Consider the following 57,671-nt stretch of genomic DNA (forward strand, 5'->3'; position numbering starts at 1 on the left):
AGGATTCCAGGCAACGGGCATTGGATGTTAAAGATCTAAGGCAACAATTTGCGCAAGAATCCGAGTTAAGACAAGCGGAGCATGAAAGCCAGATTGAAAATTACTTAAATCAGCAAGATAGTATTATCAGGGTATCTTACCGGAAAACAAATCTGATTTCTGAAAGTGATTTTAAATCCCTTTCTACACCTAAGCCATCCATCAGCGGTACCCGCCTGGATGTAGAGATGGATGCGATTGTGGATTTGAACAGCCTGAACCTGAAAGGGTACAGCATGAGAACGAAATTAGTTTCGCCAAATGCAAAAACCTTTAATTTCAGAACACCCCAGAACCTTCCAGATACGATCAGGTATTTGGTATCCGATCCGTTAACAGGAAATCCACTACTGGTCGGTTTGCCTAAAATTTCGGAAGACTTAAATAGAAAATTTAAACGTCAGGATGAAATTGCACGGAAGAAATTGGAACTTAAAATTGCTTCTCTTGGAAAAGATACCTTTTCTTATACTCGCTTAAGTGTGGTAGAAGATGTTTCTAAAGAGTTGCAGGAAGTGAATGTTCCATTATATAAACGGATAAATTTTGAGGTGCTGGGTACTTTGCTTAAAGAAGAATTACTTACCCACAATATTAACCAGAAGCCTTCTTATAAAATTTCGCTGGCCAAAAAAGATTCGATTTTATATGTAGAGGCTTCGAATGGTAAGCAGGAATTCCTGCCAGAAAACACGTATAAAACTCCGCTCTTTGGAAATGATTTGTTCCGGGATCCGGGAACATTGATCGTAAGTTTCCCCAATAAAAACTCTGCCATTGTATCAAACCTGAGTGCAACGTTGGCATCATCAGTAGGTTTACTTTTGGTGTTGGTTTTTATTTTTTCTTACACGCTTTATGCCATTCTGAAGCAGAAGAAAATATCGGAGATGAAAACAGATTTCATCAACAACATGACGCATGAGTTTAAAACCCCGGTGGCCACCATTATGATTGCCAGTGAGGCCCTAAAAGACCCTGAGGTTACCGAAGATAAAAACAGGTTGAGCAGGCTGGCCAACATTATTTATGATGAAAATGTGCGGTTAGGAAGTCATATAGAACGGGTTTTAAGTATTGCCAGATTGGAAAAAGGCGAACTTAAAATGGAGAATACTGAAGTCGATATGAATGACCTCATCATTATCGTTCTAGACAGTATGGAGCTTCAATTACAAAAGCGAAATGCCATTATTAATCTTCATACAAATGCTACAAATGCTGTTGTTTATGGTGATGAATTACATCTTTCGAATGTGCTTTATAACCTGATAGATAACGCTAATAAATACAGTGCAGATGTGCCGGTAATTACGATTGCTACACGGAACACCAGTAAACATCTGATTATCGAAATTTCTGATCAGGGAATAGGAATGACAAAAGAACAATCGAAAAGAGTTTTCGACCAGTTTTATCGCGTTCCAACCGGGAATTTACATGATGTAAAAGGCTTTGGCTTAGGGTTAAATTACGTTCAGGATATTATTAAGAAGTTAAACGGTACAATTAAAGTAAATAGTGAAAAAGATAAAGGAACAACGTTCGAAATATCTTTACCTTTATAAATCAGGGTAATCGGCACCTCATTAGCATGGGTTGATACACTGATTTTTAGCCCGCAAACTTTGCCTAGTATAGTGGCGTAAATTAAAACTGATTATAATTAAACCACTATATACATTCAGAATCAAACATCTGGTGTAGCACATACTACACCTGTGAATAAAATCAAAAACATGAAAAAAATACTTCTGGTAGAGGACGATCCGAATTTAGGTTTATTGTTACAAGATTATTTGCAATTAAAAGGCAAATTTGATGTTGTTTTGTGTAGCGATGGGGAAGAGGGTTTAAAAGCTTTTAACAAGCAGAATTTCGACCTTTGTATCTTTGATGTAATGATGCCTAAGAAAGATGGCTTTACTTTGGGTAAAGACATTAGAAAGGTGAATTCCCATGTTCCGATTATATTTGCAACGGCTAAAACCATGCTTGAAGATAAATCTGCTGCGTATGATTTAGGTGGTGATGATTATATTACTAAACCTTTTCGCATTGAAGAACTGTTGCTTAGAATTAACGCGATGTTTAAACGCGTAGCCAGTAAAGATAGCAATGCCGAAGAAGCCGTTGAAACACAATTCGCCATCGGCAGTTATCATTTTGATTACACCACACAAATCATCACCCACCACGATCAGCAACAAAAGCTTTCTACTAAGGAAGCAGAATTATTACGCCTGCTTTGCCTGAAAAAGAATACGGTTTTAACCCGGGAAGAGGCGCTGTTAAGCATCTGGCACGATGATAATTATTTCAACGGTAGAAGTATGGATGTATTTTTAAGTAAACTACGTAAATATTTAAAAGGAGATGCGAACGTAGAGATTATTAACGTTCATGGCAAAGGGTATAAGTTGTTGGTGAGTTAGGTAGAACGTTCAAACGTTGGGATGTTGTAAAGTTGAAATGTTTTAGGCGACGAAAATAACTTCCCAGCATTTAAGCCTTCCGACTCTCAACCCCTTTAAACAAAGTGTTTGCTGGTGTTGAAACGTTGAAATGTTCTTGGCGCCAAAATCAACTTTCCAACATTTAAGCCTTCCAATTTTCAACCATTTTAAATATAAAGGTTCTCTTGGATAGCAGGGATAATACTTCTTTCCTGTGCAAGCTTAAATAAAGTATCTACCGCATTTCTGCCTTCGGCACCTAAGTTGATGCTGTATTTGTTTACGTAAAGTTCAATGTGTTTGTACATCACGGCCTCATCCATGGCTTGCGCATGTTCGCGGATAAATCCGATACTAGATTTTGGATGAGCAAATGCATATTCAACCGATTCGCGGATTAACCGGTTTACTTTTAATTGCACCTCGCGATCTAAATTCCTATTGATCACGATTCCACCCAAAGGAATGGCACAACCTGTTAGTTTTTCCCAGTAATCGCCAAGATCTACAATCTTGGTTAAGCCTTTATCCTGATAAGTAAACCTGTTTTCATGTATAATTAAGCCAAGGTCAATCTGATCTTCCAACAAAGCGGTTTCAATTTCTGAAAAAACCAATTCTTGTTTATGCTGAAGTTCCGGATAAGCAATGCTTAATAAAAAGTTGGCAGTGGTATATTTTCCCGGAATCCCGACACGAATGCTGGCAGGATCACTTTTTATTTTTTCGGCTAATGTTTCCTGATCATACTTATGGCTGATTAACAAGGGGCCAACACCAAAACCTAAGGCGCTGCCGGCATCCAGAAGTGCGTATTGACTTACTGCATAGGCAAAGGCATGAAAACTTAACTTGGTAATATCAAGCTGGCCTTTCATCGCCTTCTGATTTAAGGTTTCAACGTCGTCATAAGTAACCTCAAATGTTAATCCGTCGGTGTCTATCTTATGGTGAATGAGCGCATCAAATATAAACGTATCGTTAGGGCATGGTGAAAAACCGAGTGTAAGTTTCATAATATCAAAATTAAGGCTTGCGATAAACTAAAACGTCATAATCAGTTCATTTCTGCAATAAAGGCAATTGCCCAGTCGTTCAGGTTTTTAATGGCCAGGCCGATTTTCCAGTTATCTTTGTTTCTGGGCTCCACATAATTAGAAATGCTGCGAATTTGAATGCAGTCGATATTTGCTTGCTTACAAGCATAGAAAACAGCTGCGCCTTCCATACTTTCAACTGAAGGGTTGAATCGGTTAATTTGATTTTGAATGCTTTTTTCATTGCCACTTACCCGATTAACCGTAACGGCACGAACCATAGGCAGGTTAATAGTTAACTGCGTTTTATTCAGATAGCGATTCTCTCCAAAACCTAACTCCGTAATGCTTAAAAATTCATCTTCGTTTTCTGCCCCAAGTTCTGCAAAAATATCTTCCGTAATATTTACCAAGGCACCTAATTCTATGTTTCTGTCAAATGACCCCGCAATTCCCAGATTCAGAACCAACTGATATTGGTTGGCTAAATGTTGTCCTAAAGCAAAGGCTGTAGCCACCATGCCCACTCCGGTAATTAGCACATCAAAATACTTGCTTTCTACAAAATCTTTTTCTGGCAGGCTAAAATGCTGATAAAAAAGAGATAGTTCGGCCTTAGTAGCGGCAACAAGTAAAGTTTTCATAAGGTAAATTTAACAGATTGTTTTCATTAAACGCTGGTTTCTTTCTGCTTTGATGTTTAGCCTTTAAGCTTAATCAGTATATTTGTTGTTTATTCAATAGTAATGATTTATATAACAAGAAAAGCATCATTTAATGCGGCCCACAAGTTGGCTAGACCGGATTGGGATGATGATAAAAATAATGAAGTTTATGGAAAGTGTGCTAATCCAAACTGGCATGGCCATAATTATTGGTTATATGTTACTGTAAAAGGGGAAGTTAATCCTGAAACAGGCTTTCTGGTAGATTTGAAGTGGTTGAAAGACGTGATGAATACCTACGTGGTAGACAAAGTTGATCATAAAAACTTAAATCTGGATGTCGACTTTATGAAAGGCAAACTGGCCTCAACAGAAAATTTAGCCATCGAAGTTTGGAATCAGTTACTGGCTCCGATTGCTGAAAGTGGTGCGATTTTGCATTGCGTAAAAATCTATGAAACCGAAAATAACTTTGTTGAATACTTTGGTTAAAAACCTATATTAATGAGCACTAAAGATGTATTAAAAGACGAATCGATAGATGGCTATGTAAAAATAGATCGTTATAACGATAGCAAAATTGAGGCTATAGCCACCCACTATAAAGATGTTTTAACTCAGTTGGGTGAAGATCCTGAACGTGAAGGTTTAGTGAAAACACCAGAACGCGTAGCTAAAGCCTTGCAATACTTAACCCATGGTTATGATTTAAACCCGGCTGAGATTTTAAAATCGGCGATGTTTAAAGAAGATTACAGCCAAATGGTGGTGGTTAAAGATATCGAGGTTTACTCGATGTGCGAACACCACATGTTGCCTTTTTTTGGAAAGGCACATATTGCGTATATCCCTAACGGACATATTGTTGGCTTAAGCAAAATTCCGCGAATAGTTGATGCTTTTGCCCGCCGTTTACAGGTACAGGAACGCTTAACCAATGAGATTAGAGATTGTATTCAAAATACGCTGAACCCAATGGGTGTAGCTGTAGTAATGGAATGCAAACACTTGTGTATGTCTATGCGTGGGGTTCAAAAGCAAAATTCTGTTACCACTACTTCAGCTTTTACAGGTACATTTTTAAGTAATGATAAAACAAGGGCAGAATTTTTAAGATTAATTACAGCGAGTTTGGACTAATTGGTATCGAGTATTTAGTATCAAGTAGAAATAAGAAATTTCAGGTAAAATAGTATTTAGTAGAAAGTAATAAGTATCAAGATAGGGCAATAGATCAAAAACGCTAAGTGCCAAACGCGATACGCCAAACTAATTATAATGAAAGCATATATTTTTCCCGGTCAGGGAGCACAATTTGTAGGTATGGGTAAGGATCTTTATGAGCACCCGAAAGCTGCAGAATTATTTGAAAAAGCAAATGAAATTATCGGTTTCCGCATTAGTGATATTATGTTTAGCGGAACGGATGAAGAACTTAAGCAAACCAATGTAACACAGCCTGCAATCTTCTTGCATTCTGTTATTTTAGCGAAGGTTTTGGGTGATGGGTTTAAACCAGATATGGTTGCTGGTCATTCTTTAGGCGAGTTTTCTGCATTGGTTGCCGCGAATGCGCTCTCATTTGAAGATGGATTTAAGCTGGTAATTGCACGGGCAAATGCCATGCAGAAAGCCTGTGAAGCACAACCTTCTACCATGGCGGCTATTTTAGGTTTAGCTGATGATGTAGTAGAAAACATTTGTGCAGAAATTGATGCTGTTGTTGTTCCGGCGAATTACAATTGCCCTGGCCAGTTGGTTATTTCTGGTAGCATAGAAGGAATTGATTTGGCTTGCACGAAATTAACTGAAGCAGGAGCGAAAAGGGCTTTGAAATTAAATGTTGGTGGTGCCTTCCACTCTCCTTTAATGGAGCCTGCTAAAATTGAGTTGCAGGAGGCTATTGAGGCAACCAATATTGCTGCTCCAATTTGCCCGGTATACCAGAATGTTGATGCAAAACCTTATACCGACCCGGCAGAAATTAAGGAAAACTTAATTAAGCAGTTAACTGGAGCGGTACGTTGGACACAAACCGTTACCAATATGTTGGCAGATCAGGCTACCGAATTTGTTGAAGTTGGGCCCGGTAATGTATTACAAGGATTGGTTAAAAAAGTGAGCAGGGAAGTGCAAACCAGCAGTGCTACACTAGCCTGATATTCTATTAAAATTTTATAATTTGCAGCGCCATAAACAAACGGTTTATGGCGCTGTTTTTGTCTATATTTACCTTTATCAAAATTAATGACGTTGAGCTTTGGTGTAAAAATTAGATTTCTGCTGTTTGTATTGGCTTGTTGCCTGATTACAACTTCTATCTCATTAAGCAAGTTTACCACCAAATCTGAGCTTCTGGAAAGAGATGCGAGAGAAGTTCAAAACAATCTCCTGATCAAAGAGAGAATTGTTCAGGATTTTCTATCGGATAATAAGCAGGTAGAAAAAGCAAAACACCTGCATGAAAATCCAAATAATGCGATCGAATTTTTAACGACCTTCAGAAACGATAAAGGCATTAATCTGCTAACATTTCAAAATAACCAACTCAAGTTCTGGAGTACTTATAAAGTTACTGATATTGATATCACCACGGTAAGAGAAGGAAAATCTGTTTTATTTTTTTATAATGCCTGGTACGAAGTAACCAAGCACACCGAAGGCAATTTTAGTTTGGTGTTTTTAATTACCATTCAATCTCAATATCCATTCAAAGAAACACAGTATTTTAAAAATGATTTAGATCCCTTTCTTTCTAAATCTAAATTATTAACATTAGCCTCTTTTACTGATAAGGATGTTTACACGATAAAAAGCCTTGATGATAAATTTCTCTTTGGGTTAAAAGTAAAACCAGGCTATACTTCCGATTACTATTCTGCTATACAACTGTGGTTATTTATAGGGGGCATGCTCTGTATATGCATGTTTTTCAACTCGCTGAGTTCATTGGTGGCAAGAAAAGGATATATTGTTTCCGGCACTTTTCTATTACTGGCTTTTTTTGCCGTATTCCGGCTTTCTGATTTATATTTTGGCTGGTTTAACCATCACTTTTCGCTACCGCTCTTCGATCCGCGGATTTATGGCGATAGTTTTATGATGCCATCTCTTGGCGATTTTCTACTTAACGTATTTGCTTTAACCTGGTTTTTATTATTTGTTTATAACCACAAGGAGCAATATCAATTCCCTGAATGGATTAAAAAAAATAAATTGCTCAGTATCCTTATTCACGGCTTGTTATTGGTGTTCATAAGCCTTATCGCTTATTTTAGTGATGAACTTTTTTTTGGACTCATCTATAATTCAAAAATCAATTTTGAAATTATTAATATTCTAAAACTAAGCGGATCCAGTTGGGTAAGTATTGTAATTTTATGCCTGGTTTGGTTTCAAATATACTTGCTTACTGTTATTGTGGCAACCATAAGCCTGCCACTTAAAGTAACCAATAAAGAACGATTGGTGATCTTCTTAACCGGTTTTGCTGCCTTGTTTGTGTATAAGCTGGCAACAGATTTTACAGCCTTTTTTATCGTATTTGCACTGATACTATTTATCATAGCAAGAGGTGTTTATATTCAGGAGAAAAGATTTTCGGTAGGTTTATTTGCCCTCGTATTCTTTTGCCTTGCGTTTAATACCTCCATCAAATACATCAAGTATAAGGATATTAAAGAGCGGAGTTTACGCGAGCCCTTAGCCAGGAAGGTACAGTCGTCAGAAGATCCGAATGCGATAATCTCATTGGGTGTGCTGGAATCGCAGTTATTGAACGATCAGTTTTTAGTTCGTTATTTTAAGCAGGGAATAGAAACGAATTATCCGGTATTAAAAAATCATATCAAAAACTATATGGATGGCTACCTATCCAGATATGATTATCAAATTTATCCCTATAAAAAGGATGGTACCAGTGCAGATAATATCAGGAGCCAGCCATTTTCAAAATATAAAAACCTGGTAGAATCTGGTTCGGTTAAAATAAACGGGGGGAACTATTTTTATCAGGTGAATAATACTTTCGGTTACCAGGATTATTTTGGAATAATTTCGGTATTGGATGGGGGTTCTTTGCTGGGTACACTGGTTATCGAACTTCGTTCTAAACCTTATAATTACAACAACAGGTTGCCAGATTTACTCGGCGACCAAAAGTTAATCAGAGATGAAGATTTTAGGGGTTATTCTATTGCGCTATACAACAATAATCGATTGCTTAACCAATCAGGAAATTATACCTATCCATTAGATGGTAAGGATTTTAAAGGGAAGAGAGATGATTTTGTAACTACCGGCGATAAACTATCTGCGTATAGCCATTTAATTTATAAGCCATCTGATAGTAAGATGGTTATCATCAGCAAAGAAAAAGTTGATTATGTAGAGCGCCTCGCAGCCTTATCATTTTTCTTTCTGGTATTTATTATTTTCTCTTTGGTGCTTTATGGATTGGTCTGGTTAATTAAAAACCTGGATGATGAACGCGTAGGCTGGTTTAGCATTAATCGATCACTCATGATTAACGCCAATAAGATTTTATATAAAACCCGGATTCAGGTGTCTATTGTGTTATCTGTAGTGGCTACTTTATTAATTGTGGGCTGGGTAACTTATTATTATATGGATAATGAGTATAGAAGCCAGCAAAATGACGCTATTAAGGATAAAATCAGGAAGGTGCAGCAAAATTTTGAAAAACAGGTTTTTAGTGGTGGAATTAAAGATGATGAGAATGCCCTGGCTGATTTTAACAACTTTGCAGATATCAACAATGCAGATTTAAATCTCTATGATATTCAGGGAGATTTACTTATGACAACCTATCCAAAGTTGTATAGTTATAAAGTAATCGGGCGTAAAATGGGGCCGCTAGCCTATACTTACCTTACACAATTGAAACGGTCTGAATACATTAATCCGGAGGAAAAAATCGGTAACCTTACCTATGCTGCGGCTTATGCACCCATTCGCAACGCCCAAAATGAAACCATTGCTTATATCGGTTTGCCCAACTATTCTAACGAAGAAGAGTATTCTGATAAGATTGCACTTTTTGTAAGTAATCTGATTAATATTTATGCCCTTGTTTTTGTGGCTGTTGGTGTATTAGCTGTATTCCTGGCCAATCAGATTACCAGTCCTTTAACGTTTATCCAGGAAAGCATTAGCCGGGCCAGGATTGGGCAACGTAATGAACCCATTGTATGGCGGAGGCATGATGAAATTGGCTCACTCATTAAAGAATATAATAGTATGATTGCAGCGCTGGAAGCCAGTGCGGTTAAACTTGCCCGTTCTGAAAGGGAGAGTGCCTGGCGCGAAATGGCCAAACAGGTGGCACATGAAATTAAAAACCCACTTACGCCATTAAAATTAGGCGTTCAGCTGCTTGATAAATCATGGAAAGAAAATGACCCGAACTTTGAAGTTAAATTTAACAAGTTCAGTAAGTCTTTCATTGAACAGATAGATAGCCTTTCTAAAATTGCCTCCGAATTCTCGAATTTTGCAAAAATGCCGGATACTAATTTAGAGAAAATCGAAATATTGCCTGTTTTGGGAAGGGCGAGAGAGGTATATAAAAATACAGACAACGTAGAAATAGATCTGCTCGATAAATCAAGTCAGAAAATTAATATTCTCGCGGATCAGGATCAGTTATTAAGGACCTTTAATAATTTGTTTAAAAATGCCATTGAGGCTATAGAAGGTAATGATCATTGCTGTATTACCATTGTTTTGTATAACGATAAAACACATGCTTTTATAGAAGTGAAAGATAATGGAAAGGGAATTCCGCAGGCATTACACGATAGGATTTTTGTTCCGAACTTTACTACAAAAACCTCTGGTACAGGTTTAGGTTTGGCATTTGTAAAACAAGCGGTAGAAAATGCAGGTGGTGAAGTTAGTTTCACTTCCGTGCCAAATGTTGGTACTACTTTTTACCTTACCTTTCCGTTGGCTTAATAAACAGGTGCTTTATTATTTTAACTCTACCTGTGCCTTGCCTAAGGTATTTCCGTTTGTATATAAAATTACAGTGTAAATCCCTTTCATAAATGCTTTTGGGTTTCGCCAGTCAATTACGTAAGAACTGTTATCATTATTGTAATCAATATAAATGGAGTGGCTGAATTGCATTTCTTGTCCCTCAGCCTCGAAACGGTCTTCATCATCTGCGAGCAGATTGCCTGCCGGATCAAATACCCTAAGGTAGATGTTATGGTGGCCTTTTGCAGCAAGTTCGTTTGGAACGATATTAAAACGAACACTAAGTTTTTCTGCAGTTGAAGATTTGGTTACCAATACTTTTTTGCCGCTGGATTTTGTTCTGAAAGCTACGATGTCTGCATTTTGGAGTTTCAATGCAGATGCTGTTTTTACTTTGGCATTAAGGTTAGCATTTTCATTTTCAAGGCTTGATGCCTTACTGCTCATGTTTCTGAGGGTATTTTCCAGGCTATCCCGACTATTCTTTAGGAAGATATTATCTCTTTGTAACTGAACGATCTGGTCGTTGTAATTCTTGACAAAAACTTTGAGTTCGCTTATTTGGGTATTTGCCTTATCCAGCTCCTCCTGAGTAATTTCTCCCTTTTCTAAGGCTACTTTAAGCGCTTCAATTTTCTCGCGGGCAAGTTTTTGTTCTTCAACTAGTTTTTCGTTTAGATCAAGGTTCAGGGCATTTACTTTATCCAGCTCTACTTCTATTTTTTCTACTTCTAAGCGGAGTTTATCTTTTTCTGTGCTTACTGTTACAAACTTTTTACTTTGCTGGCGGTCTTTAAAAAATAAATAAGCATTTGTACCAACAAGTGCGGCAATAACTATGATCAGGAAGTATATCTTATTTCTATCGCCCTTATTAATCTTTTGTGGTTCCATTCTTAAATAATGCTGTATCTTCTTAAATTAATATACTTTTGTTCTCCAATTGATAATGGTGGGGTACAATTAATTTAGCAAAACGCAAATTAGAATTATTAAAAAAAATTATAAGAGATTTTAAAAAAAATCGTTTAATTGCTAACATTCATTTGTATAACATACAAAAAGAAATCATCCTGAATAAAAAATAAGACAGAATAATGCTTAAAAACTTTCTATACGCACTTTTAATTGTAACTATACTACCATATATATTAAATGCACAACCTCCATCAAAAATTGCACCAAAAAGAGAGTTTAGGGGCGTTTGGGTGGCAACAGTAACAAATATCGACTGGCCATCCAGGCCAGGTTTAAGTGTAGACCAACAAAAACAGGAACTGATTGGCATTCTTGAACGGCATAAAGCGCAAGGAATGAATGCCATTATTTTACAGGTTAGGCCTGCCGGTGATGCTTTTTATGCTAAATCTCGCGAGCCATGGAGCCAGTGGTTAATGGGGCGCCAGGGTTTAGCCCCGGCACCAGGTTATGATCCGTTAACTTTTGCAATTAAAGAAGCGCATTTTAGAGGGATGGAATTACACGCCTGGTTTAATCCTTACCGGGCCAGTATGAGCAGCAGCACCGTTTTTAGTGATAACCATGCGTTTAAAAAACACCCTGAATGGTTTTTTATCTACGGTGGTAAAAAGCAGTTCGATCCGGGAATTCCTGATGTAAGGGAATATATTGTACAGGTAATTCTGGATGTGGTAAAAGAATACGATGTAGACGGCATTCACTTTGACGATTATTTTTATCCATATAAAATTGAAGGTCAGACCATAAATGACTCCAATACCTTTAATAAATACAAAGAGGATTTTACAGATATCAGAGATTGGAGAAGAAACAACGTTGATAAGCTGATTAAACAGCTTGATGACAGCATTCATCATTATAAAAAGTGGGTGAAGTTCGGGGTTAGTCCATTCGGTATCTGGCGCAATAAAAATGAAGATCCGGAAGGATCAGCTACCAGTGGTTTATCCAATTATGCAGAACTTTTTGCAGATAGCCGCAAATGGGTAAGAGAAGGCTGGGTAGATTATATTAACCCTCAAATTTATTTCACTTTTACCAGAAGAGTGGCGCGGTTTGGTACACTGGTAGATTGGTGGAGTAATAATAGTTATGGCAGACACGTATATATTGGTCAGGGTGCCTACTTAGTAAACTCAAGGGCTGAAGTGGCCTGGCGAAATCCTTCAGAAGTTCCGAATCAAATCAGATACATTAGAGAAAATAGCAGGATTCAGGGCAGCGTATATTTTAGTTCGAAGTCTTTAAGTACGGTGGCGAGGTCTTTAGCCGATTCATTAAAAAATGATTTGTACAAGTACCCGGCTTTACCACCACAAATGCCCTGGTTAGACGAGGTTGCGCCTAATCAACCACAACAACTATCAGCTGATGCTTTAAAAGATGGTGTACACCTGAAGTGGGAGAAGCCATTAAAGGCCAGCGACGGAGAAACTGCTTCTGGTTATGTAATTTATCGCTTTGCAGAAGGAGAGAAGATCTCTGTTTTAGATCCTAAAAATATTCTGAAAATTAGCTTTGAAGATTATGTTTCCTTTATTGATACCAGCATAGAAAGTGGTAAACGATACAGTTACCTGGTTACCGCTCTAGATCGGCTCAAAAATGAAAGTGAGCCAAGTGGACCTATCGGTGTTGAAGTGCCATTGGCGAAAGAATAATTTAAATGCTTTGATGTGAATCCTGCTTTTTAAAAGCAGGATTTTTTTGTTTTAAGACATTTAATTTTAAGATTTTCTTTTCCGCTCTTTGCCGCGGGGGCATGGTACTTTGGAGCGCCAAAGTACCCAAAGCGCTTTGTCAATCCAGCTAGTGGCCTTTCACGCCACCCCACACACATCAAAAAAACAGGGGTCACTTCGTTTTGTGTTCAAAATTCAATTAAGCTTCGAATTTATATTGATGAACACAAAACCAATGCGTTTAAGGTTCGGTAGTGCTGTTTGTACTATTGTGAAACTTTTTTTTGATTTCCCCGGCCCCTGGGATTGACGGCGCTCTTCGGTAAGGCCTGTGCTTTATTAAAGTTGGTCAGCAAAGTGTATAGAAAATCACTCTCGCAAGACATGTCCACACGGTAGTCATTCAGCAGGGTACCCAAAGTGCAGGATGGTTAAAAACAACAATAAATCGTTCAAATGGTATTGTAAAGTATATTATTAATCGAACTCCAGTTAATGAAAATAAATTTACAATATTTATGCAACCGATTGCAATTTATGAAAATTAGTTATACTTTAGTCTTATCAAATCTTCTTCAAGTTGAATTTTAAGAAAGATAAAGGATAATAGGCTTAGGTAAGTCCTTGGGTTTGATTGAACAAAAGAAAGCAGGTTGAAGGAATAAGAAACTTCTACTTTTACTAACCAAATATAAATGAGCCGGGCTACTAATTTTCCAAAATTATCCAGATCGTTATCGATTTGTTTTCTTTTACTGATCACCATAAATGCGCAAGCACAAAGGGCGAAGTCTTCTCATCAGCAGGGGTTAAAAGATGCCTACAAAAAATATTTTCCTATTGGCGTTGCGGTAGCCTTGAGAAACTTACATGGCGATGAGGCGCAACTCATCAAAACTCAATTTAATAGTATCACTGCAGAAAATGCCATGAAGATGGCCGCTATTCAACCGAAAGAAGGCGTTTTCTATTGGAAAGATGCCGATTCGATTATCAGCTTTGCTGTAAAAAATGGCATTAAAGTTCGTGGACACAATTTATGCTGGCACGAGCAAACCCCCGATTGGATTTTTAAAGGTGCTGACGGAAAAGCGGTGACTAAAACCGTATTGCTCCAACGTTTAAAGACGCACATTACAAGAGTGGTAAACCGTTACAAAGGTAAAATCTATGCATGGGATGTAGTTAACGAAGCCATTGACGATAATCCTAATCACTTTCTTAGAGATTCTAAATGGTACCAGATCTGTGGTGAAGATTTCATTGCCAAAGCTTTTGAGTACGCACATGCTGCAGATCCCGTAGCTAAGCTCTATTACAACGATTACAATACCGAACGTCCTGAAAAACGGGAACAGATTTACAGACTTTTAAAAAGCTTAAAAGATAAGGGGGTACCTGTTGACGGAGTTGGGTTTCAAGCGCATTGGTCTTTACAAGAGCCTGATGAAAGTGCGCTTCGGAGTGCAATTGAACGATATTCATCCTTAGGATTAAAAATTCAGATCACTGAATTAGACCTCTCCATTTATCCCTGGGAAATAAGCAAGCGGATGAAAAGGCCAGATGAGTCTGATGTATTTACCGCGGAGTTGGAAAACCGGCAAGTGGCTAAATATGCCATGGTTTTTAAAGTATTTCGCGAATATAAAAACGTCATAACCAATGTCACTTTCTGGAATATTTCCGACCGTTATTCCTGGTTAAATGAATTTCCGGTAATGGGAAGAAAAAATTACCCGTTGCTTTTTGATCGTAACCTGCAACCTAAGAAGGCTTATTGGGAAGTGATCAACTTTAAAAATCAATAATATGAAGAAATTGATCCTCCTTATTTTATTATTTGGCTTCAAAACCCTCAGTCAGGCTGCCGGCACTGATCCATTCATTATAAAAAGCTTTGTGAAGGGCAGCTTCGTTGTGGCAGATAAAGGCACAGTTTCCTCTATTCTGGTGAGTGGAAATGAATGGCCAGGTGTATTACGGGCTGCCACTGATCTTCAAACAGACCTGGAAAAAGTTACCGGAACAAAGCCGGCTTTTTTAACTGATAAAACCGCACGGACGGCCATCATCATTGGCACCATTGGGAAGAGTACGGTGATCGATCAGTTAATTAAGGAAAATAAAATTAACGTGGCTGGTATTGCTGGCAACTGGGAAAGTACTTTAATTGAGGTGGTGAAAAATCCCCTGCCAGGAATTGATTCGGCACTGGTAATTGCAGGCAGCGATAAGCGGGGAACCATTTATGGCGTGTACGAATTGTCGGGGCAGATCGGGGTTTCGCCCTGGTATTATTGGGCAGATGTTCCTGTTAAAAAAAGCAATGCTTTATTTGCTGTTTCTGGCCGGCATGTAATTGCTTCGCCGGCGGTAAAATATCGGGGTATTTTTTTAAATGATGAGGCACCAGCACTTTCAGGATGGAGCAGAAAGGAATTCGGGGGCTTTAATAGTAAGTTTTATGGGAAAGTTTTCGAGTTGATTCTTCGGTTAAAAGGAAACTATTTATGGCCAGCCATGTGGGGAAGTGCATTTAATGACGATGATAAAATGAATCCGGTTTTGGCTGATGAATATGGTGTGGTAATTGGTACCTCACACCATGAGCCTTTAAGCAGGGCGCACGATGAGTGGAAAAGATATAAAGGTGGCAAATGGAATTATGATCAGAACCCGCAACAGTTAAGGGAGTTCTGGGAAAGTGGTTTGAAACGCGTTGCCGATAAAGAGCAGATTATAACCGTAGGGATGCGGGGCGATGGTGATGAGCCAATGACGGAAGGAACAGCCACAGCTTTACTGGAGAAAATTGTTAACGATCAGCGGGAAATTATTGAGCAGGTAACTAAAAAGCCAGCAGCAGAAACCCCGCAGCTTTGGGCGCTTTACAAAGAAGTACAAGCTTATTATGATAAAGGGATGCGGGTGCCGGATGATATAACTTTACTGCTTTGTGATGATAACTGGGGCAACATCCGAAAACTTCCTAAGCTGAATGAGGCACCGAGAAAAGGAGGGTATGGTATTTATTATCACTTCGATTATGTAGGCGATCCCAGAAATTACAAGTGGATTAACACCAATCCAATTCAAAAAATTTGGGAGCAAATGAACCTCGCTTATGCGTACAATGCCAACCAAATCTGGATTGTTAATGTGGGTGATTTGAAGCCGATGGAATTTCCGATTTCCTTTTTTCTGGATTACGCCTGGGCGCCCGATGCCATCCCTGCCGAGAAGTTGAAACAATATGCAATTGATTGGTCTGAAAAACAATTTGGAGAAACCTTTGACAGTTCAATTGGTACAATCCTGGATCAGTACGCCAAATACAATGGGCGCATTAAACCAGAATTGCTTACGGATAGTATTTATAGCTTAACCAATTACAATGAGTTTGAAACTGTTGTAGCGGATTATCGAAAATTGGAACAGGATGCGAAATTCATATTTGAACAGAGTCCTGCTGATCAGAAAGACGCTTTTTACCAAGTGGTGATGCACCCTGTAGAAGCCAGTGCCAATCTATATGATCTGTATTACCATGTGGCTAAAAATAAGTTATATGCAAAACAAGGCAGGCTGGCAACAGGAGCGATGGCTGAAAAAGTGGCTCAATTGTATCAGCGTGATGAAGAAATAACTAAATATTATAACAAAACAATGGCAGGTGGCAAATGGGATCACATGATGGATCAAACACACATCGGCTATACCTACTGGCAACAGCCGGAAAAAAATTCAATGCCGAAAACGGTGAGCCTAGCCATGAATGAAAATGCTGTAAAAGGAAAAATTGGTTTGGCGATAGAAGGAAATGCCTCTTTTTGGGTTGATAAACAACGAGTGAACAGCACCCTGCCCGTATTTGAATATTATGGAAATAAAGCACATTATGTAGATTTATTCCGCCGGTCTGAAGGTGAATATACTTTCACTATTCAAGCGCCGTCTTATTTGAGTTTTTCGAAGAAGAATGGAGCAATAGAAGATGAGACACGAATCTGGGTTAGCGTAGATTGGGCGAAAGCACCAAAAGGTAAAACACAAAGTATTTTCACCGTATCTGGCAGTGACGGCTCTAAAATACAAGTTCCTTTTCGCTTAAACCATTCGAAATATAATCAACAGGGTGTAGCGGGTTTTATAGCGCAGAATGGCTATATTTCTATGGAGGCACCGAACTATAGCAGGGCCGTTAACAATCGACCAATATTTTGGAAAACACTGCCTAATTACGGGAAAACGCTCGGCGGCGTGATTCCTGTTCCGGTCACTTCGCCGGTTCAAAATCCAGATGCCAATACGCCCCACCTGGAGTACGATATTTATGTTGACACTACCGGGATTTATAGTTTGAATACGTATATCTCGCCAACAATTGATTTTACCAATAGCGACGGGTTAAAATTTGCGGTCTCCATTGATGATCAAAAACCAATCATCGTAAATATTAGCTCAGATTACAAATCAGAAGCCGCATGGCGGAAATCAGTTGCCAATAGCATTAAGATTTTTCAAACACCACTTCAGTTGGAAACTATAGGCAAACATACCCTTAAGTATTGGATGGTAAGTCCGGCCGTAGTATTGCAAAAATTAGTGTTGGATCTTGGTGGCTTGCAACCTAGTTTTTTAGGTCCACCAGAAACTTTCGTGAGTGAAACCAAATAACTTGAACCAATGATAATCGAAAATATGATGAAAAACTTTAAAAAATTAACTGGTTTAATGGCGATTATGGCAATTGCAGCCACCAGCGCTTGTCAACAAAATAGTCAGGCCACCAAAGTTGAAACGGCAGATACCAGTAAAAAATCAAAATATTTATCGCAGCCGCTAATCAGTGAAATTTACACGGCAGATCCATCAGCACATGTTTTTAACGGGAAGATTTATATCTATCCATCACATGATATTGAGGCTGGAACGCCTGAAAATGACAATGGTGATCATTTTGACATGAGAGATTATCATATTTTAAGTATGGATAGCGTTAATGGAAAAGTAACCGACAATGGCGTGGCTTTAAGTGTAAAAGATATTCCCTGGGCCGGGCGGCAACTTTGGGCACCTGATGCGGCTTTCAAAAATGAAATTTACTATCTGTATTTCCCTGTAAAAGATAAACAAGATGTTTTCCGCATAGGTGTGGCCACGGCTAAAACGCCTATTGGTCCATTCAAGGCAGAGCCGAAACCAATAGAGGGAAGTTTCAGCATTGATCCAGCTGTTTTTGCAGATGATGATGGCGCTACGTACCTATATTACGGTGGAATCTGGGGCGGTCAGTTACAGCGTTGGAACAATGGGAAATATGATGCGAATGGATCAAAAACGGATTCTCAAAAAGAAAATGAGCCTGCATTAACGGCCAAAGTAGCTAAAATGAGCAAGAATATGCTTGCTTTTGATGGTGCAGTTAAAGACGTGGTAATTCTGGACGAAAATGGTAAACCATTATTGACGAAGGATCATGACAGGCGTTTTTTTGAAGGTGCCTGGATGCATAAATTCAATGGAAAATATTACTTCACTTATTCTACAGGTGATACCCATTTCCTTGCTTCGGCAATTGGCGATACCCCTTACGGCCCGTTCAAATACCAGGGAACTTTTATGAACCCTGTTGAAGGCTGGACAACCCACCATTCTATTATCGAAGTAAAGGGCAAATGGTATATTTTTTACCATGATACCCAGCTTTCGGGTAAAACACACTTAAGAAACGTGAAGGTTACCGAACTGAAGCATAACGCTGATGGGACAATTGCTTTAGTTGAGCCAATGAAGAAATAATTTTTCTATCAGGAAAATAACTACTGAGATCACTGAGAATTAGACAGCGGTTAGGGTGAGAAAAATCTTAGCTTTCTCGGTGCCTTAACCGCTGTGTGTGCTGTGGTTAACCTTTACGCTCAAAGCCCACACTTTGCAGCCTTTTTTATTTCTCATTCTTAAAACAAAGCTTTAAATTAGTTTCCTTTAACCCGGCAAACATGATAGCACCCAAACAACGATTGCTTTCTCTCGATTTTTTTAGAGGATTAACCGTAGCAGCAATGATATTGGTTAACAATCCAGGCAGTTGGGGCCATATTTACGCACCATTGGAGCATGCTGAATGGAATGGCTGTACACCAACAGATTTAATATTTCCATTTTTTTTGTGGATTGTCGGTGTTTCCATAGCATTTGCCATGAGCACTAGCAAAGCCAATCCATCAACGCATGGCAAAACCATTGTTAAAGCCATCAAACGGGGTATAATACTGTATTTTTTGGGTTTTTTCCTGGCCATTTTTGGAAAACTAATGGCCGTTATTATCGATGGAAAAAGTTTATTAGAAGCCTTACAAACGGTGCGGTTGCTGGGAGTGCTACAGAGAATTGGAATCGTATTTATTATCAGTAGTATCGTTTTTCTAAAATTTTCGACTAAAACCATTTTTAAAATACTGGTGATTATTCTAGCCGTTTATTGGGCTCTAATGACATTTGTACCTGTTCCAGGGATTGGTTATGCCAATCTGGAAAAAGAAACAAACTTAGCCGCCTGGATAGATCGTTTAATTTTAACCGAATCACATACCTGGGCCTCGGCAAAAACCTGGGATCCTGAAGGCGTTTTAAGTACCTTGCCAGCCATTGGGACATGTTTATTTGGTGTTTTGGCAGGCATTTGGATGCGAAAAAAAGAGGTAGACCAACCTACAAAAGTGGCTTGGTTATTTACAGCCGGAGTAGCTGCGGTAATTTTAGGTTTACTCTGGGATTTGCAGTTTCCTATCAATAAGGCCCTGTGGACCAGTTCTTATGTTTTGTATGCAGGCGGGTTGGCTTCCATTGGCCTGGCACTTTGTTATTGGCTGATAGATGTTCAGGGTTATAAAAAATTCACCATACCATTTGTGGTTTACGGCGTAAACGCCATTACTGTTTTCTTTCTGGCGGGGCTGATGCCACGCGTTTTAAACTTCATTAAGATTAATAATGCCGACGGAACAAAATCGCCGTTGCTGGAAAAGCTCTATAATACCTTTTATACGCCCTTCTTTTCACCCGTTAATGCATCGCTGATCTGGGCGATTTCTTATGTGCTTGGATTTTACGTACTCCTGTATTTCATGTATAAAAAGAATATCATCATTAAGGTTTAATGCTTAAATTGCCCGAACAATCGGTTGAATAACTGAATAACAAGCTTCGATTCTCATTACCAATAAACATTGAATAAAAAAACAACCATATACGATATTGCTAAAGCGCTGAACATCACCGTTTCAACTGTTTCCAGGGCCTTAAGTGGTTTCCCTGCAATCAGTGAAACGACGCGGAAAGCTGTTATCGAAACTGCCGAAAAGTTAAATTATAGTCCTAATAAATTGGCTTCTGCTTTAAAATCGGGCAAAACACATATTATTGGCGTGATTGTTCCAAGCGTGCAGGCGCATTTTTTTGCTTCAATTATTCATTGCATCGAAGATGGCTTGAAAGACAGTGGGTATCGGGTAATTATTTATCAGTCGAATGAATCCGTTGAAAATGAAATAAATGGTGTAAAAACGCTGTTAGAAGCACAGGTTGACGGCATTATGGCTTCCATGTCTTTAGAAACAAAGGATGTTTCTCATTTCAAAGAAATTGTAAAGCAGAATAAACCATTAATTCTTTTCGATCGGGTAGACGAAAGTCTGGCTGTACCAACCATTACCTTGGATGATTTTAAGGCAGGTTATGTGGCAACTCAGCATTTAATTGACCAGGGTTATAGCAAGATTGCTTTTGTAACCACCATCCACCAGATCAAAATTTTTAATGATCGTTTGAAGGGATATAAAGCTGCCTTGACAGCTAACAATCTACCGGTTCTGGATGAGCATATTGTTTTTGGTGGTTTATCTATCAAAGACGGTAGGTTCGGTGCAGGAAAATTGATGCGAGGTGAAAACAAACCAGATGCGGTGGTTGCAGGAGATGACTTTACGGCACTCGGCGTAATCAAAAAGCTGAAAGAAATTAATCAAACTCCACCAGAAGTAGGGGTAATAGGGTTTGCAAACGAGGCTTTTTCTGCCTACATCACGCCAAACCTTTCAACTATAGATCAGCACGCCTCTCAAATGGGAACAGAATGTGCTAAAATGTTTTTGAAGATGATTAACCAGGAGGACCCTTATCAAAATACAGAACACGTGGTGTTGGATCCAACGGTTGTAGAAAGGCAATCTACAGCTAAATTGCCTTCCTGATTGGTTCTATTCAAACAGACTTTTTCTAATACCCATCTCCAAACCCCTGATTTCTGCAAGTCCTTTTAATCTACCAATAGCAGAATAGCCCGGGTAAGGGTTTTTTGTTAAATCATCAAGCATTTGATGGCCATGATCTGGTCGCATAGGGATGGCTCTGCTTTCAGTATGCATTAACCGGACTGCTTCACGAACCACATTAAACATATTGGCATTGCCCGCCAAGTGGTTGGCCTCATAAAAATTGCCTTCATCGTCTCGCTGTGTACTTCTTAAATGCAAAAAGTGAATTCTCGAACCCAATCTTTGAATCATCCCTGGTAAATCGTTGTCTGGTCTGGCGCCGAAAGAACCGCTGCAAAAACAGAATCCATTTGATTTTGCAGGCACCTGATTAATGAGATATTGTGCATCAGCTTCGGTACTCATAATTCTTGGCAAGCCTAAAATCGCATAAGGAGGATCATCAGGGTGGATCGCCATTTGCATCCCGTGCTCATCAGCCACAGGCGTAATCTCTTTTAGAAAAAGCACCAGGTTTTGTTTTAAAATAGTAGCAGTAATCCCTTTAAAGCCATCTAGTAATGATAAAACTTGTGCTGGCGTAAAATGATCTTTGCTACCTGGCAAACCTTGTAGGCAGTTGCCCATGAGTTCCCTTTTTCCCTCATCTGTTAAAAGTTCAAAATAGCTTGTTGCCTTTGCTATTTCGGCAGCTGTGTAGTCGTCTGCAGCATTTGGTCTTTTCAGCAGAAATAAATCGAAGGCCAGGAAAGCCGATTTTTCGAACCTTAATGCCAGTGCACCAGTTTCAGTTTCATATTTCAGGTTGGTACGCATCCAGTCTAAAACAGGCATAAAATTATAGGTAATTACTTTCAACCCGCAAGAGGCGAGGTTGGCCAGGCTTAGTCTATAATTCTTAGTCCACGTTTCGTACTGGCCTGCCTGTTTTTTAATGTCTTCATGTACCGGTAAACTTTCTACCACACTCCAAATCATTCCGGTAAGTTCAATTTCTGTTTTTCTTTTTTTGATTTCTTCAACAGTCCATATCTCACCAACAGGAATATGGTGAAGTGCAGTAACTACGCCGCTACAGCCAGCTTGTTTAATGTCTTGTAAACTCACAATGTCATCTGGTCCGTACCAGCGCATAGTTTCAATCATTTTCATATTATGTAATCTTGGCTTATTTGGTTGTGCAATCGGTTCAAGCTAAAAATACACCATTTTTGGTGAATATTAAATTATTAAATCAATTAAAAAAAATATTTTATGCAATCGGTTGCAGTTTCATTTTTTATTTCTACTTTTAGCATAACCAAATATACTTAAGTGCTCATCGTCAGTACCTAACCACGGCGATAAGTTGCTTGAGGTTATTTAACACAGCAGCTAACAACTGTTAATTAAATTAAACCTTTTATGAGAAAACCTAGACAAAAAATCTTTTTGCAGTGTACGGTTATGCTAATCCTTTTACTAGGCTTAACACCAACATTGCTTTTCGCCCAAAAAATTTTAAAGGGTAAGGTAGTGGATGAAAAAAATCTTCCTTTGCCCGGTGCAGGCGTTAAACTGAAAATTTCTGGAAAATCGACCGTTACTGGCGACGACGGAAGCTTTACCATCAATGCGCCTGAAAACGAAAGGGCTTTAATTGTTTCTTTTATTGGCTACCCATCACAAGAAATTGAAATCAAAAGTGGCGTTTCCGTTTATAATATCACCCTTACACCAGATTCTAAAAACCTTAATGAGGTAGTGGTAATTGGTTACGGTACGCAAAAGCGTAGAGATGTAACGGGTTCTGTGGTTTCTTTGAGTGGATCTGCCATCAAAGAAGTGCCTGTAGCTAACATTCAACAAGCATTACAAGGAAGAATGGCTGGGGTTGAGGTACAATCGGTGGGTACACGTCCGGGTGCAGGTGCACAAATCAGGATTCGTGGAGAACGCTCAATCAATGCTTCAAATGATCCTTTATTCGTTGTTGATGGTATTCCTTACGGCGGAACATTAAACGATATCAATCCTGACGATATTGCCAGTTTAGATGTATTAAAAGATGCTTCTGCCACCGCAATTTACGGCTCTCGTGGTGCCAATGGGGTAGTTTTAATTACCACTAAAAGAGGCATTGCCGGCGATACCAAGGTTTCATTTAATACTTATTATGGTGTAAGCAAAATCACCAATAAATACAATGTGTATGATGCTGATCAATATAGAGCGCTTCGCGATTATTCAATTTTTAATCAAGATTATTTGGCCGACGAAAAACAAGGCATTGCAACGGGCAGAAATACCGATTGGCAAGATTTGTTGTATAAAGATGGCTTCATGACGGATAACAACTTAAGTGTTTCTGGTGGTAGTGAACAAAGCCAGTTTTCGGTTGGTGGAGGTTATTTCAAACAAACATCAGCATTGCCTAGTCAAGATTTTACCAGGGCTTCTATGAAAGCTACAGGCGATTTTAAAGTTGGAAAAGCTGTAAAAATCGGATTTAATAACCTTACAAACTACAGCATTACCAATGGTTCGCAATTTGGTTTGAATGTATTCCCGCTGCTTTCATTAAGTCCATTAAGTTCGCCCTACAATCCTGATGGCTCTGTAAATATAAAGCCCGCCGGAAACCTGGATGATTTAAATACCACTTATAATCCATTAATGTTGTTAACCAACAATAATCAATGGGTAGATCGTGTTCGTCGGTTCCGAACTTTTAATAGCATTTACGGAGAAGTTCAAATTTTGGACGGTCTTAAATACAGGTTAAATGCTGGTTTGGATTTCAATCAGGAAGAAGGTGCTCAATTTAGAGGAACCAATAGTTATTTCAGACCGGGTTTAGGAAATACGGCCTCGGTAAATAATGGCACAGGAACAAAATATTCTTTAGATAACTTATTGACCTATGAAAAAACATTTGCTCAAAAACACCGTGTTTCGGTAACCGCATTGTTCGGTTTCGAGCGAGAGCAATATCACAATACATCTGTTAGTAAAGATTCAATCACAGCAGATTTTGTTCAATTTTATAATCTTGGTCAGTCATCAGTTGGTCCGGTAGCCGTGTTAGGCGGAAGTGAATCATCGGCCACTTTAATTTCGATGATGTTGAGAGCGAATTATGTTTACAACGATAGATACATGATTACCGTTACCGGGCGTAGAGATGGTTCATCTCGCTTAGGTAATGGCAATAAATGGAAACAATATCCTGCAGTTTCGGCAGGGTGGAGCATTACTAACGAAGATTTTATGAAAGATTTGAAAGTCATTTCTAACTTAAAACTTCGTGCAGGCTTCGGTATTACTTCCAATCAGGCAGTACCAGCTTACAGCACTTTAGGTGGTGTGGCTTCAAACGGAGTTCGTTATAATTATGGTCCGTCATCACAAATAGGTTATTATGTTTCTCGAATTGTAGACCCTAATCTAGATTGGGAATATACCCGTACCACAAATATTGGCTTGGATTTCGGAATTTTAAACAATCGCATTACAGGTAGTATTGATTATTATACCGCAAAAACAGACAAGTTATTATACGGTGTTCCACTTCCTCCAACATCAGGAATTTCGGAGAATTATTTAACCAATATTGGTAATGTAGAAAATAAGGGTTTAGAGGTTGCTTTATCGAGCCAAAACTTTAAAACTGATGGTGGTTTTTCTTGGGGAACAGATTTAAACTTCTATTTTAATAGAAATAAACTAATAGCCTTAAACGGAAATATCACTCAGGTAACCAATGCACAACTATTTGTTGGTGAGCCTTTAACTGCAATTTTTGATTATAATAAACTAGGTATCTGGCAAACTGATGAAGCAACTGAAGCCGCTAGATATGGTTTTGTGCCAGGACAGTTAAAATTGGAAGATTACAATCGCGATGGCAAATTAACGGTTGATGATAAACATGTAATTGGAAATGCACAAGCAAAAATTCAAGGAGGTATCACGAACCGTTTTAATTATAAAGGTTTTGATTTTTCATTTGTGGTTTATGCCCGTTTCGGTGGTACATTAATTAGTCAGATACACCAACCATTGGCGGGGTATTTAACCATAAACGATGGACGTAGAAACCAGTTGGCTGTTGATTACTGGACACCAACCAACCCAACTAATGTTTTCCCTTCGCCAAATGTATCTGGTGGGCAAATTACAACAGCCCTTACCAGCGATGCAGGATCTACTTTAGGTTATTACGATGCAAGTTTTGTAAAAATGAGAAGTATCAATCTTGGATACTCTCTCAGCAACAATATCGCTAAGAAATTGGGTGCTCAAAAAATTAAGGTTTACGTAACGGCCCAAAATCCATTCATTATTTATTCTCCTTATGTTAAGGCAGGTGGTATGGATCCAGAAGCAACCGGAACCGGTAATCAAGGGGTATCCAATCCTGGAAATATATCGAACAGAGCTTTAACCATTGGCGCAGCAATACCACCTACAAGAACGTTTCTGGCAGGCCTGAATGTTACCTTTTAAATCTCCTCACTACTAGATTAATAAAAATGAAAACAAGATATTATATACAAGCAATTCTGCTTTCAGCCATACTAATGTTTGGAGGATGTAAGAAAGCATTGGAAGAACGCCCTTTTACTGCGTTTACAACAGATTATTTCAAAAGCCCGGAAGGTTTACAGGCAGCCATCAATTCGGTCTATGCAGGTATGCGTTATGATTATGGCCCTATTGGGGCGGTATTATTAGCAAACATGGGTACCGACGAGTGGACTTTTGGCGATCAAGGTAACTCTGGTCAAACCCTTGAGTTGGGTACTTATCAAATTCCGCCTACCAATGGATCAATTTTAACGCCATGGAACAGAAACTATTCGAACATTAACTTGTGTAACGCAATTTTGCAGTTTGCACCGCAGGTAACGATGAGCGATGCAGCGAGAAATGTAATTATGGCCGAAGCCCGTTACTTAAGAGCGCATTACTACATGTTATTAGTGATTCAATTTGGTGCCGTGCCTTTGGATTTAGGTTCAGGTGATTTGGTTTTTACTGATGTAGCATATTACGGCTTCAACCGTATTCCATTTAATGATGTTTTGAAAAAGAACTATCAGGCAATGATTAACGATTTGACTTTTGCGAGTCAGAATCTACCGGTAACTAGGCCATCAAACGCATTTAAACTTTCCCAATCAGCAGCCTTACATTTGTTATCCAAAATCTATTTATACCGTGGTTATTCTGATGCTAAAGAATCTACAGATTTTGCCAATGCTTATAAAACAGCAATGGAGTTAATCAATAACAAAGCAAAATACGGAACTGATTTGCTTCAAGATTATAGTCAGGTTCATAAGCAAGGCAACGATTACAACAGAGAAATTTTATATTCTGTAGAGCGTTTGGCGTTAAACAATGTAAATAATGAAGTGGCCAATCCAGGCAGCGACTTCGCTGATAAAGTAAACTTATCCAATAATTTATTTAACTGTAACTATCAAAATGCGGTTACTGTGGGTGGGGTATCACTAATTGATGATCGCCCGTTGCAGTATGGCCGCCCATTAAGACAATTGGCGCCAACGCCAAATGTTTTCAACAGGGTTTTTGCTGATAAAGGAAATGATAGCCGTTACGATGCAACCTTTAGAACGATGTGGAAAGTAGCAACATTGCGTACTGGTGCAGAACTGGAAACCTTTAAAACCAGGCTGGCTGGTGTAGGTTTCGCCATTGGTGATACGGCAATTTATCTAGCTCCAACTGATGCGAGGGCCGCACAGCTTAAAGCTTTAGGTAAAAAATATAAAGTTTTAGGTCCATCAGAATTTTGGTCGAACCAAAATAAAACCAACCAATTGTATCCAAATTTGAAAAAGTATGATGACAGTGTACGTAATAACTTTCAAGACGTTTCTGGCAGACCATATATCGTAGCCAAACTTTCTGAAGTTTATTTAATTGCTGCAGAAGCTGCGTTTCAGGATGGACGTGCTGCAGATGCTGTTCCATTAATTAATACGTTAAGAGAAAGAGCTGCTTACCGCTCTTGGTTTACCACAGGTGAGTTGGCAACCAGAAGAGCTGCAATGGACATTACTGTGGCTCAAATAAATCTGGATTTTATATTGGATGAACGTACGAGAGAATTATGCGGAGAGGGATTGAGGTGGGCAGATTTAGCTGTTCGGAGAAAGTTAGTGGAACGTGTAAAAGCTTATAATCCCGATGGCGCACTGAATGTGAAAGACTTCCATAATCTGCGTCCAATTCCTCAAAGTCAAATACAAAGTGTAGTTGATCCAGGTGGAGATTCGAATAGAAACAAATACCAAAATCCAGGTTACTATTAGTCAGATAATTAAAGAAATTAAAATGAAAAAGAAATTAATTATACCTGGCTTACTGTTACTAACAGCGGTTGGGATGTATTCTTGCAAGAAAGATATATATAAAGGAGCAGATAGTTTGGCCGATGTACAATTCACTGATAGCGCAGCTGTATTGAAATCATTGGTGTCTTTCCCATTGGGGATGGCTGCAGAATATCAACTTGCATCAACAAACAACAGTTATTGGGCTGTTGTGAAACGCGAAGCAGGTTGGATAACTTTTGGTAACGAACTCAAAAACGATGCGGTAGTTAAAGCCGATGGAACTTACGATTTTACCAGAGCGGATAATTTTTATAATCTAGCCACAACGGCTGGCCTTAAAGTTTTCGGCCACACGTTGGTTTGGCACTCGCAGCAAAGAGCAGCTTATTACAATAGTTTAATCGGTGGTGGAGGAAGTGGTGCTGGCCCCACCAATCTGGTGGTAAACCCAGGTTTTGAAACCACTACTGTTGCCACCACCGCTGAACCCGCAGATGGTTGGTCTGTGTTAAATGGTGCCGGGCAATTTGTAAGCACCGGCAGTAATGTAAATGCTGGTGCAAAAGCACTTCAGGTTAACGTGCCTGCTGGCGGACAAAACTACAACACACAGTTAGTTACAAAAGCACAAATTCCGGTTACAGCAGGAAAAACCTATACCATTTCTTACTACATGAAAGGAGCAACAGCGCAAAATATTCAGTTCGAAATCCGCCCATATTTAGGCGCTACTGCTGGCTCAGTAAATTATCAGGGTGGTAAAGCAGTTACCACGGCTTATTCAAAAGTGACCTATGATTATGCAATTCCAGTGGGTGTAACCGCTATTCAATTGGCTTTCGATCTAGGGGGAACTCAAAATACGCTTTATATCGATGATGTAAGCATTACCGATGCTTCAATTGTTGCGCCTCCAACAGGGAGTGCTTTAACTACAATTGTAGACAATGCCATGAAGAAACATATTCAAACGGTGGTTTCTCGCTATGTGGGTAAAATTACGGCATGGGATGTAATTAACGAACCGTTTAGTGATGCTGCGGAATTGAGAAATAATTCAAATACACCAGCAACCGGAAGAACGGATATATTTGTTTGGCAAAGTTATTTGGGTAGAGATTACGCTGCAAAAGCGTTTACTTATGCGAGAGCATCTGATGCTACGGCAGATTTATACATGAATGATTATAATTTAGAATCGAGCACGGCCAAACTGGATGCCTTTGTAGCGATGGCTAAAGAATTAAAAGCTGCAAATACTGGGATTACAGGTGTGGGTACACAAATGCACTGCAACATCAATACATCATACAATATGATTAACGATATGTTTCAGAAACTGGCAGCAACCGGATTAAAAGTGAGAATTTCAGAGCTCGACATCAGGTTGAACCCTTCAGAAAAGGTGGGTAACGTAGGTGCCTCAATTGCACTTCAAAATCTTCAGGCAGCGATGTACAATTATGTGGTAAAAGCTTATTTCAAATATGTTCCAGAAGCGCAACGCGGAGGAATAACAGTTTGGGGTGTTGCAGATACAGATAGTTGGATTACCACCAGTTTAGCTAAAAATGATGCACCACTTTTATTTAATGCCACTTATGGAAAGAAACCTGCTTTTTCAGGTTTTGCACAAGGACTGAAAGGTCAGTAGAAATAAATAGGTTTTAGTTAAAAGCCATTCCGGGGATCTGGAATGGCTTTTCTTTTGGTTATTTAATGGTTGCTTCAAATGGAGAAGCAGGTAATCCGTCTTTATTGTAAAGATTGGCACCTTCAGGATTATCGGCCCAGGCGTAACGTACAAATAATGGCTTGCTGATTCCTTTGTTAGAAACAACTACTTGATTTCCTTTAATTTCAGCATCAGCCCATACAAATTTCTGGTCAGCTCCGGCAATTGCAAAGTATTTAAGTTTTGTATTCCCTTTTGCTACAAGGCCTTTTCCAATATTTTTAAATGTTAAAATGAGTTTGTCATTATCTGCCGTTATTGTTTTTAAATCTGGACCAGCATGTACGGTTTTCTTGTCGCCATAAATAAGGTTTGCAGCTTGTAAGGCCAATCTTGCCCCAACATCTTTCTTATTTAAAGGATGGATGTCGTTCCATTCTCCCAAATCAATTGCAACGGCCATTGCTGTGTTTTTCTCTGATGATAACTGGCGTTGTTTTTCCCTTAATTCAGCCCAACTGCTTTCCGTAGGGTTCTTCGTGGCCTCCATAAAATTTGGCAATTGGACATACAAAAACGGAAGATTTTGGTTATGAAATGTTGCGCTCCAATCTGAAATCAAGCTTTTCATGAGTGCATAATATTCTTTCGGATTATAGGTGTTTGATTCACCCTGATACCATACCGCCGCTTTGATGTTCAGGTTTTGCAAAGGTGCGATCATGGCATTATACAAGCCAACAGGTTTCCACCGCACAAAAGTTTGTGAGGGCGAAGGTTTTGATGCTACACCTAACTTATATTTCCACTTACCGCTTAATTTAACAGTATCATTTCCAGCTGTTAATAAATAATCTTTATCCAATACAAAACCACCGTTACCTGAATTATTTACAACCCGGACGGTGATGGTGTTCTTTCCGGCTTTTAAAATGCCACCATCAAAAAGATACCTTCTTGGTGGATATTGATAACTCGTGGTGCCGACAAATTCTCCATTAATAAATACGGAATCGGCATCAACGATTCTTCCAAGCAACAGTTTCGCTGGTTTGCCCACCATATTTTGGGGGACATTAATCTCTCTTTTAAACCAGACTACACCATTTACTTTTCCAATCGGCTCATTGGCCCAATAACCAGGGATTTCCATTTCTGTCCAATTGTTATCATCAATATTGCTACGCCAATTGTTTTTCAATCCTTCATCGGCGTCGTTTAATTGGGTATACCAAGCTTTTGATGTTGCCTGATCTGAAGATTCAATTTGTTTAATGAGCTGATCATCTTTAAATTTTAGCAGCTCTTTTTCCAATGGAGGGAAGTTTTTAATGGCGCTTTCACTGATCCAGGATTGTGCCGGAGAACCGCCCAAAGCAGCATTGATAATTCCAACGGGAACTTTGTTTTTTTTATGAATCTCCAAAGCAAAAAAGTAAGCAACACCGGAGAAATCAAGCACATTTTTAGGATTGGCAGATTGCCAGGATCCAGCTGAAAAATCTTTTCGTTGCGCCTTGAAATCATATTCATCGGGCACCAAAAATTGCCTGATGTGAGGGTTGTTGCTGTGCGCTATTTCATTCGGATATTGATCTGCTAATCTTCCCATAGGCAGTTCCATGTTCGATTGTCCGCTACATAAAAAAACATCACCAAATAGAATATCATTTAATATGATTTTATTGCTAGCAGAAAAAATCATTTGATATGGGCCGCCAGCCTTCTGTGGCGGTAGTTTTATCGCCCAACTCCCAGTAGTATCGGCTTTACCAGAATACCATTTGCCTTTAAATTGCAGAGACACCGCTTCATTTGGGGAAGCCCAACCCCAAATTTTTGTGGCATCATTACGCTGCAATACCATTCCATTACTAATCAGTTTTGGAAGTTTAATTTGTGCGTAACTAAGAGAATTACACAAAAGAATAATTGGAAATATAAACCACTTTTTCATTATTGATAAGAATAAAGTTTGATTTTTTGAATACTGTACTCGCCTTCAGGAATTCTTAAATGTCTGCCCTGATGGCTTTGATCTCCATTTAACCTCAGGCCTGGAACCCACTTTTCATTTTCAAAAACACCTTCATCTATTTGGGCAATGCCTGCTCTAAATTTATCTTTTAAAGGTTTAAATGTGGCTACTATGCCTGTTCCTGCAATGATAAATTCATCAGCAGCCAACTGGATAATCAGTCCTCCGGTAATTGGCCAATTTTCATCTTTCGCCTTGCCCGACCAACCCAAATTTAAATCATGAGAGAATGAAAAAATGTAGTCACCTAAACGAACTTCTTGCTTCGAATTGGTTTTATCAAATAATACGCCATTGATGGGTTTTTTACCTTGATGCTTTAAAATCAGCGGACTTAACTGGTTCAGCAACTTATAGGCAGAGCCAATGTCAGCATTCATTTTTTCGTCACCGTTCTCAATAGAAAATGGAGAAAAACCCATCGAATCATAATGGCCGATGGCGTAGAAAGCCTTTGCACCCACACCTTGCTCAAAACGAATTTCGGGGATAAATAATGTGTTTTCGCCACGAACATATAAATCGTTCCAATATTTAAAATCTGGATTATAAAAATCTGGAGAAAGCATGTCGATGCTTGGAGCGCCTGCTTTCCAAATATCCATAATATGGGGTAGCGGGCCAGCGCTAGGATATTCTCCGGGTTTAGCTTCTTTTTTATAGTTCAAAGCAGCATTTAAATACATGGGTAAATTGTATTTTGCTTTTCCAGCTGCAGTTAATTTATTGATGAAATCAGCATAATGCCAAGCCATAAAAATCTCGTCAGTAGCTAGACTCCTGCCAAATACCTCTTCCCAGTTACCAACAGTTTTCGAACCATTTTTCGTCCAAACGGCATTAAACTCGGGGATTAAATTGTTTTTGTTATTTTTTAAATAATCCGATAATTGTGCCGGAATTGGTTTTTTAAAGGCCAGATTCGCCGATTCGCTATGGTCTCTGGCCTCTGGCAACATGCCAATTTCGTTTTCCACCTGTATCATAATTACAGTCTGGTCTTTACTGTCAATTTTCTTGATGAATGAGGTAAGCCCCTGGAAAGCTTTAATGTCTGCATTTAAACTGTTGTTAGAAAATGGGCTTAATATCTCTTGCCCGATCCCGTTTTTATCTGTTGCTCTGGGAAATCTTTTCTGATCTGTTTTTACCCAAACAGGGGCATAACAAGACATGCTGTTTTTCCAGGCACCGAACCACAAGAAAATCAATTTTAAATTGTTTTTTCTGGCGTTCACAATTAAATCATTAACCAAATCAAAATTAAACTTTCCTTCTTCAGGCTCAATTAGTTCCCAGTACACCGGCGCCAAAATGGTATTTGCATTGAGGCTTTTAACTTTTCCCCAAATGGGTTTCATGTATTCGGTGTTGGATGAGCTTGAGTTGCCTAATTCGCCGCCTAAAATAAGGTAAGGTTTATCTTGTACATAGAGCTGTTTTGTTGTTCCTTGCTGTTTTAAATAGGGTTGAGCGAACAAACTTAACGCAGGGAAAATTAAAAACGTGAGCACTAATATGCGGGTTTTTCTCATAATATTTTAATGGTTAGAATTGATTTTCATCAAAATGGATGCACTAAAATAGGAAGAAAAAATACTTAATGCAATCGGTTGCAATTTTATTTCTTTATTTCTATCTTCAGCTATTTAACCAGATATAATTTCTTGAAATGAAAAAGCTATTTTTCTGTATATTAATGGCATTGGCACTTCACAGTGCAGCGCAAATAAAATTTACCAATCCGATTCTTTCTGGATTTTATCCAGATCCGAGTGTAACCAAAGTGGGTGCAGACTATTACCTCGTCAACTCTACTTTTGCTTATTTTCCGGGAATTCCCGTTTTTCATAGTAAAGACCTTAAAAACTGGAAGCAAATTGGTAATGTTATCGACCGACCAACACAGATGAATTTTCTGGGCGATCGGGTAACGCGTGGATTATTCGCACCTTCGATTAATTTTCATAATGGCTTATATTACGTTACCTGCACGTTAATTGATCATCAGGGTAATTTTGTGGTAACAGCCAAAAATCCGGCTGGGCCGTGGAGCGATCCGGTTTGGCTACCCGAAGTTAAAGGAATAGATCCTTCGCTATTTTTCGACCGCAACAAGGCCTACATCGTTTACAACAGTGATGCACCAGATAATAAGCCGCTTTATAGTGGTCATCGTACCATCAGGGTATATGAATTTGATCCGGTAAATTTAAAAGTGCTGGGTGATGAGGTGCAACTGGTTAACGGTGGTGTAGACATCAGTAAAAAACCGGTTTGGATAGAAGGGCCGCATATTTTTAAGCGGGGTAATTGGTATTATTTGTGTGCGGCAGAAGGAGGTACCTCCGTTAATCATTCGCAGGTGATCTTGCGGAGCCAAAGTGCAACGGGACCTTATGTGCCCTTCGATCAAAACCCTATTCTAACGCAAAGAGATCTGGATCCGAACAGAAAAAATCCAATCACTTCGGCAGGACATGCGGAACTAATCGAAGGGCCGGATGGAAAAAGTTATGCTGTGTTTTTAGCGGTTCGGCCATATGAAGGTGATTATTACAATACTGGCAGGGAGACTTTTATTGCACCTGTTAAGTGGGAAAACGACTGGCCAATCATTAATCCGGATAGCAAGGAGCTGAAATTTAGTTATGCTGCTGGTTTTGAAGAAATTAAGCAAGCTGACGCAAGGCCGCAAAGTGGTAATTTTTCTTATCGGATTAAGTTCGAAAAGCAATTGGATCCGGCTTTATTATTTTTAAGAACAATGGATACCAGCTGGTTTCGGTTAAATAAATCAAATGGATTAACCATGAAACTTTTGCCTGAAACGATTATGGGTACAGGGCATCCGGCTTTTATCGGAAAAAGGCAGCAACACTTAACAGCTAAAGCAAGTACTGCATTGATCTTTAATGCTAAAAGTAAAAATGAAAAAGCTGGAATTACAATTTTTCAGAATGAATCACATTTCTATTATTTATGCAAGTCTAAAGCTGGTGGGAAGTCGGTGCTTCAAGTTTTTAAAGGAATAAAAGATGAAAAGGAGATGGAATTGTTGAAACAAATTGAACTAAACAGTGCGTTAGTTTATCTGCAAATTGAGGCCGACCGGGATAAGTATAATTTCCGTTATGCAACTTCTCCAAAACAATGGAAGTTGCTGTTAGGGAATGCGGATGGCAAATTCCTGAGCACGAAAGAAGCGGGAGGTTTTGTAGGTTCGTTATTTGCTCTTTATGCAACTTCATCTGGTGAAAAATCAGTAAAAACTGCAAATTTTAAGTGGATGGATTATGAAGGAAATGATATTATTTTTTGATGAATTGGCAGTTATAGCGATCGCCATTCTTGTTGTAAATCTAAGTCTGCATCCTATTTTCTCGTCGTGCTATTGCCACCCTGCTCTCCGGCCTAAGAAATGATGGAATGAGAAATATGTCTTTTATGCTTCGAGTTAAAGGGGTTCTGTTTTGTCCTGGCCGGACGGTCCTTTTTTCTTTTGACAGCAAAAGAAACAAAGTTGCCGGCTCGCAATTATTCATATAGTCTTTATATTTTTAGTTGTATTCATGAGGGCTACGCCGTTTTTCTGTTAAAGTTAGTGAGTAGGCTTGGACATTGCCATCCCGAAAAATTGACCATGCCGGTTTAACAGCAGAACGAAGAAACAGTGGTTTGGCCTTGTTGGGTAGTGATAGCGACCGCCATTCTTGTTATTAATCTAAGTCCGCATCCTAATTCTCATCGTGCTATTGCCACCCTGCTATCCGGCCTAGGGAATGATGGAAGGAGAAAACGTTAAAGCTTCAGCCACAATCTTTCAACCCACCACAGCCCAAGGCAGCGCGTCCTCTCCCGATCCTTCATCGGGTGCTTGTGCTGCCGAAATAAAGCTTTAACGAGTTTATCCGACATCAGGTCCAAGCCTTGATTTTTGTTTCTTTTCATCAAGGAAAAGAAAATAGCCCTTCGGCGGCTAGCCGAGGCAAGCCAGAGTAGTGGGGAAATGTTTCGGCAGGTGATGACACCCGCTGATAGATAAATGCTACAGCTAAAATGTCCTTTACGCTTTGTGTCAAAAGGATTCTATTTTGTCCTGGCCGGACGGGCTCTCTTCTTTGGGCAACCAAAGAAGCAAAGTTGCCGGCTCGCAATTTTTTTATTCAAGTCAGTAGCTAGGCTAGGTCAGTGCTATCCCAAAAAATTGACCATGCCGGTCTAAGAGCAGAACGAAGAAACGGTGGTTTGGCCTTTCCAGGAGGCCATAGCGATCGTCATTCTTGTTATAAATCTAAGTCCGCATCCTAATTCTCATCGTGCTATTGCCACCCTGCTATCCGGCCTAGGGAATGACGGAAGGAGAAAACGTTAAAGCTTCTGCCACAATCTTCCATACCCCACACCCCAAGGCAGCGCGTCCTCTCCCGATTTTTCATCGGGTGCTTGTGCTGCCGAAGCAAAGCTTTAACGAATTTATCCGACATCAGGTCCAAGCCTTGACTTTTGCTTCTTTTTGTTAAGAAAAAGAAGAAAGCCCATCGGCGGCTAGCCGAGGCAAGCCAGCGTAGCTGGGAAAAGCGTTCGGCAAGCGATGACATCTGCAGATAGATGAATAGTACAATAAAAACTCTTTTCCGCTTCGGGTTAAAAGGATTTTATCGCGTCCTGGCCGGACGGGCCTTTTTTCTTTTGACAGCAAAAGAAACAAAACTGCCGGCTCGCAATTATTCATATAGTCTTTATATTTTTAGTTGTATTCATGAGGGCTACGCCGTTTTTCTGTTAAAGTTAGTGAGTAGGCTTGGACATTGCTATCCCAAAAAATTGACCATGCCGGTCTAAGAGCAGAACGAAGAAACAATGGTTTGGCCTTGTTGGGTAGTGATAGCGATCGCCATTCTTGTTGTAAGTCTAAGTCCGCATCCTAATTCTCATCGTGCTATTGCCAATTTGCTATCCGGCCTAGGAGAAGATGAAAAGAGAAAAATGTCTTTTATGCTGTGTGTTAAAAGGATTTTATCGTGTCCTGGCCGGACGGGCCTCTTTTCTTTTGACAGCAAAAGAAACAAAACTGCCGGCTCGCAATTTTTCTGTTAAAGTTAGTGGGTAGGCTTGGATATTGCCATCCCGAAAAATTGACCATGCCGGTCTTAGAGCAGAACGAAGAAACGGTGGTTTGGCCTTGCCAGGAGGCCATAGCGATCGCCATTCTTATTACAAATCTAAGTCTGCATCCTGCTTTATCCTCATTCTAATGCCACCCTGCTCTCCGGCATAGGAAATGATGGAAGGAGAAAACGTTAAAGCTTCAACCACAATCTTTCAACCCACCACAACCCAAGGCAGCGCGTCCTCTCCCGATCCTTCATCGGGTGCTTGTGCTGCCGAAATAAAGCTTTAACGAATTTATCCGACATCAGGTCCAAGCCTTGACTTTTGCTTCTTTTTGTTAAGAAAAAGAAGAGAGCCCTTCGGCGGCTAGCCGAGGCAAGCCAGCGCAGCGGGAAAAGTTTATGGTAGGTGATAACACCAACTGATATATAAATGCTACAACAAAAATGTCTTTTACGCTTCAAGTTAAAAAATATCTATCGTGTCCTGGCCGGACAGGCCTTTTTTCTTTTGACAGCAAAAGAAACAAAACTGCCGGCTCGCAATTTTTCTGTTAAAGTTAGTGGGTAGGCTTGGTCAGTGCCATCCTAAAAAATTGACCATGCCGGTCTAAGAGCAGAACGAAGAAACGGTGGTTTGGCCTTACTAGGTGGGCATAGCGATAGTATCTCTTCCTCCTTTTTCAAAAAGAAGGCCCACTCGCTATTGCCACTATGCTCTCCGGCCTAGGAAATGATGGAAGGAGAAAACGTTAAAGCTTCAACCACAATCTTTCAACCTACTACAACCCAAGGCAGCGCGTTCTCTCCCGATTCTTCATCGGGTGCTTGTGCTGCCGAAAAAAAGCTTTAACGAGTTTATCCGACATCAGGTCCAAGCCTTGATTTTTGTTTCTTTTCATCAAGGAAAAGAAAATAGCCCATCGGCGGCTAGCCGAGGCAAGCCAGCGCAGCGGGAAACTTTACGGCAGGTGATGACACCAACTGATATATAATGCTACAAAAAAAATGTCTTTTACGCTTCGGGTTAAATGGATTCTATTTTGTCCTAGCCGGACGGGCTTCTTTTCTTTTGACAGCAAAAGAAACAAAACTGCCGGCTCGCAATTATTCATATAGTCCTTATATTTTTAGTTGTATTCATGAGGGCTACGCCGTTTTTCTGTTAAAGTTAGTGAGTAGGCTTGGACATTGCTATCCCAAAAAATTGACCATGCCGGTCTAAGAGCAGAACGAAGAAACAATGGTTTGGCCTTGCCAGGAGGTCATAGCGATTGTATTTCTCCTTCCTTCAAAAAGTGATCCACTCGCGCTAACTCAGGATCACTTTTGCCTCCAAAAAAAAATCCCCGCCTTTTTTGAAAGCGGGGATTGAATATGTATAACTAGTCTTGAAACTTCCACCTTACAAAAGCCTCCATAGCTTCGTATTCTGCAAGTCCAAGGTCATCATAAGCTTTGGCTGTTTCACGATTCCGGTCTTCGGCCCGTTGCCAGAATTCTCTTGAATCATCTCCAGGGAACACCGCTCTGTCTTTCTGACTCTGGTGTTTGAAGATCGCATATTTCTTGCGTTCCAATTCTTGTGGAGAAATCGGAACTGCCATTTCAATCTCGTGTGTTTCAAACTCCTGCCATGCACCGCGATACATCCATAACCAGCAATCTTTTGCCCAATCTTCTGTTTTACGAAGTTCGGTTAAGGCTGCTAAAATGATGTTAAAGCAAACGATATGCGTTCCATGTGGATCTTCAAAATCGCCAGCGGCGAAAACCTGTTGTGGCTTAACTTTCTGCAATAATTCGATGGTTAAATCGATATCGGCATCTGTTACCGGATTCTTTTGATTTTTTCCGCTTTCATAAAAAGGAAGTGCCTGAAAGTGAATATGATCATCTTCCAAACCGCAATAACGTGCGCCAGCAATAGCTTCGCCCTTTCTAATTAAACCTTTTACCGTTTGAATCTCAGGGGTATCAACCTGGTTGGGTTGTTTATCCTGAATAAAGGTTCTCATGTTTTGATAAAGTTCTTTCAAATGAGTGTTGTCCATACCCATTTTCTCTGTAAAATCTACATTAAACTCTACAAAACGAAGTGCATCATCATCCCAAACAGCCGTATTGCCCGAAGTTTGGTAGGCTACGTGTACATCGTGTTTTTGATCTACAAGGCGAATAAATGTTCCGCCCATCGAAATCACATCATCATCAGGATGTGGTGAGAATATGATTACCCTTTTTTTCGCTGGTTCGGCACGTTCCGGACGCTGAGAATCATCTGCATTCGGTTTTCCACCCGGCCACCCGGTAATCGTGTGTTGAAGTTTATTGAAAATATGAATATTGATATTGTAAACTGGTCCTTTTTCGGTGGCCAGTTGTGCCATTCCATTGTTGTTGTAGTCGTCTTCCGTTAACTTCAACACTGGTTTTTTCAAGGTGTTAGCCAGCCAGATTACCGCTTTGCGGATTAATGAATCCGTCCATACACAATCTTTAACTAACCATGGAGTGTCGAAACGGGTTAATTCTGAGGCAGCTGGAGCATCCAGAATAAATTCTACATGATCAGATAACTGCAGGTAAGTAGCCGGCACATCTCCGGAGATTTCTCCTTCAACAGCCTTTTTTATTATAGAAGCTTTTTTACGGCTCCATGCCATTAAAATAATTTCTCTGGCTTTAAAAATAGTGCCAATTCCCATGGTAATGGCTTTGGTTGGCACGAAAGTCTTTCCACCGAAATCTCTGGCAGCATCTCTCCGTGTTAAATCATCCAAAGTAACCAATCGGGTTCCTGAGTTTGGTGCCGATCCTGGTTCGTTAAAACCAATGTGGCCGGTACGTCCAATACCCAGAATCTGAATATCTAATCCACCCAGATCGCCAATTTTCTTTTCATAATCCAGGCAGAACGCCGGAATGTCTTCAAGTGCCAGGGTTCCATCAGGAATATGAACATTATGCTTATCGATATCAATGTGATCGAAAAGATTTTCGTTCATAAACGTGACATAACTCTGGGCCGCGGTTGGCGCCATTGGATAGTATTCATCCAGGTTAAAAGTAATCACATTTTTAAAACTTAAACCCTCTTCTTTGTGCAGTCTCACCAGTTCGGCGTAAACTGCAATTGGGGTAACACCTGTTGCTAAGCCCAGTACTGCAGGTGTGTTACTTGCTTGTTTAGATTTAATGAGGTTGGCGATTCGGTGCGCCACATTAATCGAAGCAATTTTTGGATTTTCGAACACGCTTACGGGTAGTTTCTCGAAACGTGTCTCCTCCAGTAAATTTAATCTAGCCATTTTTCTTGTATGGTTTTTAATGTACGGAGCAGTAAAGATAGCAGTTATGCTCAATTTCTAATAAAGGTTATTTACTTTTATTGTCGGTATTTGAAATAAAATACCCAATCGCAGAAATAATCGGTAAATCATTTTAGTAAAATAGTTTTCACAGCATGAATCAGCAAATCCAAAACCTCTACTCAAAAGCAAATAAAGCAGAACGCCTCCTTATTGGTTTAATGAGTGGAACGTCTATGGATGGCCTGGACATTGCGCTTTGCAAAGTAAAAGGGAATGGAGCAGAGACGGATATCCGGGTATTGGAATTTAAAACCGCAGATTTTACAGCCGATTTTCGGGAGAAAATAAAAGCCGTATTCTCTAGAAAGGATGTCGATTTGCAATTGGTTTGCCTGATGAATGAACTGATTGCCGATACGCATGCAGCCCTAATTAATACTGCGCTTAAAGAATGGGGCTATAAAAATGAAGAAATTGATTTTATTGCCAGCCACGGACAAACGATTTTCCATGCGCCAAAATCATTGCATAAAATGGAAGATTATCCGAATGGAACGTTACAGATTGGTGATGGAGATCATATCGCGGTAAAGACAGGCATTATAACACTGTCTGATTTCAGGCAGAAGCATTTAGCAGCGGGCGGTGAGGGAGCGCCATTGGCCGTTTATGGCGATTACCTGATTTTTTCTAAAAAAGCGGAAGATCGGGTAATGTTAAACATCGGCGGGATAGCCAACTTTACTTATTTACCTGGCAATTTAAATGCTGATGAAATATTTTCTACAGATGTAGGTCCGGGGAATACACTGATGGATCAGTTTATGCAACAAAACTTTAAGCAGTTTTATGATAAAGATGGGGCAGTTGGTTTATCTGGGAATCTAAATCAGCATCTGTTAAACGCTTTGTTGAAGAATGAATTCTTCGATGCCGGTTTTCCGAAAACAACAGGACCAGAACTATTTAATCTGAATTACTTATTTGCAGCACAAAAACTTTCTGCTACAGAAAACATAGCTTTGGAAGATGTGATGGCAACTTTGTGCCATTTTTCTGCGCAAACAATTGCAGATGCCATTAAAAAATGTTTTGGTCAGGAGGCGCAGGCTCATGTTTTTATGAGCGGTGGCGGAATGCACAACCCTTTACTGGTACAATTATTAAAAGAAGAACTGCCGCAATCTCTATTTGCAACCACGGCAGATTTAGGGATTAATCCCGATGCGAAAGAAGCAGTACTCTTTGCCGTTTTGGCGAACGAAAGTATTTGTGGGGCGCCAATTGACTTCGGTGGAAGAAAAGGTATTCCTTCCGTTTGTATGGGGAAAATCAGTTTGCCTGAGTAGAAATATTTAGCTAAATATTTTACACATACCTAATTGCCTGGAATAAAAATTGGCTTTGTAGGTGATTTTATTAATTTTGTTTAACCCTAAACCAAATTTTATGGAAAAAACTTACCTAAAATGGTTGTCGAAATTATTTATGATTTCGATGATCCCATTTCTCCTGCTCCTGTTTACAGAAAGTACGCAGGCTCAAAATAAACGCCACACCATTAGTGGAAAAGTAACAGATGCAGCCAACAATACACCTATTCCTGGCGTAGTTGTTAAAATCCAGAATACAAATCTCGCCACCAGTACAAATGGAAATGGCGCCTATACTTTTTCGGTAGATTTAGCACCAGGAAGTTACCAGCTTTCTTTTTCGTTTGTAGGATATAAATCAGCCATACAACCGCTTGCTTTAAATGACAATACGACGGTGCAATTAAATGGAGTACTCAGCGGCGATGCAGTAGGCCTTGATGAGGTAATTGTAACCGGAACTTCTGCCGGAACAACCAGAAAAGAACTCGGTAGTTATGTGAGTACGGTAAAAGGTGATGACCTGAATAAGGCACCGAGTGGAAACGTATTATCTTCTTTGCAGGGAAAGACGGCAGGTGCACAAATTAGTCAAAATTCTGGTGATCCGGCCGGCGGCATGTCGGTTAGATTAAGGGGAATTAGTTCAGTCAACTCTTCTTCAGAGCCTCTTTATATCATTGATGGGGTAATTGTGAACAATTCTACCACCAGGGTAACCAATACTTCTGCCAATTTTGATGGTGGTAACGTGGTTGGAAGCATCGGGCAAAACAGAATGGTGGATATAAATCCAGCAGATATCGATCGGATCGAAGTTTTAAATGGTGCAGCTGCTGCGGCTATTTATGGCTCTCGTGCCAATTCTGGTGTTATTCAGATTTTTACTAAAAGAGGGGCGAGTGGCAAAGCGCAGGTAACTTTCAACACCAGTTTAACAGTGAGCGAGTTGCGGAAACAAATTGAAGTAAACCAGTCGCCGATTAAATTTGGAGGTTCCGTAAATTCATTTACTCAGGATGTAATTCAAACCGTTGTCACTCCTCCGGCTACTACAGCGGCCTTATTAACCAATACCACACCAGTTACCCGATACAATTATCAGGATTATATTTTTCAAACGGGCTATGGATCTGATAACACAGTTTCCATCAGTGGCGGTACGGATAATACAAAGTTTTACACTTCAGCCAGCTATTTCACCAATCAGGGGATCATCAAGAACACTGACTTTACCCGATATAATCTCCGTGCGAATATCGACCAGAAAATTACCGATTGGGCATCATTGAGTGTAGGGATGAACTACATCAGAAGTGCGGCTAATGAAAAACCAGATGGGAATTCATTCTTTTCTCCAATGAATTCGGTCACCATTATTGGTAATTTTCATGATATTTTTGCCCGGGATGCCAATGGAAATTTATTGCCTGTAGGTGAGCGTGGAAGAGTTAATCCGGTTTCCGTAATTGAAGATATTAAACAACGCCAGGAAACAAACAGAATCATTTCCAGCGCTAATTTGAAACTTTACCCGGTAAAAAACCTGACATTAAACTTCTTACTCGGTGTTGATAATTCTGGTGCAAATGGTTCCACTTATATTCCGCCGTATGCCTATAACGTAAATCCAGATTTTTTTGGTGGTGGCGCATCACTAGATGGCACATTGAATGGCTATGCCAGTACAGCCAGCAACAATGCATTCCAGTTTAATAATGAAATCAACGCCACTTACCAATCGCAAATTTCAGATAAAATTGCTTCAACCACACAGTTGGGTTACTCTTTTCAATACGAACAAACGCGTTACCAATTGGTTAACGGCCGTGGTTTAGCACCGCTGATTGAAACCGTAAATGCTGCGGCAACGCAATTACCAAGTGTTGATGGCAGAACGCAACTATCGGTAAGCGGAGGCTACCTGCAGCAAACGTTTAAATACAAAGATCATTTGTTTTTAACAGGGGCAGTTCGGGTAGATCAGTCTACGGTTTTTGGAGCTGATAACAGAACGCAAACTTATTTCAAAGGGAATGGAAGTTATGTGTTATCATCTGCAGATTACTGGAAAAACCTGGGCGTTTCTTCCTGGTGGGATACCTTTAAAATCAGGGCCGCTTATGGCGAATCAGGTAATTTAACGGGTATCGGGGCCTACGATCGAATAAATGCTTACAGTACACAATCCTTTTTGGGTAGGGCATCGTTGTTTTCGAGTGCAACCCTGGCCAATGAAAATGTGAAACCAGAACGTCAGCGGGAATTGGAGTTAGGTACCGATTTATCATTTTTTAAAAACAGGTTAGGCTTGCAGTTTAACTGGTATAATAAAAAAGTGAGCGATTTACTAATTGCCAGTGTAACCGCGCCAACAACCGGGTTTTCGAGTTTCTTAGATAACATTGGCTCTTTAAGAAATAAAGGGATTGAGTTGGTGCTAAATGCGACACCTTTAAAAGCCAAAGATTTTAGCTGGAACACCACTGTGGTTTTCAACAGAAATAGAAACCAGGCGCTAAATGTAGGTGGATTGAGGTTATTTGCCACCAATCCGGGTGCGCCGGTAGCCATTATTGATGGCGAAGCAATCGGCGTTTTTTATGGAACCTTTTTCGCCCGCAATGCGGATGGAAGTTTGTTAACCAACGCCGCCGGAATTCCTCAGCTAGAGCGTGGAATTCAAACTTCGGCAACTGAATTTACGCCACAGCGTGGGGCCAATGGCTTGCCTACAGGAACCACTTTACGTAAGGTGCTGGGTAATCCGAACCCAGATTATACCGCTTCTTTTGTAAATGATTTTACCTATAAAAAGTTTAATCTGCACGTACAGTTAGATGCAGTACAGGGTGGTGATGTGTGGAACGCAGACTGGAGAACACGTCAGGGTGTGGGTAATGGAAAAGTGGCCGAAGCAGAACAAACCGGACAATTACCAAGAGGTTATGTTGCTGGCGTTTATGCCACAGAAGAATGGCGGATTGATGATGGATCTTTCGTGAAATTGAGAGAAATTTCTTTAAGTTACAATGTTGGTAAGGTGAAATACCTGAGGGATTTAACCATCACGCTAAGTGGAAGGAACCTGGTATCATGGGATAATTACAAAGGATATGATCCTGAAGTTAATTCAGGTGGTCAGTCTACCATTTTACGGAACATCGACTTTGGTTCGGTGCCAATTCCAAGAACCTTTAGTTTAGGTTTACAAGTTAAATTTTAATCGATAAAGGAAAAATTTATGAAAATTTTAAGATATAACACCTCAAAATATATAACCTGCATTGCGCTTTCCTGGGCAGTCTGTTTATCTTCCTGTACAAAAGAATATCAGGATCCTTCCAGGGCAAAAACAGATGTTGCTTTAACTACTCAGCAAGGTTTAACAGCAGTTGCAATTGGTTTGCAAAGGGTTTATACTTTAAGTAGAACGAGCGTGATGTTTAATGCTGTTGCCGCAAATGGCTTTGTAACGAATGAATTTTCTTTACTGAATTCAGGAAATATTCCTGAGTTGCAGTTAAATACAGGTGGAGCCGCGGTAGACGGAACCAATACCATTTTATTTAACCTTTGGACGAGTGCCAACAAGATTATTTACGATGCGGATTTAGTGATTTCCAATGCGAATAACCTTGGTGATAAGGGTTATGCATCTGGCCTGATTGCCTATTCGAGCATTTTTAAAGCACTTGCTATTGGAAATTTATCTCAATATTGGGAAAGGATTCCGGATGGCACAGGTAAAAATGTTGCCTTCATTAGCCGGAGTGCTGGTTTTGCAAAAGCCATTTCGGTATTGGATAATGCACTGACAACAATTGCAGCCAATCCGATTTCAACAGGTTTCAACTCAAATGTTCCAGCCATTAATATCGTAAATACCATCCATGCGCTAAAAGCAAGGTATGCGTTGTTTTCAGGGAATTATGCGCTGGCCTTCACAGAAGCAAATTCGGTAGATTTAACCCGGGCATCCGCTTTTAATTTTGATGCCACTTCACCTAATGTTTTGTTTACTGTCATCTCCTCAAACAATGTTTTTCAGCCGTTAAATTCAAATTTAGGTTTAACCGGGAAGAATGTTCCTGATGCTGCAGACAGGAGAATCCCGTTCTATACGGTGTTGGTTGGAAACCCTGCAACACTTAGAATGGCTGGTTTTGCCACGGCAACGTCAACACCTTTCCCTATTTATTTACCAGGAGAAATGACTTTAATTAAAGCAGAAGCTTATGCCCGTCAATCAGATTTTCAGAATGCTTTAATGGAACTAAATAAAGTGGTTACCAAAACGACTGATGTTTTTGGAGTCACCGCTGCTTTGCCTGCGTTAACAGGCCCATATACGCAACAACAATTGCTGGATTTGATTTATAAAAATCGTTCAATTGAATTATATGCTTCAGGTTTAAAAATTGAAGATATGCGAAGATTCAATCAGCCAGTTGCAGACCGGAAACGGAACTTTTTTCCTTATCCATTCCAAGAAAGAGATAATAATACCAATACACCTGCAGATCCGGCTTTTTAACATTATCCGTCATTGGATGAATACCTAGCAACTTAGCTATATTCATCCGATGACTTATAGCTAGCCTATTCCTGTGTCTTCCAAGTTTCCGTATCCGTCATCGGATGAATACCTAGCACCTTAGTTATATTCATCCGATGACTTATAGCTAGCCTATTTCTTTGTCTTCCATGTTTCCGTATCCGTCATCGGATGAATACTTAGCACCTTGGCTATATTCATCCGATGACTTATAGCTAGCATTTTTCTATTTTTTCCAAGTTTCCGTGGCAAATTAATACCCGATTTAACTTCGCTCTATTTTCTATTTAAAACCCTCTTCCTATAAAATATTAACCTTTTTAGATTGATAACCTGCTAACGATGTGTGGTCTTCGTCCAATTCAGTAATCAGGTAGCTGATACTTTCGATATGGCAAACCCTTAATCTGAGTGCAATATCCAGTTTTTCTGAAATACACAAAACAGCTGTTTTTTTGGCAGCTGCCAGCATTGCTTTTTTAAGTTGATTAATCTCCCAGTTGGTATCGGTTAAGCCTTCTTCAGGGTGAATAGCACTCGTTCCCATGAGGCATAAATCAGCTTTAAGTTCAGAAAGTTGGGTAATTACCTGTCCCCCATAAGTAACCTGAGAGTTTTTGGAAAACAAACCACCAATCAAAATCACTTCAATGTTATTGTATTTTGCCAGTTCTACCGCAACTAAAGGGCTAATGGTAAAAAAAGTGGCTTCAATATTTTGAGGAAGTTGCTTAACAAACTCTAAAATAGTTGTACCGCCACCCGTTAACACCACCATGCCATCTTTAATCAGATTCACTGCTTTTTTAGCAATGATGATTTTGCTATCCCGGGCATAAACCGTGCTGTCATCGAAAGAACTGTGGTAAGATTTAGACAATGCACCGCCATGAACCTTAAAAAGCAATCCATCATCAACCAGTTCCTGTAGGTCTCTTCTAATGGTATCTTCAGAGACATTCAGCAATTGAACCAGATCTGAAGTCAGCACGCGGTTGTGCAAATTAATCTGGCGCATAATAAAATCGTGGCGTTCTTTTTTGAGCATACTGGGTTTAGTTTTTCAATGGTAAATATAGGATTTATTTGTTTTGCGTGTTTTTGCGTTTTATTGCAATTATATATCGGTAATGTTATGATAAAATCTTTGTTATTTGTTTTTTAAGTGAAAAACATTTATGATATTAGCTAAATATTGGTAAATAATGCGTGATTGTGCGTGTTTTGAAGATATAGGCAAACAACAATTAATCAACTAAACTCATTTCATTTCATCTTAAACTGGGCAGTTTATGAAAAAAAGACTACTACTAACTATTATTGGTACCTTTTTGTTGCTGGCGCATGCCATCGCGCAACAAATCACCGTTACGGGTAAGGTATCATCCACCGATGGGCCAATTCCCGGGGTTTCCATCCGGGTAAAGGGAACCACCACCGTTGCACAAACCAATGGCGACGGAAATTATTCAGTAAAGGCACTAAAAACTGATGTGTTGCAATTTACTTATGTGGGTTTTAGAACTCAGGAAAAGACTGTGGCTAACAATTTAACTATCAATGTGGTACTCGCTTCCGATGCTAGTAATCTCGACGATATAATTGTGACTGCGCAAGGGATTGAAAGATCTACCCGATCTTTAGGTTATTCTACACAAACGATTAAGGGCGGCGAGGTTGCGCAAACCCAGCGTGATAACTTTCTAAATGCACTACAAGGTAGAGTTGCAGGCGCAACCATTACGCCGACAAATGGTACACCAGGTGCTTCAGCAACCATGATTATCCGTGGTGGGGTTTCGCTGGATGGAGATAATCAACCGTTATTCGTAATTGATGGTTTACCCATTTCAAACCGTACGTTTAGCGAATACAATTTGGTTGGACAAGGAACTTTTAATCGCCAGAATGATTATGGTAACCGTGCTATGGATATTAATCCAGAGGAGATTGAAACGATTACCATCTTAAAAGGCCCCGAAGCTGCGGCACTTTATGGTACTCAGGGTGCATCCGGAGCGGTAGTAATTACCACTAAAAAAGCTAAATCAGGAACTTCTAGAGTGACTTATAATAACTCTTTTCGCGTAGAAACTGCCTATAGATTTCCTGATGTTCAATCTGTTTATGGTGGTGGTGCAGGCGGTTTTTTTGATGATGAGGTGCGGACAAGAACCTACTTCGGGGCTAAAATTCCTGACAACAGAACTGTTTATGATAATGTTGGCAATTTTTATAAGACTGGTTTTACCCAAAAGCATAATGCCTCAATAGAAGGGGGGAGCGAAAAACTTTCGGTAAGAACGTCATTAGGTTATACCAACCAAACGGGCGTTGTTCCGGGTACAGACTTCAATACTTTAAATGGAAAGCTAAGTGTTACTTCTACCATTAGTGATAAGTTGAAAATGAATGGTTCAATCAATTTCATTAATTCTAAAACCAACAAAACTTATAAAGGTGCAAGTAGCCCCATGTTAAGTTCATTAACCTGGCCATTAGTTGATGATATGCGGAATTATTTAACCGCTACCGGAGATCGCAGAACCATTACCGGAAGTCAAAGTCTCGAGCTTGATAATCCATACTGGGCGGTTGAAAAAAATCCGAACTGGGAAAAAAGTAACAGGATGCTTGCCAACTTTGGAATGGATTATGTGCCAACAAAGTGGTTAAGTATTACAGCCAGAGGTGGTGCCGATATTAATGCCGGGCAGGGCTTATCTGCCTATCATCCTCAATCTTACGAAGCCAATAAAGTCGGCACAACCTATTTGGGTGGTGGTATAAATACCTATAATACCAATGAACGTTTATATAATGCAACCTTAATCGCTACCATTAAGAAAGACTTCGGTAAGTTTAAACCGGTATTCCGTATCGGCGGAGATTTAACTGATGCTTCTTATCAGACCAATGCACAGTTCGGAACAAGATTTTATCAGCAGAATTTCTACAGTATGAATAATACTGATCCAACAACACAACGCGTAGCCTATGCTGATGAGTTAAAGAGAAAAGTAGGTGCTTTGGCGGTTGCGGAGTTAGGATATGATGATTTATTATATTTAACCTTAACTGGAAGACAGGATTTTTCTTCTACTTTACCGATTAAAAACTACAGTTTCTTTTATCCGGCAAGTTCATTAAGTTTTGTGTTTTCAGATCTTGCCCCCCTTAAAAAACTAACCTGGTTATCATTCGGTAAATTAAGAGCTTCTTACGGTCAATCTGGGAAAGATGCTAGAAACGCTTACGTCACCAGAACTAAATTAGTTGCGCAAACAACTACAGGCGGTGGTTTCGCTACCGATGTAACGGCTGGAAACCCTGATCTGGAAGCTGAGTTTAGTACCATGGCTGAGGGCGGAGTGGAAGTTGGGTTGTTTAATAACCGTTTATCATTCGATTTTTCTTACTACAATACTGTTTCCAATAAACAAATTACAGCACCTAGATTAAGTTATGCAACAGGTGCCATTCTAGGCTACATCAATAGTGGAAAAATTCGCAAGCGTGGGTTTGAATTATTGGTGAAAGGTAATCCGATTAAAACAACAAATTTTAGCTGGGATGTTTCAGCAAACTTTGCAAGAGATCGTGGGAATATTTTAGAGTTGCCAGCTGGTCAGGACGTGTTTTATGTATCAGATAGCTGGTTATATGATAATGTAAGGGCACAGTACACTGTTGGTCAGTCGCTTTCTGCATTTGCAGGTATTGACTATTTAAGGAATAATGCCGGGGAGGTTTTGATTAATCCTCAAAATGGGATGCCCATTAAAGGAACGAACTTTACACCAATTGGTGATAGAGCACCAGATATTTCTATAGGCTTAACTAATAGCTTTACGTATAAAAACTTTAACTTATCTTTTTTACTTGATATGAGAAAAGGTGGGGATATTTACAATGCCACAGAGTTCTATTTGTATTCAAGAGGGATGTCTAAACTTACCTTAGATCGTGAAGTTCCACGTGTAATTACAGGTGTATTGAAAGATGGTTTGGAAAATAGTGCTAATCCAACTAAAAATAATATCATCGTGACGCCATACATCACTACATCTTATTATTCTACTTTTTATAATACCAGGGATTTCTTACAAGAAGACGTGAACTGGATCAGGTTAAAGGATATCACCCTATCTTATAATTTACCTAAAAGTGTATTTGCGAAGAGTAATGTATTTAAAAGCGCCAGTGTGTTTTTTACTGGAACTGATCTATTGTTAATTACGAACTATAAAGGCGTAGACCCACAGGTTAATGGTTTAAGCGCTGCCGCTGGCGGATTAGGAGGAACAGGGATTGACTTCGGCTCGTTTGGGCAACCACGCGGCTATAACTTTGGTTTAAGAGTTGGTTTTTAATTGTTAGAAAAATGAAAAAGATATATATAGTAATCGCGGTATTAGCAGTGTTTGTTTCTGCAGGCTGCAAAAAGTATCTGGACGTAAATATCGATCCGGCTACACCACAAACACCTGAAAGCAAAACCTTAACTCCGCCTTTATTCGCGCAAATGGAAAGAGGCATTCAATTTGACTCGAGATACCTGGGTGGGGTAATTCAATATTTCGGAGGAGCTGTTAATGTTGGCGAAAACCACGGCTGGATTCCAGGTAGCGATGCGATGGGAGAAATCTGGCGAACCAATTATTATGGGCTAGGTGCAAATCTAAATCTCATTATAGAAGATGCTCAGGCAAAACAAGAATACAATTTTATCGGTTTAGCGCAGGCATTAAAGGCCTGGAGCTGGCAAACTACAACCGACTTTCATGGCGAAATTATTTTAAAACAGGCCTATGAACCGAATCGTTTTGTATTTGATTATGACAAACAGGAAGATGTATATGCAGAAGTTGTTAGATTGGCTAATGAATCAATTGCAAACTTCTCCCGTACCGACGGAACTGGAAGTACGGCAAAAATGAGCCCTTCAGATTTGATTTATGCCGGAGATAATTCCAAATGGATCAAATTTAATTATGGTGTATTAGCTAGAAATGCCAGCAACCTGATTAACAAAGCAAACTATAATCCTACTAAAGTTATTGAGTATGTAGATAAAGCTTTATCAAGCAATGCTGACAATTTTATTGTACCAAATATAGGATCTACATCAGCCAATGGTAATTTTTTTGGTCCGCTACGGGCAAATTTAGCATCCTATCGGCAAACCAGAATGATTGTTGGCTTACTTGATGGAACCTATTTTACAGGTGTACCGGGAAGTATCTTAGATCCTCGGATCTCGACAATGATTACACCTTCTGCCGATGGTGTGTATAGGGGTACAAGTCCTGGAATAGGCGATCCCGGAACGGCGGCCTTAAGAAATCAAATTCCTAACCCATGGGGTGTACTGGCATCAGCAAATCCAGGGGCCGGAACAGGTAAATATCTTTTTAAAGATAACGTCGGATTCCCGATTATGACCTATGCAGAAATGCAGTTTATTAAAGCTGAAGCAGCATTTCGAAATGGAAACCCATCATTAGCCCATAGCGCTTACTTGAATGGAATTAATGCCAGTATTGATTTCGTAAGTGGCCTTGGCACAGCTATCACTACCAGTCAAAAAACGGCTTACCTGGCAAGTGCTGCGGTAAAACAAACACCAGCAGCGTTAACTCTGCGAGACATTATGTTGCAAAAATATTTGGCATTATACGGATATGGTTTTGTAGAAACTTGGAGCGATTTGCGTAAGTACAATTATAATACAGGTGATGCAAAAGGCAATAACCCTTATGTTGGAGTATTTATTTTTCCATCAGCATTTTATGCTGATAACGGAGGCAAGCCGGCGCAACGTTATCGTCCTAGATATAATTCAGAGTATTTATGGAATGTAGCAGCCTTGAAGGTAATTGGAGCCGATCAACCAGATTATCATACTTACAAAATGTGGTTTTCTCAACCTTAACTTAATATTATTATGAAAAAGATATGCTATTTATTAATTGCTGTAATCAGTGCATTTACGGCATGCAAAAAAGATGATTTAGTAGAAACAACACCCTATACAAAGATAGAAGTCGGCGATCCTGCTTACTCTTTTCTCAGGTTCATTAACGTCACACCCGGAAGTCCAAATATTAATTATTATTTAAATAATACGAGATTTACTGGTGCTTATAATGCGCTTAGCGGAGAAACTGGATTCGGCTATAATACTATCTTTCCCAACTTGTCGGGGCAGTATCTACCGATAACTCCTGGCGCCAATAAGATTGATGCAAAAATAGTTTCATCAGCAACGGTAGATAAAGACTTAAATGTCTTAACTGCAAATATCAATACCAACGCAGGTAAATACTATACCTTATTTACTACTGGTACCTATAATACAACTGATAAGAAGATTACTTCGTCCTATTTGTTAGAAGAAGTGAGGCCAGTTTTAGATACTACAAAAGTTTTTGTGAGGTTGGTAAACCTATATAGTGGCGGACCTGCAGCAATCGATATGATTCAGAGAAGTACCGGGCAAGTGCTTATTTCAGGCGTCGCTTATGGCTCGGCATCACCATTTATCGAAATTCCATTACCAGGACAAGCCAATATTTATCAGTTTAATAACGCGGGTACAGTAACGCCAGTTTCGCCGGGGCAATTAACCGCCACACTGACAAAGGGCCAGGCTTATACATTTATTCTAAGGGGCGTAGCGGGTTCTACTACTACGCCATTTAGCCTCAGTACTTACACTTCTTTTTATTAATTCTATCTCAATGGAAAGACAAGGTGCTCAACCTGATCTTTCCATTGAGCTTCTTTCTACAATATCTTAAACCCTAAACTCAACTGAAATAAGTTAGGTTTCTGGCTATATTTCTCACTCTTACTAATATTTGATAAACCCGCTTCGTAACGTAAATCGACAGAAATTGCACCAACATCCACACCAGCACCTGCCTGAAGGCCCAGTGCCTGGTTTTTATAGTTGTCGAAATCTGTAGCCTGTTGATAAGCAGAACTAAAACTCGAATTCTCATCCAGGATAAAGGAAATAACCGGTCCGGCCATTACCCTGAAATTTAAATTTTTAGCGCCGAATTTCGTTCCCAATAGCACCGGAACATCTAAGGTGGTGAACCTTACTTTACCTTCTGCAGCCACCTCATTATTGTTGTTATTGGTAAAGCTGATAAATTTATTGCCTTTGCTACCAATATAAGCTTCGGGCTGTACATAAAAACTCGCACCACCAATCCGTGCCCAGGCACCAACCTGGTAACCTAAACGGTTTTCTTCACTCGCAAAATCAGCATTGAGTTTGGCTAAGTTTACACCTGCTTTAACGCCCAGGTTAAAGGTTTGTGCTTGTGCTGTTGCCCAACCAAGGGTTAGGAGAACAATAGGGAGGATAAATTTTTTCATTTTCTTAGCATTTAATTTTGTGTGTTTATCTAATTGGATAGATAACGACGTTTTAACAGATTTATCGTGCAAAGCATTCGTGAAATCTCTGTTTTTTCCCATCAGCAGATAAAAAGATACCATTGTGAACAAATATTTTTTACTTTTGCATCAAATAAAATCTGCTATGGCTAACTTTCAACTTACCGCTGAAACCGCATTTAAAGTAAAAACAAAGTTCTTAAGGAAATACCGCGACTTAGCCAATGAGCCATTGGATTTTACCCCAGGTAAAGAAGATGAATTAATCTTGGATTTAATGCGTTTAGTAAAACGCGACCGCACCTATATCGAATTTACCATCCAAAAAGCACTAGCAGATACCAAAGGCAACAGACTTTAGTTTTCCAGGCGCTCAAAACACTCTTCTTTATTCGTAAAGCTTTATTTGGCTATACCTTAATAAGTATTTTTTAATATTTATCTCTTTTTGTACATTTACACCTGTACGATTAAGAAATGCTATCCGTATAAAATGTAATATGCTATATCAGAAATATAGTGTGCAGCATGATAAGCTTATCTTGCCGATGATCTTATTTCGTAAATACCATTAAATATAGCTGAACCGATGAAAAATTTGAAATATGCTCTTTTAGCCACAGGATTTAGCATCGCTATACTATCTTTTTCTTTCAAGGAAGATTTATTTCTGGTATCCAAAAACCTCGATATCTTCGCCTCCCTTTACAAGGAAATTAATATCAATTATGTTGATGATACCAATGCGCCTCAACTAATGAAAACGGGCATTGATGCCATGTTAGAAAGTTTAGATCCCTACACAGAATACGTTCCTGAATCTGAAATTGAAGATTATAAGCTTAAATATGTAAGTACACAATATGGCGGAATAGGTGCCAGTACCATTATTATTGATGGCAAACTTTTCATTAATGAAGTGAGCGAAGGTTATCCTGCCTTTAAGGAAGAAGTTAAAGCCGGAGACCAGGTTGTAAAAATAAATGGCATCGAGGTAAAGGGCAAAGAAAGAGCTCAGATCAGTCAGTTACTGCGCGGACCGAAAGGCACTCCGGTAGATCTGATGATGATGAGGGAAGGAAAAGAATTCACGAAGAAAATCATTCGAGAAGAAATAAAACAACCAAACGTATCTTATTCAGGCATGGTAGGAGATGGGATTGGCTACATCAAGCTGGATAAATTCTTGGAAAATTCCGGTCAGGAAGTAAAAGATGCGTTACTAAACATCAATAAGGAAAATCCAAAAGGAATTATTTTAGACCTTCGGAATAATGGTGGTGGAATTCTACAAGAAGCCGTTAAAATTGTAAATCTATTCGTTAACAAAGATCAGCTGATTGTAACCCAAAAAGGGAAAAATATCGAGAAAACAATTGCTTACAAAACACAGTTTCCACCGGTTTCTGTTAATGTACCTTTGGTGGTGCTGGTGAATATAAATTCGGCTTCAGCGTCAGAAATTGTAGCCGGTTCTTTGCAGGATCTGGATCGGGCGATAGTGGTAGGGCAGCGCAGTTATGGGAAAGGATTGGTGCAGCAAACGTTTAATTTGCCTTACAACAGCATGGTGAAAGTAACTGTTGCAAAATATTATACGCCATCTGGCAGGTGTATCCAAAAGCTTGATTATGCACACCGCAACGCCGATGGGCTGGTAGAAAGATTTGCTGATTCTACCATGGCGATGTTTCAAACCAAAGCTGGTAGAAATGTTTACAGTGGCAACGGTGTTTATCCCGATGTAGTGGTAAATGCCGATAAATTAAGTCCGGTTACGATCTCGATGATTAATAAGAATCTGTTTTTCAACTATGCCAATCAGTATAGAAAAAGTAATCCCAAGCTCGAATCTGCGAAGGCTTTTCAAATTTCTGACGCCGATTATACTGCTTTTGTAAATGGCCTGGCAGATAAAGATCTTACTTACCAGAGCAAGACAGAAAGATTGCTTTCAGATTTGCGTATCGAAGCAGAGAAAGAAAATAAATCTGCGGAAGTAAAAGCCGATCTTGAAAATTTAAAATATAAGCTTACCATCTCCAAAAAAACAGATGTAACTACACATAAATCGGAAATTAAAAGAATATTGGAAACCCAAATTGTAAGCCGATATTTCCATGAAAAGGGCAGGATAGAGCAAAGTTTTCAATATGATAAGGAGCTGATTGCAGCAAAATCCTTATTTGGTAATCAGCCACAAATGTTAGCTATTCTGAAGGGTGATGGAAATTACAAAGTGATTGGAAAACCAATGAAGGAAACCGCATCTGTAGATTAAACCTAAGCCAAACCTATTGTCTCCAAATGAAAAAATTAATAATAACTGCATTTTGTTTGGTACTAAGCTGTTTTTCAAATGCCCAAAATTATACCCCTACAGCAGATAATCTAAAACAAAGAGTTTGGTTTAGTAATGCCCACCTGGGTTTGTTTATTCATTGGGGGCCTTTTAGTATACCTGGCAGTGGCGAATGGGTAATGAATGAAAGGAAACTTACCGTTCAAAATTATACCAATCTTCAAAATTTTTTTAATCCGGTCGATTTTAATGCTGAGCAATGGGTAACCATGGCAAAATCAGCGGGTATGAAATACATTACGCTGATTACGCGGCACCATGATGGTTTTAGTATGTGGGATACTAAATACTCGGATTTCAATATCATGAATACGCCGTATAAAAAAGATATAGTCAAAATGATGGCGGATGAGTGCCACAGGCAGGGAATAAAGTTATACCTGTATTATTCATTATTAGATTGGCGAAGGGAAGATTACCCACATGAAACCGGCCGCACGGGTCAGTATTCAGGTAGAAAGGGTAATGGCGACTATGCCAGCTATCTTGCTTTTATGAAAAACCAGTTAACCGAATTGTTAACCAATTACGGCGAAATTGGAGGCATTTGGTTTGATGGTCACTGGGATCAGACCGCACCTGAAGGAGCAAGCGACAGGACATCGCGAATTGATTGGAAATATGAAGAAATTTATGGCTTAATCCATCAGCTTCAGCCTCAATGTATGATTGGTAATAACCATCATTTAATGCCTTTCGCAGGTGAAGATTTTCAGATGTTTGAACGTGACCTCCCTGGTGAAAACAAGTCGGGATTTAGTTTTCAGCAGGCTTCGGATAAACTACCTTTAGAAACCTGCGAAACCATTTCAAACTCGTGGGGGTATAATTTAAATGATACGCTTTATAAATCGAAAAAAGACCTTGTACATATGCTGGTTAAGGCTGCGGGTTTAGGTTCAAACCTTTTGTTAAACATCGGTCCGATGCCCAATGGTAAAATTCAGCCCGAATTTAAGGATCGTTTGGCTGGTTTAGGCGATTGGCTTAAAATTTATGGTGAAAGCATTTATGGTACCCGGGGCGGATATTTAAAACCACAAGCCTGGGGCAGCGTTACGCAAAATGATCAAAAGATTTATATCCACATTTTGGATGGAAAAACAACCACACTTGGGTTACAAGATTTTCCCGCAAAGAAAATCTGGAAAGCCTATTTACTCGGTGATAAAAGTAAAGTGAATTATACCTTTAAAAAATCTCATCTGGAAATAAAAACAGCTTTAAATGCTGCTGAGCCAGATCAGGTAATTGTTTTAGAGATTAAAAAATAGTTGCAAATTACTTTTTAAGGGTTTGCTGTTAATTCTTTGTTACTTATACTTGAAATTTACGTAAAACGTTTTACTTTTAGGCTTTTAAAATTTATTGTAGGAAATTATAAGCACATGCAATTCAGGAAAATCTCATCCATTCTATTATTAACATCCGCTCTGTTTACCAATGACGTTTTTTCTCAGAAAAAAAACAGTCTAACCCAATTCGTAGACCCTATTATAGGTTCTGCAAAACATGGGCATGTCTTTGTTGGTGCCAATGTACCTTTTGGTGCTGTACAATTAGGGCCAAACAACATTTTTGAAGGTTGGGACTGGTGCAGTGGATACAATTATGTGAGCAATACGATTACTGGTTTTTCGCATACCCACTTAAGCGGTACCGGAATTGGGGATTTAGGCGACATTTCCATTATGCCTGCCACTGGAGAAACTATGCTACAGAAAGGTAAAAAAGGCGATGAAGATAATGGATATCTTTCCAAATTCTCGCATAAAAATGAAGTGGCAAAAGCCGGTTATTACAGTGTGTTGCTTGATAAATATAAAATCAAAGCAGAATTAACCAGTACTGAACGTGTTGGTTTTCATCAATATACATTTCCTAAAAATGCCGTTAAACCTCATTTAATTATCGATTTGGTTGAAGGTATAGGTTGGGATGAAGTAACAAATACTTCATTTAAACAGGTTGATGCTACAACCATTGTTGGAAACAGGAATTCAAAAGGCTGGGCGAATGATCAGCGTTTATATTTTGTAATTAAATTATCTCAGCCGGTTAAAAACTTTGCTATCTATGAAGATGATCAGTTAAAAAAAGGAATGCAGTTGGAGGCTAAAAAATTGAAAGCCGTAGTTGATTTTGCATCAATCAATTCTAATAAATTACAAATTAAAGTAGCCATTTCTCCTGTAAGCATTGATAATGCCCTGTTAAACTTGCAGACAGAATTACCTGGATGGGATTTCGCATCGACCGTTAAAGCAGCAGATGCCAAATGGGAAAAAGAACTAGCTAAAGTAGCCATAGATGCATCTGCAACAACTAAAAAGAT

At 39.4% G+C, this 57,671-nt stretch carries 35 protein-coding genes (2 of these 35 running past the window's edge); 26 read left to right on the plus strand and 9 right to left on the minus strand.

What is annotated here, in order from left to right; genetic code table 11:
* Both SOM16_RS10415 and SOM16_RS10420 read left to right on the plus strand, forming a co-directional pair.
* Window positions 1-1,607, plus strand: the 3' portion of a protein-coding gene (locus SOM16_RS10415; protein ID WP_320463941.1) for a HAMP domain-containing sensor histidine kinase. The gene continues 226 nt to the left of window position 1, outside the view; 1,607 of the gene's 1,833 nt are visible here — the last part of the coding sequence; the start codon falls outside the window, past its left edge; the stop codon is at window positions 1,605-1,607.
* A gap of 171 nt (window positions 1,608-1,778) precedes the next feature.
* Entirely contained in the window at window positions 1,779-2,474 is a 696-nt protein-coding gene (locus tag SOM16_RS10420) for a response regulator transcription factor (protein ID WP_320463942.1), read from the plus strand.
* Between the two features lie 188 nt (window positions 2,475-2,662).
* On the opposite strand, the gene SOM16_RS10425 is transcribed toward SOM16_RS10420, so the two are convergent.
* Entirely contained in the window at window positions 2,663-3,511 is an 849-nt protein-coding gene (locus tag SOM16_RS10425) for a 1,4-dihydroxy-6-naphthoate synthase (RefSeq protein ID WP_320463943.1), read from the minus strand.
* Window positions 3,512-3,552: 41 nt separating this feature from the next.
* Window positions 3,553-4,176 carry a futalosine hydrolase gene (gene mqnB / locus SOM16_RS10430; protein WP_320463944.1) on the minus strand — a complete coding sequence of 208 codons (624 nt, stop codon included), beginning with the start codon at window positions 4,174-4,176 and terminating at the stop codon, window positions 3,553-3,555.
* Between the two features lie 102 nt (window positions 4,177-4,278).
* On the opposite strand from mqnB, the gene SOM16_RS10435 reads away from it, so the two are divergent.
* The 4 genes from SOM16_RS10435 to SOM16_RS10450 all read left to right on the plus strand — a co-directional run bounded on the left by SOM16_RS10435 (window position 4,279) and on the right by SOM16_RS10450 (window position 10,173).
* Window positions 4,279-4,689 carry a 6-pyruvoyl trahydropterin synthase family protein gene (locus SOM16_RS10435; protein WP_320463945.1) on the plus strand — a complete coding sequence of 137 codons (411 nt, stop codon included), beginning with the start codon at window positions 4,279-4,281 and terminating at the stop codon, window positions 4,687-4,689.
* A gap of 12 nt (window positions 4,690-4,701) precedes the next feature.
* Window positions 4,702-5,337 carry a GTP cyclohydrolase I FolE gene (folE, locus tag SOM16_RS10440; protein WP_320463946.1) on the plus strand — a complete coding sequence of 212 codons (636 nt, stop codon included), beginning with the start codon at window positions 4,702-4,704 and terminating at the stop codon, window positions 5,335-5,337.
* 138 nt (window positions 5,338-5,475) lie between these two features.
* On the plus strand, window positions 5,476-6,357 hold the full coding sequence (fabD, locus tag SOM16_RS10445) for an ACP S-malonyltransferase (RefSeq protein ID WP_320463947.1): 882 nt from the start codon (window positions 5,476-5,478) through the stop codon (window positions 6,355-6,357).
* Between the two features lie 87 nt (window positions 6,358-6,444).
* Window positions 6,445-10,173: a HAMP domain-containing sensor histidine kinase gene (locus SOM16_RS10450; protein ID WP_320463948.1), complete on the plus strand. Its 3,729-nt coding sequence runs from the start codon at window positions 6,445-6,447 to the stop codon at window positions 10,171-10,173.
* 15 nt (window positions 10,174-10,188) lie between these two features.
* On the opposite strand, the gene SOM16_RS10455 is transcribed toward SOM16_RS10450, so the two are convergent.
* Window positions 10,189-11,091, minus strand: coding sequence for a hypothetical protein (locus SOM16_RS10455; RefSeq protein ID WP_320463949.1), 903 nt, complete (start codon window positions 11,089-11,091; stop codon window positions 10,189-10,191).
* A 203-nt stretch (window positions 11,092-11,294) separates the two neighbouring features.
* Between SOM16_RS10455 and SOM16_RS10460 the strand changes: the two genes are divergently transcribed.
* The 6 genes from SOM16_RS10460 (at window position 11,295) to SOM16_RS10485 (ending at window position 21,118) form a co-directional block, all read left to right on the plus strand.
* Entirely contained in the window at window positions 11,295-12,839 is a 1,545-nt protein-coding gene (locus tag SOM16_RS10460) for a glycoside hydrolase family 10 protein (RefSeq protein ID WP_320463950.1), read from the plus strand.
* A 716-nt stretch (window positions 12,840-13,555) separates the two neighbouring features.
* The gene (locus SOM16_RS10465; protein ID WP_320463951.1) at window positions 13,556-14,671 is read left to right on the plus strand and encodes an endo-1,4-beta-xylanase; all 1,116 of its coding nucleotides are present in this window, start codon (window positions 13,556-13,558) and stop codon (window positions 14,669-14,671) included.
* 1 nt (window position 14,672) lies between these two features.
* Complete coding sequence (locus SOM16_RS10470) at window positions 14,673-17,540, plus strand: glycosyl hydrolase 115 family protein (protein ID WP_320463952.1); 2,868 nt, start codon at window positions 14,673-14,675, stop codon at window positions 17,538-17,540.
* Between the two features lie 9 nt (window positions 17,541-17,549).
* Window positions 17,550-18,665, plus strand: a complete 1,116-nt coding sequence (locus tag SOM16_RS10475) for a glycoside hydrolase family 43 protein (RefSeq protein ID WP_320463953.1) — start codon at window positions 17,550-17,552, stop codon at window positions 18,663-18,665.
* 200 nt (window positions 18,666-18,865) lie between these two features.
* Window positions 18,866-20,026, plus strand: coding sequence for a DUF5009 domain-containing protein (locus tag SOM16_RS10480; protein WP_320463954.1), 1,161 nt, complete (start codon window positions 18,866-18,868; stop codon window positions 20,024-20,026).
* Window positions 20,027-20,095: 69 nt separating this feature from the next.
* Window positions 20,096-21,118, plus strand: coding sequence for a LacI family DNA-binding transcriptional regulator (locus tag SOM16_RS10485; protein ID WP_320463955.1), 1,023 nt, complete (start codon window positions 20,096-20,098; stop codon window positions 21,116-21,118).
* A gap of 6 nt (window positions 21,119-21,124) precedes the next feature.
* Here the strand turns inward: SOM16_RS10485 and uxuA are convergent, their stop codons facing one another.
* Entirely contained in the window at window positions 21,125-22,294 is a 1,170-nt protein-coding gene (gene uxuA, locus SOM16_RS10490) for a mannonate dehydratase (protein WP_320463956.1), read from the minus strand.
* Between the two features lie 252 nt (window positions 22,295-22,546).
* Between uxuA and SOM16_RS10495 the strand changes: the two genes are divergently transcribed.
* The 3 genes from SOM16_RS10495 to SOM16_RS10505 are packed head-to-tail and all read left to right on the plus strand — an operon-like array spanning window position 22,547 to window position 29,143.
* Window positions 22,547-25,630 (plus strand): TonB-dependent receptor, encoded by a 3,084-nt coding sequence (locus SOM16_RS10495; RefSeq protein WP_320463957.1) that lies wholly within the window; start codon window positions 22,547-22,549, stop codon window positions 25,628-25,630.
* 26 nt (window positions 25,631-25,656) lie between these two features.
* On the plus strand, window positions 25,657-27,465 hold the full coding sequence (locus SOM16_RS10500) for a RagB/SusD family nutrient uptake outer membrane protein (RefSeq protein WP_320463958.1): 1,809 nt from the start codon (window positions 25,657-25,659) through the stop codon (window positions 27,463-27,465).
* A gap of 22 nt (window positions 27,466-27,487) precedes the next feature.
* The gene (locus tag SOM16_RS10505) at window positions 27,488-29,143 is read left to right on the plus strand and encodes an endo-1,4-beta-xylanase (protein WP_320463959.1); all 1,656 of its coding nucleotides are present in this window, start codon (window positions 27,488-27,490) and stop codon (window positions 29,141-29,143) included.
* Window positions 29,144-29,201: 58 nt separating this feature from the next.
* Here SOM16_RS10505 and SOM16_RS10510 read toward each other — a convergent pair whose 3' ends face one another.
* Window positions 29,202-31,121, minus strand: a complete 1,920-nt coding sequence (locus SOM16_RS10510; RefSeq protein ID WP_320463960.1) for a sialate O-acetylesterase — start codon at window positions 31,119-31,121, stop codon at window positions 29,202-29,204.
* Window positions 31,121-32,737, minus strand: coding sequence for a DUF5597 domain-containing protein (locus tag SOM16_RS10515; RefSeq protein WP_320463961.1), 1,617 nt, complete (start codon window positions 32,735-32,737; stop codon window positions 31,121-31,123). The genes SOM16_RS10510 and SOM16_RS10515 overlap by 1 nt, the downstream gene beginning before the upstream one ends.
* Before the next feature lie 137 nt (window positions 32,738-32,874).
* Between SOM16_RS10515 and SOM16_RS10520 the strand changes: the two genes are divergently transcribed.
* On the plus strand, window positions 32,875-34,524 hold the full coding sequence (locus SOM16_RS10520) for a glycoside hydrolase family 43 protein (protein ID WP_320463962.1): 1,650 nt from the start codon (window positions 32,875-32,877) through the stop codon (window positions 34,522-34,524).
* A 3,177-nt stretch (window positions 34,525-37,701) separates the two neighbouring features.
* On the opposite strand, the gene nagB is transcribed toward SOM16_RS10520, so the two are convergent.
* The gene (nagB, locus tag SOM16_RS10525; RefSeq protein WP_320463977.1) at window positions 37,702-39,648 is read right to left on the minus strand and encodes a glucosamine-6-phosphate deaminase; all 1,947 of its coding nucleotides are present in this window, start codon (window positions 39,646-39,648) and stop codon (window positions 37,702-37,704) included.
* Window positions 39,649-39,782: 134 nt separating this feature from the next.
* Here nagB and SOM16_RS10530 point away from each other — a divergent pair, with 134 nt between their 5' ends.
* From SOM16_RS10530 to SOM16_RS10540, 3 genes are all read left to right on the plus strand, one after another.
* The gene (locus tag SOM16_RS10530) at window positions 39,783-40,979 is read left to right on the plus strand and encodes an anhydro-N-acetylmuramic acid kinase (protein ID WP_320463963.1); all 1,197 of its coding nucleotides are present in this window, start codon (window positions 39,783-39,785) and stop codon (window positions 40,977-40,979) included.
* A gap of 100 nt (window positions 40,980-41,079) precedes the next feature.
* Window positions 41,080-44,229, plus strand: a complete 3,150-nt coding sequence (locus SOM16_RS10535) for a SusC/RagA family TonB-linked outer membrane protein (RefSeq protein WP_320463964.1) — start codon at window positions 41,080-41,082, stop codon at window positions 44,227-44,229.
* Between the two features lie 18 nt (window positions 44,230-44,247).
* On the plus strand, window positions 44,248-45,540 hold the full coding sequence (locus tag SOM16_RS10540; RefSeq protein WP_320463965.1) for a RagB/SusD family nutrient uptake outer membrane protein: 1,293 nt from the start codon (window positions 44,248-44,250) through the stop codon (window positions 45,538-45,540).
* Between the two features lie 322 nt (window positions 45,541-45,862).
* Here SOM16_RS10540 and SOM16_RS10545 read toward each other — a convergent pair whose 3' ends face one another.
* A complete protein-coding gene (locus tag SOM16_RS10545; protein ID WP_320463966.1) occupies window positions 45,863-46,609 on the minus strand; it encodes a DeoR/GlpR family DNA-binding transcription regulator in 747 nt (248 codons plus the stop codon).
* Between the two features lie 244 nt (window positions 46,610-46,853).
* Here SOM16_RS10545 and SOM16_RS10550 point away from each other — a divergent pair, with 244 nt between their 5' ends.
* From SOM16_RS10550 to SOM16_RS10560, 3 genes are read left to right on the plus strand one after another with little or no spacing between them, the layout of a single operon-like run.
* Window positions 46,854-49,934, plus strand: coding sequence for a SusC/RagA family TonB-linked outer membrane protein (locus SOM16_RS10550; protein ID WP_320463967.1), 3,081 nt, complete (start codon window positions 46,854-46,856; stop codon window positions 49,932-49,934).
* 11 nt (window positions 49,935-49,945) lie between these two features.
* Complete coding sequence (locus SOM16_RS10555) at window positions 49,946-51,496, plus strand: SusD/RagB family nutrient-binding outer membrane lipoprotein (RefSeq protein WP_320463968.1); 1,551 nt, start codon at window positions 49,946-49,948, stop codon at window positions 51,494-51,496.
* Window positions 51,497-51,508: 12 nt separating this feature from the next.
* Entirely contained in the window at window positions 51,509-52,294 is a 786-nt protein-coding gene (locus SOM16_RS10560; protein WP_320463969.1) for a DUF4397 domain-containing protein, read from the plus strand.
* Between the two features lie 56 nt (window positions 52,295-52,350).
* Here SOM16_RS10560 and SOM16_RS10565 read toward each other — a convergent pair whose 3' ends face one another.
* Window positions 52,351-52,953, minus strand: coding sequence for a porin family protein (locus SOM16_RS10565; protein ID WP_320463970.1), 603 nt, complete (start codon window positions 52,951-52,953; stop codon window positions 52,351-52,353).
* A gap of 166 nt (window positions 52,954-53,119) precedes the next feature.
* Between SOM16_RS10565 and SOM16_RS10570 the strand changes: the two genes are divergently transcribed.
* The 4 genes from SOM16_RS10570 to SOM16_RS10585 form a co-directional block, all read left to right on the plus strand.
* Entirely contained in the window at window positions 53,120-53,335 is a 216-nt protein-coding gene (locus tag SOM16_RS10570) for a hypothetical protein (RefSeq protein WP_316802259.1), read from the plus strand.
* Between the two features lie 228 nt (window positions 53,336-53,563).
* Window positions 53,564-55,255, plus strand: coding sequence for a S41 family peptidase (locus tag SOM16_RS10575; protein WP_320463971.1), 1,692 nt, complete (start codon window positions 53,564-53,566; stop codon window positions 55,253-55,255).
* A 26-nt stretch (window positions 55,256-55,281) separates the two neighbouring features.
* Entirely contained in the window at window positions 55,282-56,610 is a 1,329-nt protein-coding gene (locus SOM16_RS10580; protein ID WP_320463972.1) for an alpha-L-fucosidase, read from the plus strand.
* A gap of 114 nt (window positions 56,611-56,724) precedes the next feature.
* A protein-coding gene (locus SOM16_RS10585; RefSeq protein WP_320463973.1) for a GH92 family glycosyl hydrolase crosses the window boundary here: on the plus strand, window positions 56,725-57,671 show its beginning. Its footprint extends 1,312 nt past the window's final position; the window shows 947 of its 2,259 coding nt (coding positions 1-947); the start codon lies at window positions 56,725-56,727; its stop codon lies off the right edge, out of view.

The sequence above is a fragment of the Pedobacter sp. CFBP9032 genome, assembly GCF_034045265.1.
Taxonomy (GTDB): Bacteria; Bacteroidota; Bacteroidia; order Sphingobacteriales; family Sphingobacteriaceae; genus Pedobacter.

What these genes read in the sequence shown, in the direction of transcription:
- SOM16_RS10500 (WP_320463958.1), top strand. Translation starts at nt 25,657, where the DNA reads ATGAAAACAAGATATTATATACAAGCAATTCTGCTTTCAGCCATACTA.
- uxuA (WP_320463956.1), bottom strand. Translation starts at nt 22,294, where the DNA reads ATGAAAATGATTGAAACTATGCGCTGGTACGGACCAGATGACATTGTG.
- SOM16_RS10425 (WP_320463943.1), bottom strand. Translation starts at nt 3,511, where the DNA reads ATGAAACTTACACTCGGTTTTTCACCATGCCCTAACGATACGTTTATA.
- SOM16_RS10455 (WP_320463949.1), bottom strand. Translation starts at nt 11,091, where the DNA reads ATGGAACCACAAAAGATTAATAAGGGCGATAGAAATAAGATATACTTC.
- SOM16_RS10505 (WP_320463959.1), top strand. Translation starts at nt 27,488, where the DNA reads ATGAAAAAGAAATTAATTATACCTGGCTTACTGTTACTAACAGCGGTT.
- mqnB (WP_320463944.1), bottom strand. Translation starts at nt 4,176, where the DNA reads ATGAAAACTTTACTTGTTGCCGCTACTAAGGCCGAACTATCTCTTTTT.
- SOM16_RS10540 (WP_320463965.1), top strand. Translation starts at nt 44,248, where the DNA reads ATGAAAATTTTAAGATATAACACCTCAAAATATATAACCTGCATTGCG.
- SOM16_RS10515 (WP_320463961.1), bottom strand. Translation starts at nt 32,737, where the DNA reads ATGAGAAAAACCCGCATATTAGTGCTCACGTTTTTAATTTTCCCTGCG.
- SOM16_RS10460 (WP_320463950.1), top strand. Translation starts at nt 11,295, where the DNA reads ATGCTTAAAAACTTTCTATACGCACTTTTAATTGTAACTATACTACCA.
- SOM16_RS10420 (WP_320463942.1), top strand. Translation starts at nt 1,779, where the DNA reads ATGAAAAAAATACTTCTGGTAGAGGACGATCCGAATTTAGGTTTATTG.
- SOM16_RS10530 (WP_320463963.1), top strand. Translation starts at nt 39,783, where the DNA reads ATGAATCAGCAAATCCAAAACCTCTACTCAAAAGCAAATAAAGCAGAA.
- SOM16_RS10495 (WP_320463957.1), top strand. Translation starts at nt 22,547, where the DNA reads ATGAGAAAACCTAGACAAAAAATCTTTTTGCAGTGTACGGTTATGCTA.
- SOM16_RS10575 (WP_320463971.1), top strand. Translation starts at nt 53,564, where the DNA reads ATGAAAAATTTGAAATATGCTCTTTTAGCCACAGGATTTAGCATCGCT.
- SOM16_RS10555 (WP_320463968.1), top strand. Translation starts at nt 49,946, where the DNA reads ATGAAAAAGATATATATAGTAATCGCGGTATTAGCAGTGTTTGTTTCT.
- SOM16_RS10545 (WP_320463966.1), bottom strand. Translation starts at nt 46,609, where the DNA reads ATGCTCAAAAAAGAACGCCACGATTTTATTATGCGCCAGATTAATTTG.
- SOM16_RS10560 (WP_320463969.1), top strand. Translation starts at nt 51,509, where the DNA reads ATGAAAAAGATATGCTATTTATTAATTGCTGTAATCAGTGCATTTACG.
- SOM16_RS10580 (WP_320463972.1), top strand. Translation starts at nt 55,282, where the DNA reads ATGAAAAAATTAATAATAACTGCATTTTGTTTGGTACTAAGCTGTTTT.
- fabD (WP_320463947.1), top strand. Translation starts at nt 5,476, where the DNA reads ATGAAAGCATATATTTTTCCCGGTCAGGGAGCACAATTTGTAGGTATG.
- SOM16_RS10535 (WP_320463964.1), top strand. Translation starts at nt 41,080, where the DNA reads ATGGAAAAAACTTACCTAAAATGGTTGTCGAAATTATTTATGATTTCG.
- SOM16_RS10520 (WP_320463962.1), top strand. Translation starts at nt 32,875, where the DNA reads ATGAAAAAGCTATTTTTCTGTATATTAATGGCATTGGCACTTCACAGT.
- SOM16_RS10465 (WP_320463951.1), top strand. Translation starts at nt 13,556, where the DNA reads ATGAGCCGGGCTACTAATTTTCCAAAATTATCCAGATCGTTATCGATT.
- SOM16_RS10565 (WP_320463970.1), bottom strand. Translation starts at nt 52,953, where the DNA reads ATGAAAAAATTTATCCTCCCTATTGTTCTCCTAACCCTTGGTTGGGCA.
- SOM16_RS10550 (WP_320463967.1), top strand. Translation starts at nt 46,854, where the DNA reads ATGAAAAAAAGACTACTACTAACTATTATTGGTACCTTTTTGTTGCTG.
- SOM16_RS10435 (WP_320463945.1), top strand. Translation starts at nt 4,279, where the DNA reads ATGATTTATATAACAAGAAAAGCATCATTTAATGCGGCCCACAAGTTG.
- SOM16_RS10570 (WP_316802259.1), top strand. Translation starts at nt 53,120, where the DNA reads ATGGCTAACTTTCAACTTACCGCTGAAACCGCATTTAAAGTAAAAACA.
- SOM16_RS10480 (WP_320463954.1), top strand. Translation starts at nt 18,866, where the DNA reads ATGATAGCACCCAAACAACGATTGCTTTCTCTCGATTTTTTTAGAGGA.
- SOM16_RS10510 (WP_320463960.1), bottom strand. Translation starts at nt 31,121, where the DNA reads ATGAAAAAGTGGTTTATATTTCCAATTATTCTTTTGTGTAATTCTCTT.
- SOM16_RS10470 (WP_320463952.1), top strand. Translation starts at nt 14,673, where the DNA reads ATGAAGAAATTGATCCTCCTTATTTTATTATTTGGCTTCAAAACCCTC.
- SOM16_RS10450 (WP_320463948.1), top strand. Translation starts at nt 6,445, where the DNA reads ATGACGTTGAGCTTTGGTGTAAAAATTAGATTTCTGCTGTTTGTATTG.
- SOM16_RS10475 (WP_320463953.1), top strand. Translation starts at nt 17,550, where the DNA reads ATGATAATCGAAAATATGATGAAAAACTTTAAAAAATTAACTGGTTTA.
- folE (WP_320463946.1), top strand. Translation starts at nt 4,702, where the DNA reads ATGAGCACTAAAGATGTATTAAAAGACGAATCGATAGATGGCTATGTA.